Source organism: Rhodococcus sp. IEGM 1370, assembly GCF_033142325.1.
GTDB lineage: Bacteria > Actinomycetota > Actinomycetes > Mycobacteriales > Mycobacteriaceae > Rhodococcoides.
In genome coordinates, this window is record NZ_JAWLRY010000002.1 from 573167 (window position 1) to 630837 (window position 57671).

Consider the following 57671-nt stretch of genomic DNA (forward strand, 5'->3'; position numbering starts at 1 on the left):
CCCGTCTCGCTCCATCCGAGCAACGGTTTGGCTGACGGTGGGACCACTCTGTTCGAGCCGTTCGGCGATTCTCGCGCGGAGCGGAATCACGCCCTCTTCTTCCAAATCGTAGATCGTCCGGAGGTACATCTCCGTGGTGTCGACCAGATCCTTCACACTCAACCCCTTCGTCGGGCTCGATCCTACCGTCAGCGCCCCGAAATGAGCGCTGCACCCAGCCGCAGCGGGCGCGGCGCACCACAACGGCGTACGCCGTTTCCCATGGCTTCTCACAAGGGGACTGTGGGGACAACACCGGAACCCGGCAACACCATCCCGTCCGACAACGTAGTTTTGTCCGTATGTCTGATCAGGCGACACGCGCCGCCGCGTCCATCCCGAACCGCCCCGAGGACATCGTCGTGTGGAGCGCGGATTACCTCGGCTACCGGTGGAGCGACGACCACCCGATGAATCCGACTCGACTCGATCTGACAATGGCACTCGCCACGGACATCGGCCTGCTCGCGGGCGTCGAACTCGTCGAGCCCACTGCCGCGCCGGATTCCGAGCTCCTCCGATTTCACACCAGCGCCTACATCGAGGCCGTCAAACAGGCACCGTCGCAGGGCCCGGCTCTGCGAGATCCGGACGACGTCGTCCACGGACTGGGTTCCGACGACAACCCGGTGTTTCCGCAGATGCACGAGGCGAGCGCAATGCTCGCCGGTGGCTCTCTGGCCGCCGCCCGCGAAATCGCGTCGGGACGTGCTCGACGCGCGGTGAGCATCGGCGGCGGCATGCACCACGCGATGGCCGACTGGGCCTCCGGCTTCTGTGTCTACAACGACGCCGCGATCGCCATCTCGTGGTTGCTGGACAACGGGTTCGACCGGATCGCCTACATCGACGTCGACGCTCATCACGGGGACGGCGTTCAAGCGGCATTCCTCGGTGACCCGAGGGTGCTCACCGTCTCCTTGCACCAACATCCGGCGACGCTGTGGCCGAACACCGGATGGTCGACCGAGGTGGGAGCCGAACGCGGTGAGGGAACCTCGATCAACGTTCCATTGTTGCCCGGCACCGCGGATCGGTTGTGGCTGCGCGCGTTCCACGCGATCGTGCCGGGTGCGATCGCGGCGTTCGCGCCTCAGATCATCGTCAGCCAGTGCGGTGTCGACAGCCACCGCGAGGATCCCCTCGCGGACCTGGCCTTGACCGTCGACGGCCAGAACGCGGCATTCCTGGCCATGCGTGATCTGGCGGACAAACATTCCGAGGGTCGGTGGTTGGCCGTCGGCGGCGGAGGGTACGGCTTGGTACGCGTCGTTCCACGGGCGTGGACGTACCTGATCGCTGCCGCGCTCGGTCGCGACATCGACCCGATGTCGGCGTTGCCGGACACGTGGCGGGAGCGAGTACGGACCATGGCACCGAGTGTCGACCTCCCGCAGACGATGGGTGACGGGGGAGACGTCGACTATCCCGCCTGGGACGGACCCGGGGGCTCTCTGGCCGGGACCGACGGCACCGACAGGGCGCTCGAACGCGTCGACTCGGCCATCATCGCCACCCGTCGAGCAGTGTTTCCACTGCTCGGACTCGATCCGGAGGACCCGCGTGACTGATCCGACCGACAGCCCCTCGGACGAGGAGCCGGCCGTTGCGGCGTCGGACCCGAGTGACAAGGAACCGAGTGACAAGGAACCGCGCGACCAGGAACCGAGCGACAAGGACCTGGCCAGGGAGCGAGCGGAAACATCCTTTCCGCGGCACTGGGTTGCCGACGTCCTGACCTCCGACGGCGGTGTGGTGCACCTGCGTCCCATCGTCCCGTCGGACTCCGAACGGATCGTCGCATTCCACGGCCGGTTGTCCGAGCGGACGAGATACCTGCGGTATTTCGGCCCGTACCCCACGATGCCGCAGCGTGACGTGCTCAACTTCACCACGGTCGATCACCACGACCGGGTGGCGTTCGTCGCAGTGCTCGGTGACGACATCATTGCGGTCGGCCGCTACGAGCGACTGCCCGAGGGGGACGGCAACTCCGCCGAGGTGGCTTTCGTCGTCGCCGACGCGCACCAGGGCCGCGGGCTGGGTCCGATCCTGCTCGAACACCTCGCGGGAGCGGCCGCCGAGAACGGGGTGAACATGTTCGTCGCCGAGGTGCTCGCCGAGAACCGGAACATGGTCACCGTCTTCCGGGAGGCGGGGTACCAGGTCAGCAGGTCCTTCGAGGGTGGTGTGCTGCGACTGGAGTTCGCCATCGACCCCAGCGAAGCTCTGCTGTCGGTGCGCAATTCCCGTGAGCGTGCCGCCGAGGCCCGCAGTGTGCGCAACGTACTGAGCCCACGATCGGTGGCCGTGATCGGAGCGTCGACGGACAGCTCGAAGGTGGGCAACGCCGTTCTCGCGAATCTGCTGGCGGGCAACTTCACCGGGCCCGTCTATCCCGTCAACGCCGACCATCGTTCGGTTCGCGGGGTCCGCGCCTACGCCACGGTGCACGACATCCCGGATCCGGTCGATCTTGCGATCGCCGCGGTACCGGCCGATGCGATCGACGCGGTACTCGACGACTGCCTCGACAAGGGCGTCAAAGCGTTGCTGGTGGTCTCGGGTGGATTCGGCGAGACCGGACCTGCGGGGCAGGAGAGCGAGCGACGGCTGGTGCTCGCGGCGAGGGCGCACGGAATGCGGTTGATCGGGCCCAACGCGCTCGGTGTGGCGAACACCGATCCCGAGTTCGGTCTGAACGCCACTCTGGCTCCGCATCTGCCCACTCCGGGCAACGTCGGGTTCTTCTGTCAGTCCGGTGCCCTCGGCATCGCGATTCTGGACGAGGCCGCCAACCGCAGGCTCGGACTGTCGACCTTCGTCTCGGCCGGAAACCGCGCCGATGTGTCCGGTAACGATCTATTGCAGTACTGGGATTCGGACCCGGCCACCGAGGTGATCCTGCTGTACCTCGAGAGCTTCGGTAATCCCAGGAAGTTCACCAGGATCGCCCGACGGGTGGCGCGCAGCAAGCCCATCATCGCGGTCAAGAGCGGCCGCGGGGCCGTGCCGCCCGCACACGCGATCGGTGCCGACATCGACGACTCGATCGTGCGCGCACTGTTCGCTCAGGCCGGAGTCATCCAGGTCGACACCATCTCGGAACTCTTCGATTGCGCGGTGCTTTTCGGAAATCAGCCGCTGCCCGTCGGACCGAGGGTTGCCGTGGTGGGAAACTCGACTGCGCTCGGGGTGTTGGCGGTCGACGCTGCGCGGGCCAAGGGCTTGCATGCGAGCAGCCCGATCGATGTCGGTCCGCAGGCCGGTCCCGAGGATTTCGCCGCGGCGGTGTCGTCGGCACTGGCCGCGTCGGACATCGACGCTGTCATCGTCGTGTTCGTACCCCCGGTGGCGGTGGAGGTGGAGCCGTTCGCGACCGCGCTCGGCAACGCCGTCCGTGGATCCGACAAGCCCGTACTCTCGACGTTCCTCGCTACCGAGGGCATTCCGGACGTCCTGGCGGTCCGCGGGCCGGGTGGATACCCCATCCGCGGTTCGGTGCCCTCGTACTCGAGCCCGGAGCGAGCGGTTGCTGCCCTCGCCGCCGCGTGGCGCTACTCCGCGTGGCGGTCGCGACCGGTGTCGAACCTGGTCCGCCCCAAGAGCATCGATTCCGAACGCGCCAAGCAGCTGGTCGAGGGCTGGCGTTCGGCAGGCAGTCACGGACGGTGGCTCTCCGATTTCGAAACCGCCGAGTTGCTGGGCTGCTACGGCCTCGACGTCGTCGCTTTCAGGACGGTGACCGACGAGGACGAGGCCGTCGCAGCGGCAGACGAACTCGGCTACCCGGTGGCGGTCAAGGCGACCGGTGAACGGTGGCGGCACCGGCCGGATCTCGGCGGAGTGCGACTGGACATGGCGGACGCGTCCGCGGTGCGGGTGGCGTATCGCAATCTGGCGGCAGACTCGGGCGAGCCGTTGTTGCACGTCCAGCGCATGGCGGTCAAGGGAATCGGCTGCGTCGTACGCGTACAGGACGACCCGTCGTTCGGATCGCTCATCTCGTTCGGTCTGGCCGGCGTCATCTCGGACCTGCTGGGCGACCGTGCCTATCGGGTACTTCCGCTGACCGAGGACGAGGCCGCGCAGCTGATCGACGCGCCCAAGGCGGCTCCGCTGCTGTCCGGATATCGCAATGCGGTGCCCGTCAACAAAAACGCATTGATCGATCTCGTGCAGCGAATATCTGCACTGGCAGAAGACATCGCCGACATTCGTGAGATCTCCTGCGAGCCGGTTCTGGCGTCCGCCGACGGCGCACAGATCACCGATGCTCGCGTCCGCATCGGTCCGGAACCGACCAAGGCCGATCTGGGCCCGCGTCGATTGCGCTGACCGAGACCGGCATCGAAAAGGCGGAAGCCGAGTCGACGTCCCAGGGGGAGAGGACGTCGACTCGGCTACCGCACGAGGTGACGCGAGCGGGGATGGTCACCGCTGCGCCACCGGTCGGTGGTGACGTTCAGCTGGCGTAGGACCGCAGCTTCTCGGCGCGGTCGCCCTGCCGAAGCTTCACCATCACCTCGCGCTCGATCTGACGGACACGCTCACGGGAGAGGCCGAAGAGCTTGCCGATCTGATCGAGGGTGCGGGGCTGTCCGTCGTCCAGGCCGTAACGGAGACGGATGACCTGCTGCTCCCGCTCGTCGAGAGTGCCGAGAACGACGCGAACGTCGCTGTGCAACAGTCCGGCGATGACGGCATTCTCCGCGGACGTCGCCTCGGAGTCCTCGATGAAGTCGCCGAGGGGTGCTTCCTCGTCGCTGCCCACCGGCATGTCCAGGCTCACCGGGTCGCGGCTGTGGTCGAGCAGGTCGGCGATCTTCTCCACCGCGATACCCGATTCGCTCGACAGCTCCTCGTCCGTTGCCTCGCGGCCGAGCTGCTGATGCAGTTCACGCTTGATCCTGGCCAGCTTGTTGACCTGTTCGACCAGGTGGACAGGCAGCCGGATGGTGCGGCTCTGGTCTGCCATTCCGCGGGTGATGGCCTGACGAATCCACCAGGTCGCGTAGGTCGAGAACTTGAAGCCCTTGGCGTAGTCGAACTTCTCCATCGCGCGGATGAGTCCGAGGTTGCCCTCCTGGATCAGGTCCAGCAAGGGCATCCCGCGCCCGGTGTAGCGCTTGGCAAGAGACACGACCAGGCGAAGGTTCGCTTCGAGGAGATGGCTGCGGGCGGCACTGCCGTCGCGAACGATGATGGCGAGGTTGCGCTTCTTGACCGCGCTCAACCTCTTCGTGTTCTCGAGAACCTGCTTCGCATACAGACCAGCCTCGATCCTCTTGGCCAGATCTACTTCCTCGGCAGCCGTCAGCAACGCGGTGCGGCCGATTCCGTTGAGGTACACGCGAACGAGATCGGCTGCTGGGCTCTGGGCGTCCAGATCGGCGTCGGTCGGCCGTGGACGAATCGTGGTGCTGGGGCTGGTCATGACTTGCCTCCTGGTCGGTGGTGTCTCACAGGGTTCAACGCTCGGGAGACTCCGATAAGTTCCCACGCCGATCCGGTGGATACCCGCGTGACCAGGGATTACGTCATGTTCGTCCTGAGAAGTTGCTGAGAAGTGAAACCGCCGGGAACGGTCGCTCTCGTGGGGTGACGTCCGGGACTCATCGGGCCGGCAGAACCAGGCCGTGCCGGACGAGCCCCTGCATCATCGTCACCGCATGCTGTGCCAGTTCCTCTGCGTCCTCGTCGTGCGCAGCAGCGAGCAACTCCACCAGTTCACCGACCGGTAGGCCATCGGGTCGCAGCCCGGCGAGCAGAGCCGCACCGAGTTCGTCGACGTCGTGCTGCCACTGCGGGCCGTTTCCGCGATGGACTCGCACCGCTATCGGAGCCCAGCCCTCGTCGCCGGGGAGATAGACGCGTTCGAGTGCGGTGGTCGGTTCCAGAGTCAGCACCGAGTCGAGGATGTCGTGCTCTCGCAGCCAGTCCAGCCGCGCGAAGTACTCGATCGCTTCGTTGCCCAGCGGGTCGGAGAAGCCGTGCGTGAGCTCCTCGGCGAGAAGATCGGTCGGCGCATCGGTACTGCGGAGATAGACGAACCCGAAACCGATTCCTTCCACGTCGGCGGCAGCGAAGTGATCGAGCCAGGACTGTGCCACCGCGGCCGCGTCGGGATCGCGGGGATCGAGTCCGCCGTCGCGCATCCACGTGCCCACGTACAGCGCGGGATCGGCGACGTCGCGCTCGACGACCCAGGCGTCGATCCCGTGCGAGGGAAGCCACGACGCCACGCGAGCACGCCAGTCCTCGCCGCGGACGTGCACCCACGAGGCCAGGATGGCAGCGGTACCACCGAGCGTCAGATGGTCCGGGGCCCGGCCGATCATCAGAGCGCTCGCGCCGTCGAGATCGAGGCCGGAATCGCGGTACGAATGCAGCACTTCGGCGCGGCCGACGACGAACGGCGGGTTGGCGACGATGCGATCGAATCGACGCCCGGTAACCGGCTCGAACCACGAACCGTGCAGAAACTCGACGTCGAGGCCGTTGAGCGCCATCGTCGCCGCCGCGAGGTCCATCGACCGCGGACTGATGTCCGTTGCGGTCACCTGCGCCGCATAGTCGCAGGCGTGGACGGCCTGGACGCCGCAGCCGGTACCGACGTCGAGAACATTGGTCACCGGGGACGTGGGGGTTCCCCTCAGCAGCGACAACGAGGCCTGGCCGACGCCGAGCACGTGGTCGCGAGCAGTCTCCGCGACGCGCATGCTGCCGTCCGGATCCGAGACGATCCATCGGGTTCCGTGTCCGGTGTCGAGCGGTCGAATGTCGAGCAGCGTCCGCACCGTGGACCCGGAACGGGTCAGAATCCCGGCCGAGACGGCGTCGTCGACCGTCAACGGCGCGATGGCTTCGGCGACGTCGGACTCGGCGCAGTCGTCGACGAGAAGGAACAGGCGTACCAGAACACCCAGCGCGCCGCCGTCCCGACTGGCGTTGCGCACCGGCACCGGTTCGCTGCGACCGAGGGCAGCATGGGCGTCGTCCCCGAGCAGCGTCAGCACGCCGTCGGCGTCGTACCCCGCCCGCTCGAAGGCATCACGAAGATCGGAGCAGGCGAGGACGAGCGGGGACGTGGAGTTCGGTGCAGTCACGACGCAAGTGTCGCATCGGCGAGAGCCGGTGCGTCAGTCGTCGCCCGCTTCGATCACCCGGTGGTTGCTCGATTCCAGTTGCGGCCTGTCGACGGTCCGGTAGTCGTACCGGCTCATCTCGTCCTTGGTGCGGGGCGGCCGATCGTTGGCGATCAGCACAGCCATCCACGGTAGAGGAATGGACGCTCCGACTATTGCCATGGAGATCCACGGGTTCATCCACATCCCGTACGCGATGGCAGCCAACACCAACGCCGGGATGCGGAACGACATGATGAACATGTATTTGCGGACGCGAGCTTTGTGCTGCTCCTCGACCGACTGCTGCGCCTCGGTGATAAGGACGGGCCCATCCGGCGAGTCGCTGTACGCGCTTCCGTCGAACCCTGGGGTTCTCGTCATACCTCCACTGTGGCACTACTGCTCACAGAATGCTTGCAACGAGCTTGTGCAACCGGTTACCCCTCGATGGGGATCCACGGATTAATCTGTGTTCATGAGCACTCAGACGAAGGACCGTCCCGATATCGCACCGGACGAAACCACGGAAGACGACCGGCCGAAGTTCTTTCATTACGTGAAGAAGAACAAGATTGCCGAGAGCGCGGTGATGGGTACGCACGTCGTCGCGCTGTGCGGTGAGGTGTTTCCCGTCACCAAGTCGGCGAAGCCCGGATCACCGGTGTGCCCGGACTGCAAGAAGGTCTACGAGGGCCTGAAGAAAGGCGACTGAGCACCGTCTCCCGGGTGTCGGTCGGGGGTCGGCTCGGGACGCCCCGAGCGGGCGCGGTCGCCGGACAGTTTGATCGGCCCCGTGGCCAGCCGTCGGGCGACAGCGGTCACCGGCCCCGACGGCTTGTCGTCGGTTGCGGTCTGCGCTGCGATCCACTCGCGCATCTGGTCCATTCGTGTTGCCCGTGCAGGCGAGAACTCCTGGATCGTCGCGTTGAACTCGGCCCCGAGCACGACGGCGAAGCCGAGGAAGAACGTGAACAGCAGAAACGCGATGGGTGTCGCCAGGGCACCGTAGGTGTACCCGGTGCTCGTCACCCAGCCGAGGTATCGACGCAGGACCGCGCTCGCGATCATGAAGAACACCCCGGCCAGCAGAGCGCCGCCGAGGAGACGATGCCACGGCAGCGAGGTGTGCAGCGCAACCTTGTACAGCGTCGTCAAACCCATGATCAGCAGTAGACCGACGGCCGGGTAGTAGAAGAAGTCGACGAGCTCGCTGCCCACCGTGATCCACGAATCCGGCAGGATCTGCTGCACGTACACCGGTCCGAGGGCGACGAGCGGAAGCACGAAGACCGCGATCACCAGGAAACCCACGTAGAGAAGTAGCGCGAAGAACCGCTGCCAGACGGGGTTTCGCGCGTCGGCCTGGCCGTGCGCTTCCACGATGGAATCGACGAACGTCGAGATTGCCGACGACCCGGCCCACAACGAGAGCAGAAAGCCGACGGACACGATCTCTCCGCTGCCCTGAGCGAGGACGTCCTTGACCGTCGGAGCGATGATCTGGTCCACGACGCTGCCGCTGAACAGGGTGTTGCTGAACGTGATGATCTTGGACTCGATGATCTCGACGGTGTTGGGTCCGAACCATCCGCCGACGAGTCCCAGACTGCCCAGCACACCGAGCAGCAGCGGCGGCAGTGACAGCGTCTGCCAGAACGCGGCCGTTGCAGCCTTGCTGAAGATCGAATCGTCCCACGCTTTGCTCAGAGTGCGCACAGTCACTTTCCACACCGCGTGTAGCGGTTTTCTCGCCGACAATCGTTCCGGTGGTGGAGTTCCGCCTGCAGACTCGCTCATGGTTCCTCCAGCATTCCTGACGAAAGGCGTCTTCGCCTAACAGCCGACTCGCCGTGTCGCATCCGACTCGCCCCAGCGATGCGGGATCGGTCGGTGCGGAGCGATAGGCTCCTCGGCGGACACTGCAGGGCTACCGAGAGCGCGAGGAATTTACATCGATGCCAGGAACCGGCGGCCAGTGAGCGCTGACATGTTCGATCCGACACCACCATCGACCGAGCAGCCTGCCGCTCCCACGAGCGGGGGAGCACCGCTGCGCGCGTGGCAGCGACGGGCGCTGACGAAGTACCTAGTCGCCTCGCCCAAGGACTTTCTCGCGGTCGCAACGCCCGGCGCAGGCAAGACGACGTTCGCCCTCCGTGTGGCTGCCGAACTGCTGGCCCATCGCACCGTCGATCAGGTCACCGTCGTCGCGCCCACCGAACACCTCAAGCACCAGTGGGCGGAGTCGGCGGCCAGGGTCGGCATCGCATTGGACTCGCGCTTCTCGAACTCGACCGGGCAGACCTCGAGCGACTATCACGGCGTGGTCGTGACGTACGCGCAGATCGCATCGCACCCGTTCAAGCATCGGGTGCGCACCGAATCGCGTAAGACTCTCGTGATTCTCGACGAGATTCACCACGGCGGCGACGCGAAGAGCTGGGGTGAAGGCATTCGCGAAGCGTTCGGAGACGCGACCCGACGGCTCGCACTGACCGGTACGCCGTTCCGCAGCGACGACAGTCCCATTCCGTTCGTCAACTACGAACCGGATCAGGACGGCCTGATGCGGTCCAAGGCCGATCACGCGTACGGCTACTCCGATGCCCTTGCGGACGGCGTCGTCCGCCCGGTCGTGTTTCTCGCGTACTCCGGAGAAGCGCGCTGGCGGGACAGTGCCGGTGAGGAGTACACCGCCCGGCTCGGTGAGCCGCTCAATGCCGAACAGACCGCGAGGGCATGGCGCACCGCACTGGATCCGCAGGGCGACTGGATGCCGGCCGTGCTGTTGGCGGCGAACACGCGTCTCGCGCAACTGCGGGCAGGCGGCATGCCCGATGCAGGCGGTCTGGTGATCGCGACCGATCAGACGGTGGCGCGGGCCTACGCGAAGCTGATCGAGGTGATCACGGGGGAGACACCGGCGATCGTGCTGTCCGACGACCCCACGTCCTCGGCTCGCATCGCCGAGTTCGGCAAGAGCGATCAGCGTTGGATGGTCGCGGTTCGTATGGTGTCCGAGGGCGTCGACGTTCCGCGACTGGCCGTCGGTGTCTACGCGACGAGCGCGTCGACCCCGCTGTATTTCGCGCAGGCCATCGGCCGCTTCGTGCGGTCTCGGCGCAAGGGGGAGACCGCGAGCGTCTTCCTGCCGTCGGTACCGGTGCTGTTGGATCTCGCGTCGCAGCTCGAGGCGCAGCGCGATCACATTCTCGGAAAACCGCACCGGGAGAAAGACGGTTTCGACGACGAGCTGTTGGCCGACGCCAACAAGCAGAAGGACGAACTGGGCGAAGAAGAGAAGGCGTACACCTCGCTCGGTGCAGATGCGGAACTGGACCAGGTGATCTACGACGGCTCCTCGTTCGGTACCGCGACGTTCTCGGGCAGCGACGAGGAAGCCGACTATCTGGGTCTGCCCGGCTTGCTCGACGCGAAGCAGATGCGCGACCTGTTGCGTCAGCGTCAGCAAGAGCAGATCGACAAGCCTGCTGCGGGCCCTGCGGTGCCGGCTCCTGCCGTCGTCAACGACAGGGCCACCAGTGCGGGCCAGTTGGCCGGCCTGCGGCGTGAATTGAACAGTTTGGTCGCTGTGTACCACCACCGCACCGGGAAGCCGCACGGGGTGATTCACGGCGATCTGCGTCGTATCTGCGGCGGCCCGCCGACGGCGATGGCGTCGGCCGATCAGTTGGGCGAGCGAATCGCGCAGTTGCGGAAGATGTAGGGCCACGGGCGGAACCGGGCACGAAAAAGACGGACGGTCTGGTGACCGTCCGTCTTCTTCGTGTTCGTCGATCGTGGCGAACCTGTTTCCCCCGACACAAAAGGTGGGTTACACCGTGGAGTCCGATTCGGTCATCACCGTTGCGTTCACTTCACGCAAACGGGCTTCGTGCTCGGTGGCGTGGTGACCGCAGAAGAGAAGTTCTCCACCGGTCGAGAGCACGACACGCGCGCGAGCCCCTGCACCGCACCGGTCGCACCGGTCCGCTGCTGTCAATTGTGGGCTGGTCAATGTTCCGGGCATGACTCCTCCGTACTGGCTTGCGGGTTGTCCCGTTCGCCTGGGGCCGGTCCGCCGCGTCGGTATGGCGCGGTTCGTTCACTCTGTCAGACGTATGGCGGTCACGCGTTGTTCCCGAGCGCGTTTCTTTGTGTTGTCACTAACACGAAACATGTCCCACGAGCAGGAACATCTCCCAGAGTGTTCGCTGAGAGCTGATACCGGTTCACGCGAGCCACGGCAGTAGGGTCGCCGATGTGTCTTCGACTTCCACTTCGCTCTCCGGTGCATCGAAGCTCGGTATTCCATCCCTGTTCGTCATCGGCGCGGTGTGTATGTACGTCGGTGCGGCGATCGGTGTGTTCCTGTTCGACGTCGTCGATCCGGCCGCGGTGGCGTGGCTGCGCGGCTTCGGTGCGGCGCTGGTGCTGGTGCTCTGGCGACGGCCGTGGCGGCGTAGGGCGGGCACCGGCGGGGCGTGGACCGTGCGTCGGGCGATCACGGCCGCCGCGTTCGGCGGTGCGACGATCGGCATGAACGCAATGTTCTACGAGGCGATCGCCCGGCTTCCCCTCGGCGCGGCGGTGGCCATCGAGTTTCTCGGGCCGATCGCGGTCGCTGCTGCCGGGTCGAGAAGGCCTGCCGATGTGTGCGCGTTGCTCCTGGTGGTTGCCGGTGTCGGGGCCATCGCTTCCGCGCAGTTCGAGGGCGGCGAGGTGGGGCTGGTCGGGATCGCGTTCGCGCTGGGCTCGGCGGCCCTGTGGGCTGCCTACATCGTGCTGGGCAAGTCGGTTGCCGACGCAGGCCAGGGACTCGACGACATGGCTGCCGGGTTCGGAATCGCATCCGTACTCCTGGCCGTGCCGTTGTTCGGACCGTTCGCGGTCCAGCACTCGAATGCGTTGGGAGACTGGCGGATCTGGGTTCTCGGATTGGGCGTCGGGCTGCTGTCGAGTGTGGTTCCCTACGTGCTCGATCAGTACGTCCTGGTGCGAGTGGGCCGGGCGCGCTTCGCATTGTTGCTGGCGCTGCTTCCGGCGACGGCGACGGTGGTCGGTGCCGTGGTGCTGACCCAGATTCCGACGGCTCTCGAGGCTCTGGGAATCGTGGCTGTCATCGCTGCCGTCGTCGTCGGTGGCCTACCGGCCCGCAGAAATCGTGGCGTCGCCGACATTCCGCCGCCCTGAGCCGCACTCGACACTGCAGAATGGAACGGTGACCAGCAAGCAGGACGACCTCGTTCACATCTGCACGGCAGGGGAGTGGCTCGCGATGCGCGGTCGGGCCGACTACACCCCGGACTCGTACGATTCCGTCGGGTTCGTGCACCTGTCCACACCCGAACAAGTGCACCTGCCGGCGAATCGGCTCTTCTCCGGGCGCACGGATCTGGTTCTGCTGCGCATCGATCCGGCTCGTCTGACGGCACCCGTTCGGTGGGAACCGGGGGTACCGACAGATCCGGAGTCGATGGTCTTCCCGCACCTGTACGGACCGCTACCGATCGCGGCCGTGACTGCGGTCGTCGATTATCGGCCGGGGCCGGACGGAACATTCGGGGTGCCGCAGGTGTGACGGCATCCACGCCGCAAAAAGCAACGACCGCCGATCGGAATGATCGGCGGTCGTTGTTCCAGGTGGATCGAACGAATCAGTCCAGGTAGTCGCGCAGTACCTGCGAACGCGACGGGTGACGCAGCTTGGACATGGTCTTGGACTCGATCTGACGGATCCGCTCGCGCGTGACGCCGTAGACCTGTCCGATCTCGTCGAGGGTGCGGGGTTGACCGTCCGTCAGGCCGAATCGCAGACGAACAACGCCTGCCTCGCGCTCGGACAGAGTCTCCAGGACAGACTGCAGCTGATCCTGGAGCAGCGTGAACGACACGGCGTCCACGGCAACGACGGCTTCGGAGTCCTCGATGAAGTCACCGAGCTGGCTGTCGCCTTCGTCACCGATCGTCTGGTCGAGCGAGATGGGCTCACGCGCGTACTGCTGGATTTCCAGCACCTTCTCCGGCGTGATGTCCATTTCCTTCGCGAGCTCTTCGGGAGTGGGTTCGCGACCCAGATCCTGGAGGAGCTCACGCTGGATGCGTCCGAGCTTGTTGATGACCTCGACCATGTGCACCGGAATGCGGATGGTGCGGGCCTGGTCGGCCATGGCCCGGGTGATGGCCTGACGGATCCACCACGTGGCGTACGTGGAGAACTTGTAGCCCTTGGTGTAGTCGAACTTCTCGACCGCGCGAATCAGACCGAGGTTGCCCTCCTGGATGAGGTCAAGGAACGCCATGCCACGGCCGGTGTAGCGCTTGGCCAGGGAGACGACGAGTCGAAGGTTCGCCTCGAGGAGGTGGTTCTTGGCGCGGTTGCCGTCACGGCAGATCCACGTCATGTCGCGACGCTGCGCAACGGGGAGCTTCTCGCCCTTCTCCGCGGACTCACGCATCTTCTCGACCGCGAACAGGCCTGCCTCGATACGCTTGGCCAGTTCGACTTCCTCTTCGGCGTTGAGGAGGGCGACCTTACCGATCTGCTTGAGGTACGCGCGGACGGAGTCGGCGGACGCGGTGAGCTCGGCGTCCTTGCGGGCCTGACGCAGCGCCTCGGATTCCTCTTCGTCCCAGACGAAGTCGCCGGACGCCTTGTCCTCGGCAGTCGGCTCGGCGGTGGCGTCTTCCTCGGTGTCGTCACCGGCGGCGACCACCTCGACGACATCGTTGGCGGCAGCGGCGAGGTCGCCCTCGGAGATGTCGATGTCCTCGATCCCGGGAGTGCTCTCGTCGGCGTCGTCGGAAGCCGGAGCAGCTGCTGTCTTCTTCGCTGCGGCCTTCTTCGCCGGGGCCTTCTTGGCTGCGGCACGCTTGGCCGGTGCCTTCTTTGCCGGTGCCTTCGCAGCGGGTGCCTTGACAGCAGGTGCAGGTGTCGCAGACTCGGTTTCGGAATCTACGGTCTGACGGATATCGGTGGCTGCCACGTACGCCCTTTCGTGACGAAGTCGTGCGGCGTCACGCCAGAGTTGTTTCCGGCGGAGAGGTCTTCGGATTCGGCCGGCTGCGTACCGGCACACACCATTGTAACGACCTCTCAGGAGTTTGTTACCGACCCTCGCCCTACGCAGGTGGCAACCCGCGTGTCAGCCCAGCGATCCCGCGGACGTACCGGTCTCGGCGGACGGTACGGCGGAGTCCGCTGCGAGTGCGGCACCGACGATCCCGGCAGTGTTCAGCAGGGTTGCCGGAACCACGGGTGTGCGATTGGTCAGGTGCGGAATCCACTTCTCGCTCTTGCGGCTGATGCCGCCGCCGGCGATGAAAAGATCCGGCCACAGCAGCGCCTCGAACGTCTCGAGAACCTTCGAGACCTCCTTGGCCCACTCCTTGTAGGACAGGCCCTGGTTCTCCTTCACCGACGACGCCGCACGATGCTCGGCCTCCTTGCCGTCGATCTCCATGTGGCCGAATTCGGTGTTGGGAAGCAGAACGCCGTTGTGCAGCACGGCCGAACCTATCCCGGTGCCGAACGTCAACAGCACGACGACGCCGTCCCTGCCCTTGCCGCCGCCGTACTTGTCCTCGGCCACTCCGGCTGCATCCGCATCGTTGAGCACGGTGACGTTCTCGGTGTCGATGGCCTTCGCGAACAGCGCGCGGGCGTCGGTGTCGATCCAGGACTTGTCGATGTTGGCGGCCGAGCGAGCGACACCGTTGGTCACCACCGCGGGCAGGGTGACGCCCACCGAGCCGGTCCACTCGAAGTGCGCGACGATCTCGGCCACGGTGCGCGCGACGGCATCGGGGGTCGACGGGTGCGGCGTCTCGATCTTGTAGCGGTCGCCGACGAGCTCACCGGTGCTCAAGTCCACGATTCCGCCCTTGATGCCGCTGCCGCCGACGTCGACGCCGAACCCGTGGCGCGCTGCCGCAGCGGTGGTGTTGTCCGAACCTGCCTGTGTCATGTGGATGCCGCTCCTGGCGTGATCGAATCCGTGTGATGCCGTCGGTTCCGAACAATAGTGTGTTTCGGCGTTCGCGGGACGGTGACGTCACCGGCGGTCGCTGCGGTGGTGCTCGAACGTCGGTGTGTGTTGCGATGTACGTGTGCCGAAACCAGACCGATCTCAGACCGACACCGCCAGTACACAATTGCCGGAAGAGCAGGTGGCAGCAGATGGATCGAACACCCGCGAGGTGGACGTGCTGCGCGAGCTCGCCGTACGGGTCGCGACGCGAGCCGCCGAGCACGTCAGGCGACGCCGCCCGGAGGTCTTCGGCGGCGAACCGATCGAGGGTGACGGCGCGGTGCAGTCGAAGAGCACGCCGACCGATCCGGTGACGATCGTGGACACCGAAACCGAGAGCGTCCTCCGCGAGCTGCTGGCGCGGCTTCGGCCGCAGGATGCCATTCTCGGCGAGGAGGAAGGCAGCGAGAACGACTCGCTCGACGGCGTGCGGTGGGTGCTCGACCCGATCGACGGAACCGTGAACTTCATGTACGGAATTCCGGCGTACGCGGTGTCGGTCGCGGTTCAGATCGACGGTGTCAGTGTTGCGGGGGCCGTGGTCGACGTCGCCCGCGAGCTCGTCTACTCGGCCGCTCTCGGGCGCGGGGCGACCGTGGAGCGAGCCGACGGTACCCAGGAGCAGCTGCACTGTTCGGGAGTCACCGATGTGTCGATGACGTTGTTGGCCACCGGATTCGGCTACGGATCCGGTCGTCGCGCGGTGCAGGGCGCGATCATTTCCGAACTGCTGCCTCAGGTGCGTGACATCCGCCGGATCGGTTCGGCTGCGCTCGATCTGTGCATGGTCGCGTCCGGAGTTGTCGACGCACACTTCGAGCACGGGCTCAGTCCGTGGGATTGGGCGGCGGGTGGGCTGATCGCAGCCGAGGCTGGCGCGACGGTCAGGCTGCCTGCTGCCGACAGCACCAGCGCTCAGGGTGCGGTGACGGTGGCCGCTGCCCCAGGTGTCTCGAACGCCTTCCTGGCGGTACTGCGCAGCGCGGGTGCACTCGATCCGATCCCCGGCTGACGCGCCGCCGGTCGGTCAGCAGCGCGATTCGCGTGCTGCCGAGAGCAGATCGGCGTCGAGTGGCGCAGGGGCGGCACCGGGTGCGGTACCGGCGAGCGTGCGCAACACTTCCTCGGCGTCGTCGTTGGGCTGGATCTCGCTGAAGTAGGTACCGAGAGCCAGATCGACCGAGTCGTCGGCGCGGGCATCCTGAATCAGTTCGGCGCACGGCGCGACCAGTGACACGGCACTGGCTGCCGCCAGGCCGGCCGGGCCGAACCGAATCTGGCCCTGGCACTGCATGTTCTGATCGACGTAGACCGGATCGTTGCCGACCTGGACGTCCGGTGCGCTGGCGAAACCGTAATCGATGAGCTGGGCGGCGACGAGAGCTGCCTGTCCGCGCTCACCGTTCGCGTTGAAGACGCGCACTTTCGACGCGGACAGGGCGGCAGGCTCGACGTCGAGCAGTGTCGTCGGGTCCACTTCTTCGCCGAGAGGTGCCGGCTGCGTCCCGTCCGTCGCGGCGGTGGTGGTGGGCACGTTGCATTCGGCCGTTGCGGAGGCGGCTTCGGAGGTGGTGAACACCTTGACCCACACCAGCACTCCGAGCAGGGCCAGCACGGCGAAGACCGCGATCATCGGAAACGCGCGGCGTCGACGGAACGGACGACCTCGACCGTCGACCGAATGGCCTTCGGTGATCAGAGAAACCACGGTGATCTTCGCCTTTCCGTCGGCAGTTGCCGAGACCGGTCCACAGAGTCGGTTCACACCGACGCGGTGCCTACTGTAGATGCCCGCGGTCGGTGGGGGCGGCACACTCGGCCGGCACCTACTCCGATCCCGTGCGCGACGCCCGATTCGGAGCCCGAAACCGGCGGCGAGAAGTGTTCTGCGATGCAAGGAATGAAGCCGCCCATCCCGGTGTTGTTGCGGCGTGCAGCCAGGTGAAGGACCAATCGGCGATTCGGTTTCTGCTTTGCGACCGGCTTCGGCTATTGTCTGGCGGCCGCGGTGCTTCAAGAATCGGACACCGGTGCACGATCGATCAGGTGAGCGAGGTCTCGATCGGGTTTCAACCGGCGAGTTCTGGGAACTACCCGGTGTAGTTTCGGGCACCGCGCGACGACGAACGGTTTGAACAGATACGAACATCGGTGGGAGCGAGCAAGCGCCCTCTTCACAGCCGACGGCCACAAGCCGACCACATCGGCAGCTTTCACCACACACACGCACGAAGATGAGGGGTACGAAGACAATGGCAACCGACTACGACGCACCGAGAAGAACAGAATCCGACGATGTGTCGGAGGACTCGCTGGAAGAACTGAAGGCCCGACGCAACGAGGCTCAGTCCGCCGTGGTGGACGTGGACGAATCCGACACCGCGGAGTCGTTCGAGCTGCCGGGTGCAGATCTGTCCGGCGAGGAGCTGTCGGTTCGGGTCGTTCCCAAGCAGGCCGACGAGTTCACCTGCTCGAGCTGCTTCCTGGTCCATCACCGCAGCCGGCTGGCCAGTGACGCCAACGGTGTACTGATGTGCCGCGACTGCGCGGCGTGACCTTTTCCACACAGACCTGATCCAGCGGGTCAGGTCTGTGTCGACGGTTCCGACCGTCGATCGACGGATGGATCAGCGCGCTTCGACGCCGTGCGCGGTCAGGACTGCCAGCAGCTCTTCGGGGCGCTTGGTACTGACGAGCCAGTAGGGCGTCGGATCGTCCGGGTCGTCGAGGACCACGATCACCATCTGTTTCACCCAGGTGCGGTGCTGCACGAAGGCCAATGGATCGAGTTGCCTTCCCAGCGCCGCACTTTTTGCTGTCGCGGGAACGATCGCGGCCTTGGATGCCACATCGAGTGGCAGATGAGCAGACCCGACGCGTAGCTCGGTGCCGGTCGCACCGGTGCCCACCTCGACGCGCAGCCTGCTGAAGGCGAACAACGCCCAGGCGATCAGCGGGAGCAACACGACGTAGGGCAGCCAGGCCCGGATGCCCGGTGCCCCCATGTGGATCTCCGCAGCCAGCAAGACCGCCACGGCCGCACCCGCCGCCCACCACCAGATCGGCACCCAGAGTCGCTCCGAGTACAGCACGGAGTTCGCGGGTGCTGAGGAACCCGTGTGGGGAGTGGAGTCGCCGGACTCCGACGCGTGTTCGGCCTGTCGATCTGCAGTCACGAGTCCCAGGGTAGTCGCCACACCGAGACGGAAGCCGGCCAGCGTAGTCTCGTACGACGTGAGCGACGAAGTCACCGAGTCCGGCAGCGAACCATCCGTCGATCGACCCACCATCCCGCGCCTGCCTTCCGATCCGGTGTCCGAGGTCCTGGTACGCCGGCTCGATCCCGAGCTTCCGGTGCCGACGCGTGCGCACGACGGTGATGCGGGCGTGGATCTGCGAATCACGGCTCCGGTGACCATCGCACCGGGCGAACGCGTCCTGGTGGGGACCGGAATAGCGATCGCTCTCCCGTTGGGAACCGTCGGGCTGGTGCATCCGCGATCGGGGTTGGCGGCGAAGTCGGGCCTGTCGGTGGTCAACACCCCGGGCACCATCGATGCCGGCTATCGCGGGGAGATCAAGGTCTGTCTGATCAACCACGACCTGCACACTCCGATCGAACTCGAGCGCGGCGACCGCGTCGCCCAACTGATCGTGCAGCGAGTCGAGTTGGTGACGTTCGTCGAGGTGGACGAGTTGGACGACACCGTTCGAGGGGCCGGTGGTCACGGTTCGACCGGTGGCCATGCGAGTCTGAAGCAGTGAGTTCCGCCACGACGTTCACCGGTGGCAGGCACAGTGGAAGCAACCGAGAAGAAGAGAGCTGAACATGTTCGGACGGCGTAAGAAGAACGACGCCGGCAGTGCCTCCGCGCCCGGTGCGGAGCCATTCGTCGACAGCGTCGAAGACGAAGACGACGATGTCGAGGCCGCGGACACGACCGCAGACGGGCCCCACGATCTCGAGGACCTCGACGACGATCGCGAGACCGTCGCCAAGACCCGACTCGACCTCGGCTCGGTGCTGATTCCGCTGCCGGAGGGCGGTCAACTCCAGGTCGAGATGTCGCAGGCCGGTAGCCCGCAGGCAGTGCACATCGTGACGCAGTTCGGGCGCATCACCATCGCTGCCTACGCGGCACCCAAATCGCCCGGTCAGTGGCGCGAGGTGGCAGCCGATCTGGCGTCGTCTCTGCGCAACGACAAGGCCGAGACGACGGTCGAGACGGGTCCGTGGGGACGCGAACTCCTCGGTGTCACGGCCAACGCCGACCTCCGCTTCATCGGAGTCGACGGCTATCGCTGGATGGTCCGCTGCGTGCTGGCGGGTCCGTCGGGTGCGGTGGGCGAGGGCCAACCGCTCGTGCGGCTGGCGCACACGATCCTTCGGCAGACCGTGGTGGATCGGGGTACCGAGCCGCATCCCGTTCGGACCCCGTTGCCGGTGGTGTTGCCGCAGGTACTGGCCGAGCAACTTGCTGCAGCCGCGCAGCAGCAGGCGGCCGCTCAGCAGAACGCTGCGCAACAGGCCGCGCAGCCCCAGGCCGCGGTACCCACCGCCGAACCTGTTGTGCCGCAGCAGGATTCGACGCCGCAGCCGACCGCCGCCGAGCGTGACCGCGCGCCGCGTCGGGGCGCGTCGGGATCGGCGATTCAGCAGCTGGGCGGCTGAGCCTGCGGACCGTCGAGACCGTCGACCGCCGCTCGGCCGAGGCATCCCGGGTCGCTGCCGATGTCGTCCAGGGTCACGGTGCGCAGCGCGCAGTTCGGTAGCGCCCGCGCCCACTGTCGAGCCACCTCGATCGGATGGACCGCGTCGTCCACTGCGCCCACGACGACGGCAGGCAGCTCCAGCCGAGCGAGCTCGTCGAGTTCGGGGCTGCGGTGGCGAGCCGCCTCGTCCAGCGCGTCCGGAAGCGCGGGCCACTGGGCAGCCCATGACCTCCGCAGCGTGCGCGCGAGCCACGGCGGGCTCGACGCTGCCATTGCCGCGGTGACGGCGTCGAGCCCCTGTTCACGCAGGGATCGAGCGGTGAACTCCGCGCTCAGGGCCGCGGGGGAGCCGGCCGGGTCTCCGGTCCACGCCGGGAGCGCGAGTGCAACAGCCGCAGTGTTCGATGCGTGGTCTGCGGCCCATCGAACCGCTACCGCGGCCCCGAGGGATATCCCCGCGATCACGATGTGTCCGTGTCGGTGCGCAGCGTCGTCGAGGGCGTTCAGGTAGCTCTCGACCACCGCGGCCGGGTCGGGTTCGACCGCGATGGTGGTCAATCCCACACTCTCGAATGCGGCCGAGAACGCGTCGGCGGCGAACCGGGCATCGGACCCCGTTCCCGGTAGAACGATCGCGGTGCGGGTGTCGAATCGGCTGTGCACGACACGATTGTGCACGCCTTCCGACACCTCCGTAGCGGCGGTTGGTCAGCGTGACACTTCGGGTCTACAGTGGCGAAGTACCCACCCTGACGAGGGAACGACCCCCACCGCTGGAGCGCACAATGGCACCCGCTGCCGCAGGATACTTTCGCCGCTTGACGCGGAAGTTGACAGAGGACATCGATCAACTCGATGCCGAGGAGATGGCCGAAACCTCCGAAGCCTCCGGGGCGCGGCGAGCGTGCGACTGCTTGCGAGGCGAGGAAGTCACCATGCTCGGTCGGTTGCGTAGCGTCGAAGCCTGTTCGAAGGCGGCCAATGCGAACATCGAAGCCGAGTTCTTCGACGGCACCGACACGGTGACGCTGCTCTGGATCGGGCGCCGCAAGATCGCCGGCATCGAGCCCGGCAAGACTCTGCTCGTGCGCGGGCGTGTCGGCGAACGAGACGGACGCAAGATCGTCTACAACCCCTACTACGAACTGCGCGACGACAGCTGATCGTCGCCGGTATGGCACTCTCGTTGTCGTGACCAACAGCGACGATTCCGTGCCGCCCACGCCGACATCGAACACGCCGGAACCCACAACCGACGCGTCGACCACGGACCGCGTCGAGAAGGTGGCTCCCACCGTCCTCGAACAGCTCGGCGGTCTGAGCGGGCTCGTCTACTCCACCTTGCCCGTCGTCGTGTTCGTTCCGGTGAACAGCTACGTCAACCTGTCGGTCGCCCTCTGGTCCGCTCTGGGAGTTGCCGCCGCGGTGTTGGTGTGGCGCTTGGTTCGTCGTAGCCCGATTCAACCCGCCATCTCGGGATTCTTCGGAGTCGGGATCTGCGCGTTCATTGCATACCGGACGGGAGATGCCAAGGGCTACTTCCTGTTCGGCATCTACACCTCGCTCGCCTACGGTGCGGCTTTCGTGTTGTCGGTGCTCGCGCGCTGGCCGTTGGTCGGCATCATCTGGGGATACCTCAACGGCAAGGGAACGTCGTGGCGTGGCCACCGGTCGGCTGTGCGCTACTACGACGTGGCCACCATCGCCTGGGCATCGGTGTTCGGCGCTCGATACATCGTTCAGTCGCAGCTCTACGACTCCGACCAGACGGGCTGGCTCGCCGTTGCCCGCATCGGCATGGGCTGGCCGCTGACGGGAGTGGCGCTGTTGGTCACGCTCTGGGCCGTGCGTGCTGCCGATCGCGCGCTCGACGCTGCGTCGAGCGCGGACCGCAGTCGGGATCGGCTGTCGTCAGATCAGGCCGACAGCGGAGCGTAGTTCGTTCTCCACCTCTTTGGCCGCGACGAACAGCAGCTCGTCGCCGCCTTCGAGCGGATCGTCGTGCTGTGGAACGATCACTCGACCGCCGCGCAGAATCGTCACCAACGCTGCGTCCCTGGGCAATTGGAGCTTGCGGACCGGCTTTCCTGCCAGGGGAGTGTTCTCCGGCAGCGTGATCTCGACGAGGTTCGCCTGACCCTTGCGGAACGTCATCAGGTGAACGAGGTCGCCTACCGACACGGCTTCTTCGACCAGGGACGCGAGCATTCGCGGCGTCGACACCGCGACGTCGACGCCCCAGGCGGCATCGAACAGCCACTCGTTGCGTGGATCGTTGACCCGGGCCACCACGCGATTGACGCCGAACTCGGTCTTGGCCAGCAGGCTGAGCACCAGGTTCGCCTTGTCGTCACCGGTGGCAGCGATCACCACGTCGTAATTCTCTAGGTGGGCGGCTTCGAGCAGACTCAACTCGCACGCGTCGGCCAGCACCCATTCCGCTTCCGGGATGGCGGCCTGATCGACGTGGTCGAGTTTGCGTTCGAGGAGCATCACATCGTGTTCGCTGCGGATCAATTCGCGTGCGATGGATCGGCCGACTGCGCCGGCTCCGGCGATAGCGACTTTCATGGCTTCCCGTTCGGGTCGATGGGGGAGGTGGGGAATGTGCGCGCGTGCATCAGTCGTCCGACGGCGGCGGGTTGCCCGCCAGTGCAATCGCTTCGGCGACGGTTCCCGAGACCGCGGCGACGTACACCTCGTCACCGGCTTGGATCACGGTTCGCTTGTCCGGTAGCAGTCCGCTGCCGAACCGGATGACGAACGCGGCCCGCGAGTTGGTGGCTTCCTCGAGTACCGAGAGCTTCTTGCCTATCCAGGCGTCGTGGAAGTCGAGCAGGACGACGGCGACGCTGCCCGACGGATCGCGCCACTTGGTGGTGGGGTCGTCGCGCAGCAGGTTGTGCAGAAAACGATCGGTGGCCCAGGGGACGGTGGCGACGGTCGGGATGCCGAGGCGTTCGTAGACGGCGGCGCGCTTGGCGTCGTAGATCCTCGCGACCACTTTGTCGACGCCGAACGTCTCTCGTGCGACGCGGGCGGAGATGATGTTGGAGTTGTCGCCGGACGACACGGCCGCGAAGGCCTCGGCTTTCTCGATTCCCGCGCTCACCAACACATCTCGGTCGAACCCCATGCCGACGACGCGATGTCCGGCGAAGTCGGGGTCCAGACGCAGAAAGGCTGTTTCGTCGCGGTCGATGATCGCTACCTCGTGTCCGATGCGTTCGAGCGCCCCGGCCAGCGATGCGCCGACGCGGCCACATCCCATCACAACTACGTACAACGCCCAGCTCCGTCCCGATCTCGATGGTCGACCACTGCCGACCGACACTGCCATGACCGGCAGGCATGCACCAACGTATCGGGGGATCGGCCACCGTACGGATCGAGGGTGCGCTCCGACGCAGTTTCGGGCGCGTGGTTGAGACGCCCGTGGGAGGACGGCCTACGCTTCTGTGCGTGTCCAAGGTCTCGACTGCCGCCAAGCGGCTAGTGCTCGGTAAGCCGTTCCGCAGCGACAAGCTCGGTCATACGTTGCTTCCCAAGCGGATCGCGTTGCCGGTGTTCGCCTCGGACGCCATGTCGTCGGTTGCGTATGCGCCCGAGGAGATCTTTCTGGTGCTGTCGGTCGCGGGCATCTCGGCAGTCGCGTTCACCCCGTGGATCGGTCTCGCCGTCTGCGTGGTGATGGCCGTCGTCGTGGCCAGCTACCGACAGAACGTGCATGCCTATCCCTCCGGCGGTGGTGACTACGAGGTCGCGACCACCAACCTGGGCCCCGCAGCCGGATTGACGGTCGGCAGCGCACTGTTGGTCGACTACGTGTTGACCGTGGCCGTGTCCATTTCGGCGGCCGCGTCGAACATCGGGTCAGCGGTGCCGTTCGTGGCCCAGCACAAGGTGCTGTTCGCTGTCGTGGCCATCGTCCTGGTCACCTCCGTCAATCTCCGCGGCATCCGGGAGTCCGGAACTGCGTTCGCCATCCCGACGTACGCCTTCATGGGTGGCATGGTCCTGATGCTGGGGTGGGGCCTGTTCCGGGTCTACGTTCTCGGCGACGACATCCATGCCGAGTCGGCGGCCTTCGATCTGCGGGCCGAGGATTCCCACCTGTACGGCATCGCGTTCGCCTTCCTCATCGCGCGAGCGTTCTCGTCCGGTTGTGCGGCACTGACCGGGGTGGAGGCGATCAGCAACGGGGTACCGGCATTCGAGAAGCCGAAGTCGCGCAACGCCGCGACGACGCTGCTGCTGCTCGGAGTCATCGGGATCACACTGCTGATGGGCATCATCCTGCTCGCGCAGAAGATCGGCATCAAATACGCGATGGATCCCGAATACCAACTCGTCGGAGCGCCGGAGGGCTACCAACAGAAGACGCTCATCGCGCAGTTGGCGGAGGCGGTCTTCAGCGGATTCCCCATCGGGTTCTTCTTCATCACCACCGTCACGGCCCTCATCCTCGTTCTTGCGGCCAACACTGCGTTCAACGGTTTCCCGGTGCTCGGTTCGGTGCTGGCACAGGATCGGTATCTGCCGCGCCAGCTGCACACTCGCGGTGACCGCTTGGCCTTCAGCAACGGCATCCTCTTCCTGTCCGGTGCCGCGATCGCCTTCGTCGTCGTGTTCGGCGCCGAGGTCACCAAACTCATTCAGCTCTATATCGTCGGTGTGTTCGTCTCGTTCACCCTCAGTCAGACCGGCATGGTTCGGCACTGGACGCGGCTGTTGGCCACCGAGACCGATCCCGAGCAACGCCGGCGCATGCAGCGCTCGCGGGTGGTCAACGGTGTCGGTCTCGGCATGACCGGAACGGTGCTGGTCATCGTGTTGATCACCAAGTTCGCCGCCGGTGCGTGGATCGCGATCGTGGCGATGGTGGCGATCTTCGTCCTGATGCGCATGATCAGAAAGCACTACGACACCGTGGCCCGCGAACTCGAGAACGAGGAATGGGACGGAGTGCTGCCCAGCCGGACGCACTCGATCGTGTTGGTCTCGAAGCTGCACATGCCGACCCTGCGCGCGTTGGCGTATGCCAGGGCGACCAGGCCCGACACGCTCGAGGCGGTGACCGTCAATGTCGACGAAGCCGACACGCGTGCGCTGGTTCGGGAGTGGGAGGCGAGTGACGTTTCGGTGCCGCTCAAGGTCGTCGAGTCGCCGTACCGAGAGGTCACCAAACCGGTTCTCGATTACGTCAAGCGTGTTCGCCGCGATTCGCCTCGTGACGTCGTCACGGTCTTCATTCCCGAGTACGTGGTCGGTCACTGGTGGGAGCAGGTTCTGCACAATCAGAGCGCGCTGCGACTGAAATCCCGACTGCTGTTCCAGCCGGGCGTGATGGTCACCAGCGTGCCGTGGCAGCTTCGGTCGTCCGAGAAGGCCAAGCGTGAGGTGCTCGGCAATGCGCCCGGTGCGTCGCGTCGCGGCTACGAGCCTCCGGCCGGCAAGTGAGCGAGAGTTGGTTCGGGCTGCTGCTCGAGGTCGAATTGGGCGCGCCAGGGCACGGCGGGTTCTGTGTGGCCCGCCACGACGGCCGGGTGATGTTCGTGCGTCACGGATTGCCCGGTGAACGGGTCCTGGCCAAGGTGACCGAGGACCGGGGCGGATCGTTCTGTCGCGCCGATGCCGTGGAGATTCTGTCGGCCTCTCCGGACCGGGTGGACGCGCGCTGTCCCATCTCCGGACCCGGCGGCTCGGGCTGTTGCGATTACTCCCACGCGAGTGCCGATGCCGGACGGCGACTGAAGTCCTTCGTCGTCTCCGAACAACTTCGCCGCGTCGCCGGAATCGAGCGTGAGGTGCAGGTGGAGGAACTACCGGGGTCCGGCGACGGCACCGGGTGGCGAACCCGTGTGCGACTCGCCGTGGATTCCGGCGGACGGCCCGGCTATCACCGCTATCGCAGTAGCTCGATCGTCACCGAACTGACGTGTCCGCAAATGGATTCCGCGGCCTTCGAGGGTCTGGCGGATCAGCAATGGCGGCCGGGTGCCGAGCTGCAGGTGGTGCTCGACGGGGAAGGTGAGCGGCACGTGGTGGAGATCGCGCCTGCGCAGCTCTCGCCCACCGGACGCCGATCGCCGGGGCGTCGTGGCGCGGCCGCGCGTCGGGCTGCGTCGTCGCGGTCCCGGCCGGAGAAGGCCGTGATCGGATCGGGTCGGGTCACCGAACACGTCTCGAACAGGGCGTGGACCCTCGACGCCACCGGATTCTGGCAGGCCCACCGCGGCGCGCCGCAGGTGTACACCGACGTTGTGGGGGACTGGGCGGACGCCACAGCCGGTGACGGTGCGTGGGATCTGTACGGCGGTGTCGGTGTGTTCGCCGCCGCGCTGGCCGATCGGGTGGGTCCGAGCGGCCGAGTCACCAGCGTCGAATTCTCCCGTCGCGCCGCCGAGGACGGCCGTTCGGCGCTGCAGGATCTACCGCAGGTCTCGTTCGTGCCGGGTCGGGTCGAGCGGTCGTTCGAGACGTTGACCGAGCCGGCGGCGGTTGCGGTGCTCGATCCACCTCGGGCGGGTGCCGGACGGGACGTGATCGACGCCCTCGCCGTCAGGTCTCCACGTTCGGTGGTGCACATCGGATGTGATCCGGCCTCGTTCGCACGGGATGTGAGCTTGTATCGAGCTGCGGGATACGAATTGATCGACATGCGCGCATTCGACGCCTTTCCTTCGACCAGCCACGTCGAATGCATCGGCCGTTTCGTACGTCGGTGAGGGCGGCGACCGATCAGGCCCGGTACGCAACTTCGGCGACCGGGGCGAAGGTGTGCGAGGGAACGGTCACGATGCGCTGTGCGCCGCATGTGCACCCCTGATATCCGACGAGTCCCTCGCTCGTGTCGTGGGTGGAGTGGGTGGTCCAGGTGTGTGTGGTGTGTTCGGTGTGCATGCGTCCATCGTGATGTAATGGTCTTGTGCACATCAACCCTTACGGCGAATATGCGGTGAAACTCGGTATCGACCTGCTCAATTCACCGCCCACGTCGGCGACCGAACTGGGCACCCGCTGCGTCGACGCCGGCCTCGTACCGGACTGGACCGCCACCGACGCCGATCTTCTCGACACCCTCGAGTTCCTGCGTGACTGGGCCCGTGTGGTGGACGCAACCACCGAGAACGATCGGGCCGACGAGCTCAATGCGCTGTTGGCACAGGCGTCGGCGTACCCGCGGCTGACCAACCATGCCGACGACGGCTGGCACATGCACTATCGCGACCCCAACATCGAACTCGGCGGCGTCATCAGGGCCTTGGTGAGCGTCGGCACAGCGTTGCATCTGACCGGACGCGGAATGTCTCGCCTCGATCGCTGCGCCGCCGCCGACTGCACGCTTGCCTTCGCCGACACCTCGAGGACCGGCAGGCAACGCTACTGCGGAACGGTGTGCTCCAATCGCGACGCGGTCCGCAGGCATCGAGCACGCGCGGCCTCGTGATCGAGGCGATGCGCACCGTGTTCGCTAGGACTTTCGGTTGTACAGGCGCATCGTGATGGGCCCGAAGACCGCCAGCAACACCGCGCACAGCATCAGCGTCACTCCCAGCCGACCGGTGTCCACATCGCCCTGCATCAGTCCGCGCAGTGACGTGACGAGGAAGCTGACCGGGTTGACGTCGACGAACGCGCGCAGCCAACCGGGCATCGTGCTGGGGTCGACGAAGATGTTGCTCGCGAAGGTGAGCGGAAACAGGATGAACATCGACACGCCCATGACCGCGGCCTCGGTGCGCACGATCATCGCGATCATGGTCCAGATCCAGGACAGGCAGAACGAGAACACCAGCAGCAGAGCGATGGACGCCACGACGCCGAGGACACCACCTTGCGGCCTGAAGCCGAGGACCAACCCGAGGATCAGCACGATCACCGAGGCCAGTGTGTAGCGAACGACGTCACCGAGCAGCGCACCGACCAGGGGCGACGGACGCCAGATGGGCAGCGAACGGAATCGATCGAACACGCCCTTCTCGATGTCCTTGTTCATGGTCACGCCGGTGTACATCGTGATCATCACCACGGTCTGCACGAGGATGCCGGGGAGCAGGAACTGGATGTACGCCTCGGTCGACCCGGCCAGTGCGCCACCGAACAGGTAGGTGAAGAGCAACGTGAACATGATGGGAAAGGCCGTCACATCGAACAATTGCTCGGGTACGTGCTTGATCTTGAGCAGCGCACGCCACCCGAAGCTCAACGACGTCGACAACGACGACGGACGCGGCGGACGAGGCCCGGCGGCACCGAGCACATCGATGATGGTCGACGCCTGTGGCGTCGACTGCTGGGCTTCGGTCGTCATGACGCAACCTCCCGGTCGGATTCGACTGTGGTGCCGGCCCGATAGGTCGTTCCTGCAGGCTCCACTCCCGCCCCTCGGGTCGTTCCTGCAGGCTCCACTCCCGCCCCATGCCCGGTGAGGGCGAGAAACACCTCGTCCAAGCTCGGTTGCCCCAGCGTGAACGACGCGATGGGGATGCCTGCGGTCTCGAGTGCAGGCAGCACGGGCGCGGCCTGTGCCGGATTGTCCAACCGTGCGGTCACGGTGAACGGATCCGGGTCCTCGGTGACGTTGTCGCCGAGCAGATCTCGCAGGATCCGTGCAGCGGCCGTTCGCTGGGACGTTTCGAGAACTCGCAGGTGCAGTGAATTCGATCCCACCGATGCCTTCAGCTCGCCCGTCGTCCCTTCGGCGATGACCTTGCCGCGATCGATGACTGCGACACGCCCGGCCAGTTGATCGGCCTCGTCCAGATACTGTGTCGTCAGTAACACCGTCGTTCCGCCCGCGACCAACGCACGGACGATCTCCCACACGTGATTTCGGCTGCGGGGATCGAGTCCCGTGGTGGGCTCGTCGAGGAAGATCAGTTCGGGAGTGACGATGATGCTGGCGGCGATGTCGATGCGACGGCGCATTCCGCCGGAGTAGGTCTTGACCTGCCGCGGTCCGGCATCGGCGATGTCGAACGCCGTCAGCAACTGCTCGGCTCGTGATCGGGCGGCAGGCCGTGAGTAGCCGAGCAGTCGAGCGAGCAGCACCAGATTCTCCGTACCGGTGAGATCCTCGTCCAGAGAAGCGAATTGTCCTGTCAGAGCTACCTTCTGCCGTACGGCCTCGGGTTCGTTCGCGACGTCGTGACCCAGGACCCGGGCACTGCCTCCGTCGATCGGAAGCAGGGTGGCCAGCATCCGGATGGTCGTCGTCTTCCCCGCGCCGTTGGGCCCGAGCACGCCGTAGACACCACCGGACGGGATGGACAGGTCGACTCCGTCGACAGCGATGTTCGTGCCGAAACGTTTGATCAGACCGTGTGTCTCGATCGCCGCCATGTCTCTCGTTCCCTCCGGTGGGCCGGTCGCCCGATTCCCCACGATTGTCCGATTCTCCACCAAGGATGAAACGCGGTCCACAACTCCGCAAACGAATTTCGGTTCCGAACCATCCTCCGGTCGGTTTGTTCCGAATATGTACTGCGGCGGGAAAACGCGGAGGTTTCGATATGAGAGCGATATGACCACTAGTGTCGTGATCGATGAACTCGATCATGAACCCGTCTGTTGGGACGACCTTCCGATGAGCGCGCCGTTGTCGGATGCGTCCGGATCGTCGGATGCCGGCCGTGACCGGCCGACGTCCGATGCCTCGGAGAACTACGCGGCAGAGGATGCGGTGTGCGCTGTTCCCAGTCCACAGCTCAAGAACCTGCGTGCCGACGAAACGGATCGTCTCCGTCGGTTGATGGCGTCGGTCGCACAGGGCGATCGGGCGGCGTTCGCCGAGTTGTACGACGCGACGTCGTCGCGGGTGTACGGCATGGTGCTGCGGGTGCTTCGCGACCCGGGGTACAGCGAGGAGACCGCGCAGGAGGTCTTCCTTCAGATCTGGCGTGCGGCACCGAACTACGACCCGAACCAGGGCAGTCCACTGGCCTGGATCATGACGCTGGCGCACCGTCGCGCCGTCGATCGCGTTCGGAGCGAGCAGTCGGGTACCGACCGTGAGGCCGCGTACGGAGCAGTCAGTCACACACCGGAGCACGACGAGGTACTCGAGACGGTGACGCAGCGGCTCGAATCGGAGGCCGTGGTTGCCTGTCTCGACACTTTGACCGATACGCAGAGCGAGTCGGTCCGAATGGCCTATTACAGCGGTTACACCTATCGCGAAGTTGCGGAGCGGCTCGGGGTCGCGGTTCCTACCATCAAGTCGCGCATACGAGACGGATTGATCAAATTGAAGACATGCCTGGGGGTGATCCCGCAATGAACGAATCGTCACGACAACGACTGCTCGACGACGCGGAGGTCTATGCCCTGCACGCGACCACCGAAGCCGAACGACGCGACATCGAGACCGAACGGTTGCGCGTCGACGAGACCGCACGCGCCCAGTTCGACGTCCTCGTGGGCGAGATCCACGAGACGCTGGCCCTGGCAGCGGCGGCCGACGCCGCTCCTGCACCCGAGCGCCTCCGGCAACGGGTGCTCGATCAGGTCGCCGTCAGCGATCAGGAGCCCACGGTCCACAAGCTGCCACCGAACGTCACGCCACTGCACCGGCATCGGCGGGAACGCTCGAAGGCCTGGCGGTACTCGATGGTCTCGGCTGCGGCCGCGGTGGTCGTCGCCGTCGGCGGCGTAGTGGTGGTCAGCCAGACCATGGGCAACGATGCGCAGCCGTCTCAGGCGGATCAGATCGTGGCCGCGCCCGATTCACGACAGGTGACTGCGGAGTTCCCCGGTGGCGGCTCGGCGACCGTGGCGTACTCGCTGTCCCAGAACGCGGTCGTCGTCGATCTCGACGGAGTCCCGCAGCCACCGCCCGGCCGCGTTTACCAAATGTGGTTCGTGGACGGTTCACCTCGCTCTGCCGGCGTGGTGACCGAGGATCAGCTCACCTCCGAGGACGGCACGGTGGTCGACGGTCTCGGGTCGTCGACGAACTTCGCGTTCTCGCTCGAACCCGCGGGCGGGTCTGCGCAGCCCACCGAGGTGCTCACGATGCTGACGCTGGGCGCCTGAGAACAGCGCTCGCGCAGTCGCCTCGGGCGGTTCGACGTTCGGTCAGAGGCCGATGTCGAACCGCCCGAGCGTTCTGATCACCGCTGCCATCTGGCCGTAGGCTCCGGTGGCGAGATTTTCCAGCAGCGCCAACTTGACCTCCGGTGCGTCGCGTGTGAGCGCCCGGAAGTGCGCCGCCGACACCACCACGAGATCGACCGGTGTGTCGGCGACCATGTCGAGCAGGAACGGTACCGACATCAGCAGAGGCATCTCACCGAAGCTCATCCCGGGGGAGAGTGTGGTGATGCGGTGCTTGCCACCGTCGGCGGCGACGGCCGTGGACGTCACCTCACCACGCAGCATCAGGAACAGGCCCGCAGCCGCATCTCCCTGGCGAACGATCACATCTCCGCGCGCGTAGTGCCGCTTCTCCAGATACGGAGTCACCGCGTCGAACTGCGCGGCGGACAGCCCGGCCAGCAACGGATGCTCGGCCGTGGTGACCACGGTCGGTTGTCGCACACCCGCGCAATGACGATCGAGCAACAGATTCTCGGCCCACTGGATGGCCGCACCCAGGCTCGAGTAGGTTCGGCCCGCGGGGTCCGCCGGGTCGAGACTCGACGTCGTGTGACCCATGATCGCCCTGGGATCCACCAGACCCACCACACAGCCGTGCTCTGCGAGATCCTGACGTAGATCCTCGAACATCGCCCGGGCGATGTCACTGACCTCGTCGACGCCCCGCACATCGATGACGAGGGCATCGAGTTCCCGATCGAGGTCGCCGATCTCACGGACGGCAGTCTCGGCACCGGAGAACAGTAGATCCCCGTGCAGTTCGTAGACGCGGGCGCGATCGCCCACGGCAGCCAAGGTGGCCTGTTCCACGTCCGATCGCCGTTTGCGTGAGGGTGCCTCGGTGACCACGTATCGGCGCCGTATCGAGGATTTCGCCGCTCGGGTGACGTGCAGGAAGTGCAGTTCGAGCCGTGTCGAGAGTTCTCGGCAGGCGGCGACTCCGCGCACGCTGTTCCCGTGCGAGTCGAGACGCGGAGAGTAGACGGCGATGCCCATCTGCCCCGGAAGTACCGCCAGGATCCCGCCTCCCACCCCACTCTTGGCCGGCAGGCCGACCCTCGCGACCCAGTCGCCTGCGCCGTCGTACATCCCACACGTGGTCATGACCGACAGCACTCTTTCGACCAGGGCAGGTGCCAGTGCGCGTTCACGCGTGCGTGGATTGACGCCGTTGTTGGCCATGGTTGCCGCCATCATGGCGAGGTCCGCGGCGGTGACGTCGATCGAGCACTGGCGGAAGTACAGATCGACAGCGGCGTCGGGATCGTGGTCGATGATGTCGAACGAACGGAGCATGTACCCGATTGCGCGGTTGCGATTGCCGGTGCGGGCCTCCGACCGGTAGACGGCGTCGTTGAACGTCAGAGACCGTCCCGCATACCGCGAGTACGAGGCTCGAATGCGCTCGAATCGATCCTCGGCACTTCGCCCGACGATCAGCGACGCCGATGTGATGGCACCGGCGTTGATCATCGGGTTGCGTGGTCGCTCGGTGACGGGGTCGAGGCTGATCTCGTTGAACGGTTCACCGGACGGCTCGACGTCGATCTTGCTCGCCACGACGTCCAGGCCCCGGTCGGCCAACGCCAACGCGTAGGTGAACGGCTTGGAGATGGATTGGATCGTGAAAGGGAGTCGAGTGTCGCCGACCTCGTAGACGTAACCGTCCGTGGTCGTCAGCGCGATACCGAACCCGTCCGGCATGACGGCAGCGAGCTCGGGAATGTAGTCCGCCACCTGCCCGGACGTATCGTCGCGACACAGTTCGTGAACTCGGCGCAGGATGGCATCGACCACGTTGCTCATAGGCCACACTGTATGTGTGATGTCCGTTTCGTCACTGCCCAGGTTAGGGGCGGCTGACCCAGGGCATCTCGACGTTCGACGGTACTGTCGGCGTCACGATGCTGGGCGGAGCAGCAGTGCTCGATAACTCCGTAGACTGAAATTTCCATTGTGTTTTCCGGCCGGAGGGAGCGATCTCGTTGGGTGTCCTAGCTCGAATTCAGACGCCCGAGGACTTGCGCGACCTCGGCAGTGCGGAGCTGGCCGAACTGGCCCGCGAGATCCGTGCGTTCCTCGTCGAGAAGGTGTCCGCTACCGGTGGCCACCTCGGTCCCAATCTCGGTGTGGTGGAACTGACACTGGCGATTCATCGCATCTTCGACTCCCCGCGTGATCCCGTCATCTTCGACACCGGTCATCAGGCATACGTGCACAAGATGCTGACCGGGCGCACCGGTCTGTTCGACACGCTTCGTAAGCAGGGCGGCCTGTCGGGCTACCCGTCACGGGTCGAGAGCGAACACGACTGGGTCGAGTCCTCGCACGCGTCGGCCTCTCTCTCCTACGCCGACGGCCTGGCCAAAGCGTTCGCTCTGAAGGGCGAGACCGACCGGCACGTCGTCGCCGTGGTCGGCGACGGTGCGCTCACCGGCGGAATGTGTTGGGAGGCCCTTAACAACATCGCCGCAGGCCGCGACCGATCCCTGGTGATCGTCGTCAACGACAACGGTCGCTCCTATGCCCCGACCATCGGGGGCCTGGCCGATCATCTGGCGGCTCTACGGCTCCAGCCCGGGTACGAGAAGGTGCTGGACAACGGTCGTCGTATCGTTCGTCGCATTCCGATCGTCGGGCCCACGGCCTACGCGATGTTGCACGGCATGAAGGCCGGGGTGAAGGACGCCATCAGCCCGCAGGTGATGTTCACCGATCTCGGCATCAAATACCTGGGTCCTGTCGACGGGCACGACCAGCACGCGATGGAATCGGCACTGCGCCGAGCCAAGGCGTACGGCGGTCCGGTCATCGTCCACGCGGTGACGCGTAAAGGCATGGGCTACGTTCACGCCGAGAACGACGTCGCAGACCAGATGCACGCCACCGGGATCATCGATCCGTTGACCGGACTGGCGCGATCCAAGTCGGCACCGGACTGGACCTCGGTGTTCTCGGCGGCATTGATCGAGCAGGGCGAGCAGAACGAAGACGTCGTGGCGATCACCGCAGCGATGGCCGCGCCCACCGGTCTCGCCGCGTTCGGAGTTCGCTTCCCCGACCGATTGTTCGACGTCGGAATCGCCGAGCAGCACGCGATGACGTCGGCTGCCGGGCTGGCGCTGGGCGGCATGCATCCGGTGGTCGCGATCTACTCCACCTTCCTCAATCGAGCGTTCGACCAGTTGCTGATGGACGTGGCGCTGCTCGGACTGCCGGTCACCGTGGTGCTGGACCGCGCTGGTGTCACCGGGGCCGACGGTGCCAGCCACAACGGCATGTGGGACATGTCTCTGCTCGGCATCGTTCCCGGCATGAAGGTAGCGGCACCGCGCGATGCCGAGACTCTGCGAGAAGAGTTGGCCGAGGCGATCGCGACGTCCGACGGACCCACTGCCCTGCGCTTTCCGAAGGGCGCAGTGACCGAGACCGTTCCTGCAGTACGCAGACTGGACGGAATCGTCGACGTACTGACCGAACCGTCCGGGGCCACGGGCGATGTGCTGATCGTGGCCGTCGGAGTGTTCGGTCCGTTGGCCGTGCACGCCGCGGAGAAACTCCGACAGGACGGCATCTCGGCGGCCGTGGTCGACCCCAGATGGGTGCTGCCCATCCCGCAGGCGCTGCTGAAATTGGCGGAGGACTACCGGATGGTGGTCACCCTCGAAGACAGTGGCCTGCACGGCGGTATCGGTTCGACCCTGTCCGCGGCTCTTCGTGCGGCAGGCGTCGACACCCCGTGTCGCGATCTCGGTGTGCCACAACGATTCCTGGACCATGCATCGCGCGAACAGCTTCACCACGAACTCGGTCTCACCTGCGAGGACGTCGTGCAGCGGGTTTCGCACTGGGTCAAGAGCCTCTGACGCAGGCTTTCCGCCGGACGTCGACGCCGTAGAACGCGCGGCGTCCGGCCACCGCGCCCGCGACTGCCATGGGTACCGTCATCACGAGTAGGAAGAGCACCGACGGTTCCCACCGTTGCGTTGCCGAGTGACGATAATTTTCTTTGCGAATATGTGACCTGTGTGACTGGTGTGTCGTTGCTGCACAAACCGGGACGACTGGCATGTTTTGTCCATGACCCTCGTCTTCGACGGTAGAACCGACGTCTCGGACAGCCGAGTCGATCCGGCTCTCGGTGCCGGTGATTCCGACTGGGCGGCCGTCGAATGCGTGGATGACGCTCCTGCGCTGGATTCCCGGAACGACGGGGTGGAGCGACGGCATTCGCGGTGGTTCGTGGCAATGTCGGCTGTGATCGGTGTGGTGGCATTCGCCGCTCACGATCGTTTGCTGTCGTTCGACTCGTTGTACGGATTGTTCGGCAACGGTGTCGACGCTCTCGTCTACCGGCACGGCGGCGCAACCGTGCTCAGTGGCGAAGGGCTGTACTCGTTCTCGTTGTTCGGCACGCTGCCGTTCACGTATCCGCCGTTCGCCGCGGTGCTGTTCGCGCCTCTGGGCTTGCTGTCCGATACCGCCACCGGATTGCTGGTGAACATATCCAACGTCGTGTTGCTCTACGGAGTGGTCTATCTCAGCTGGCGTCGACTCGGTTACGAGAACAGCACGCGGACCAAGGTGGTGAGTGTGGCTCTTGCAGTGGGCTGCTCGTGGCTCGAGCCGGTGCGCATGTCGCTGTGGTTGGGCCAGATCAATCTGCTGTTGCTCGCGTTGGTGCTGTGGGATCTCGGTCGGCCCGAGGGCAGTCGGTTCCGAGGGTTCGGTGTCGGAATTGCGGCCGGTCTGAAGCTGACGCCGGGCCTGTTCGTCGTCATGTCGATCGTGCAGAAGCAGTGGCGAACGGCTTGGACCGCGGCCGTCACCGGTCTTGTCACGGTGCTGATCGGGTTCGTCGTCGTGTTCTCCGACGCGTGGCGTTATTGGACCTCCGCGATCCTCGCCTCGGACCGGGTGGGGTCGACCACGTCTCCCGCGAATCAGTCGGTTCGGGGGATGGTGGCGCGGGCATGGGGAACCGAGCATCCGCCTGTATTCGTGTGGTTGCCGGTGGCGGTGGTCGTCCTTGCCGCGGGGATGTGGGTCTCGTATCGAGCTCACCGGGCGGGTAGAACACTGCTGGCGATGACGCTGTGCGGTCTCACGGCCCCGATGGTTTCGCCGTTCTCCTGGGGCCATCACTGGGTGTGGTGCGTTCCGTTGCTGGTGATCGGACTCGACGCGTGTTCGCGGTCGAGCACACGCCACCGCATCCTCCGCGTTCTCGGAGTACTCGCCGCCACAGCGCCTTTCGTGGCCTGGTATCGCACTCAGGCCGATGTGGTGGTGATCGGCACGTTCATGCAGTCCGTATCGCCGATTCTCGACGGAGGACTGCGGAACGCGTATTGCGTTGTCTACGTGATCGTTCTGGCGGTCGCGGCGACAGGTTTGCGCAAGGACTCGACGATCCGTTACGTCCCAGCGACCAATTCTTCGATCTGAACGCGATCTATCAGATGGGCCAGGGCGAAGGGGTCGTGTGCGAACATCCGCTCCACACTTGCTTTGTCGGTGCCTTCGACGATCATCGTGGCACCACTGTGATCGGCGAGCGGGCTCGACGATCGGAGGATCTTGCGGCGCTCGAGTTCTCGCAACCAGGCGCGGTGATCGGTGCGGTGATCGTCACGGCCCGAGGAGGTCTCGGGGGTGTACGCGTATTCGACGACGAACATCGGCATGTCAGATCTCCATGTCCTCGAGCTCCATTCCTTTGGTTTCCTTGATCTTGTACTTGACGAAGAAGAAGGACACGATCGCGAAGAACGCAAAGAACGAATAGATGAATCCGAGTCCGATGGTGTCGGACAACGGCGGAAACGCGAGTGTGATGGCGAAGTTGGCAATCCAGTTCGCGGCAGTACTGATACCGAGTGCGACTGCTCGCATTCGGTTGGGGAACATCTCTCCGAGCATCACCCACATGATCGGGCCCCAGGTTGCGGCGAAGAACACGACGAAGAGGTTGGCACCGACGAGAGCCACAGGGCCCCAGGGCGACGGCAATTCGAGTTGGTCCCCGCTACCCACTGCCTGGCTGAACGAGACGGCCGCGAGTACGAGGCCGACGAACATTCCGATCGAGCCGATCATGAGCAGATTTCGTCGGCCGAATCGGTCGACGAACAAGATGGCGACGAATGTCATCGTGACATTGATGACCGAAGTGATGACCGAGGTGACGAACGATTGATTCTCGCTGAAGCCGACGGACTTCCACAGAGTCGTCGAATAGTAGAAGATCGCGTTGATTCCGACGAACTGCTGCAGGATGGCCATGGTGATACCGACCCAGACGATCGGTTGCAGCCCGAACTTCGGTCCACGGATATCGGCGAAAGATGATTTCGATTCCCGACGCAAGGTCAGTCGGATCTGTTTCACCCTCTCGTTCGGGTTCACCTCCCCGGTGATGTCTCCCAGAATGCGGGCCGCTTCCTCGTCGAGATGTTTTCCGACGAGGTATCTGGGCGACTCGGGAATCAGCGTGGCGAGAAAACCGTAGACGAGTGCCGGTGCGACACCGACCAGGAACATCCATCGCCAGGCTTCGAGCCCGAACCACAGGTCGTTCGACGGCCCGCCTGCGGCGTTCTGCAGCACCGCGTCCGACAGCAGGGCAGCGAAGATTCCGATGGTGATGGCGAGCTGCTGCAGCGAGGCCAATCCACCTCGATAGCGGGCCGGGGCTATCTCCGAGATGTATGCGGGCGCGATCACCGATGCGATGCCGATGCCGAGGCCGCCGAGTACACGCCAGAGCATGAGATCCGGGACGCTGAACGCGAACCCGGATCCCACCGACGAGATGGTGAACAGTGCGGAACCGAGCAGCATCACCTTCTTTCGGCCCCAGCTGTCGGCGAGTCGGCCGGCGAACCAGGCACCGACCGCGCAACCGAGAAGTGCGATGGCCACCGCGAAGCCGGTGACGAACGACGACAGTGCGAAGTTCTCCTGGATGGAGTCCACCGCGCCGTTGACGACGGACGAATCGAACCCGAACAGGAAGCCGCCGACAGCGGCGGCAATCGTGACTCCGATGACTTTGGCAGTGTGCCGATCGGTGGATTGCGTCATCACGTGACCCAGCTTTCGAGGTGAACCAGCATCCTTGGTGGTCGATCGTCATCATCGTCCTCACACCGACGGAATGGGGGCGAAATCGACTCGATATTCGTGGCGTGCGGGAATCGGCTCGCCGAAAAAGGTGAATTGTCCGATATTCTGCTGTCGAACTCGAAGTTGCGGACGGAAAATTGCCGAAAGTCTTCCACAACTTCGAGTTCGGCGGCAGATGGCTAGCGCGCCTGGGCGGCCGACCACTGATCGAAGGTCTGGAGACCGTGATCCGACTCGGTCGTGGTGACCAGCGTTCCGTCTCGCATCGCGCGACCGTACGCGCCGGGGATCGGGACCTCGAGCACCAGGCCGCGAGCACCGATTGCCCGTGCGTAGCGCCGCACCATCTCGGCCATGCGTTCCTCACGTGGTCCACCGAGATCGGCGACCCGACCTGCCGGGGACCGCTCCGCGAGGTCGATCAGTCGTTCGGCGACCTCGCGGGCGGCGATCGGTTGCGAGACCATCTTCGGGATGATGCTCACCGGACCGAACGACGCCTGCGCGCGGATCTGGCCGGCGAACTCGTGGAACTGGGTGGCTCGAAGAATCGTCCAGGGCACTGCTCCAGCACGAACGAGGCTCTCCTGCTCCACCTTTCCGGCGTAGTAGCCGTGCGGTGCCTCGTCTATCCCCACGATCGACAGCGCCAGGTGATGGCCGACACCGGCCGCGCTCTCCGCCTCGAGCAGGTTTCGCGTCACGGCGGCGAAGAACGCCGTCGACTCTTTCGCCGAGACTGTCCGCGTCGACGCGACGTCCACGACCGCCTCGACTCCGGACAGGGAATCGGACAGTCCTGACCCGGTGACGAGATCCACACCCGCAGATCGCGACAGAACGACCACGTCGTGGCCGCGTTCGCGCGCAACCTCGACCACGTGCACTCCGACTGTTCCGGTTCCCCCGGCTACGGCTGTCTTCATCGCGTATCCACCTGTTTCTCTAGAGTTGATCGGACCGCGTGTGACGGGCCTCTACTCTCTGACGACACAGCCGCGACGAATGTATGGCGTGCATCAGACCCAGTGGCGGAGTTTGTCCGGATTGAGCACGATCCAGACGTTCGAGACAACGTCGTCGGCGACGTCGAACCCGATGACGCCGAACACCGCGCTGTCGCGCCGCATCACGATGCCCGACAGGCCGTTGACGGGTTCGATGGACCACTCGAGGTCGGTCGACTTGGCGGTGATGCCGCGTACGAACCGAGCGACTCGATCGGATCCGAGGACGGCGTTGCGGGCCGCGGAGACGTGACCGCCGCCGTCACTGACGAGGGCGACGTCGGGCGCGAGCACCGAGACGAGGGATGCGAGATCACCGCCCGCCGTGGCCGACGCGAAAGCCCGCACGACGCGGTCGTGGTCGATGGGATCGGCGACGGAGCGGTGACGGGAATGCACGTGAGCTCGTGCGGCAGAGGCGAGTTGGCGGCAGGCGGCCGGTGATCGATCCAGGACGGTGGCGATCTCGTCGAACGGGACGGCGAACGCGTCGTGCAGTACGAAGGCGACTCGCTGCGCCGGACCGAGTGACTCGAGCACGACGAGCAGCGCGAGGGTCACCGAATCCTGTTGCACAACTCGGTCGGCCGGGTCCATCGTGGTCGCGTCGCGGGAATCGGTGCCGGGGACCGGTTCCGGCAACCACTGACCGACGTAGTTCTCGCGTCGAGCGCGAGCGGAACTCAGTACGTCGAGGCAGATGCGGCCTACCACTCGGGTGAGCCACGCCGCCGGGACGTCGATGGCGTCACGTTCGGCGTCGGTGAGTCGGTACCAGCGAACGAGAGCCTCGGAGGCGGCGTCTTCGGCATCGCTGTAGGAACCCAGCATGCGGTAGCCGATTCCGATCAACCGACTGCGTTCGCTGTTCATCGGGTCAGACCTTATCTCGACACGAAAAAGCCGAGTTCGAGGTCATGGACGAAAATCCGGAGAAATCCGTCCACGACCTCGAACTCGGCGGGCAGTGCTAGACGCTGGCTACGCCCGGTGCGAGGAAGCGCTGACCGGTTGCGGCCTCGGAAGCCCCACTACGGTCCAGGTACGGAGTGATGCCGCCGTTCCAGAAGCCGAATCCGCCGCCGAGGAGCAGGCAGAGGTCGATGTCCTCGGGTGCCGCGACGACGCCCTCGTCGAGCATGATCTTGATCTCGTCGGCGATCGCGTTGCGGGTGCGCTCGAGCACCTGCTCGGCGGTCGACGGCGATTCGCCCTGCGGCCACAGTGCGGCGACCTCGGGATCGACGACCTGGCCCTCGGGTCCGTAGGTCCACACACCCGGCTTCTTCGCCTCGACGAGTGCACGGAATCCGGCAGAGTCCTTGAATCGCTCCGGGTATGCCTCGGCCAGGGTTTCGGCGGTGTGCAGAGCGACGGCCGGTCCGACGAGTGCCAGCAACGTCAGCGGGCTCATCGGCATGCCGAGTTCGCCCACAGCGCCGTCGGCGACATCGAACGGAGTGCCCTCGTCGATCGCGCTGATGATCTCGTTCGACGCGCGAGTGACGAGACGGTTGAAGACGAAGCCCGGAAGATCCGCCGACAGCACGGCGGACTTCTTGAGAGTCTTGGCCGTTGCGAATGCCGTTGCGAGAGTGGCATCGTCGGTCTTCTCACCCTTGACGACCTCGAGCAGCGGAAGAACGGCGACCGGGTTGAAGAAGTGGAAGCCCACCACGCGCTCGGGGTGCTGCAGGTCGGCCGCCATCTTCGTGATCGACAACGACGACGTATTGGTCGCGAGAATCGTGTCGGCAGAGACGAATTCCTCGACCTCGGCGAACACCTTCTTCTTCACGTCCAGGTTCTCGAACACGGCCTCGATGACGAAGTCGGTATTCGCGAAGGCGGACTTGTCGATCGAGCCGGACACCAACGCCTTCAACCGATTTGCGGCATCGGGGGACAGGCGCTTCTTGCCGAGCAGCTTGTCGATCTCGCCGTGGACGTAGCCGACGCCCTTGTCGATGCGCTCCTGATCGATGTCGGTGAGGATCACCGGCACCTTCAGCTGCCGTACGAACAGCAGTGCGAGCTGGCTGGCCATCAGGCCGGCACCGACGATGCCGACGCCGGAGATCTTGCGGGCCAACGACTTGTCGGGTGCACCGGCGGGACGCTTCGCGCGCTTCTGCACCAGATCGAAGGCGTACAGCCCGGCGCGGAGCTCGTCCTTGACCAACAACGTGGACAGGGCCTCGTCCTCGGCCGCGAAGGCCTTGTCGAGTGAGGCCGAGTCGGTGATGTCGGTGCTCTTGGCGAGCTCGAGCAGCTCCACCGCTGCGACGGGGCCGGGGGCGAAGTTGTTGGTCTTGCCCGCGACGATGCCCTTGGCGCGGGCGATGGCGTCGTCCCAGGCCTGCCCGCGGTCGATCTCGGGACGGGCCGGGGTGATCTCGCCCTTGACGACCTGAGCAGCCCACGCAATGGACTGCTCGAGGAAGTCGGCTCCGCCGAAGAGGGCGTCGGCGATGCCGAGGTCGAGTGCCTGCTGCGGCTTGAGGACGCGGTTCTGGTTCAGTGCGTTCTCGATGACGACGGTGACGGCATTCGAGGCTCCGATGATGTTGGGCAGCAACTGAGTTCCGCCCCATCCCGGCACCAGGCCGAGGAAGGCCTCGGGCAGACCGAGTGCGGCAGCGTTCTCCGCGACGGTCCGGTAGTGCGAGTGCAGTCCCACTTCGAGGCCACCACCGAGTGCGGCACCGTTGATGAAGGCGAACGTCGGAACGGTCGACTCGCGCAGGCGTCGGAACACCTTGTGACCGAGCTGCCCGATCTGCAGCGCCTCGTCCTTGGTCTTGATGTTCGGCACACCGTTGAGGTCGGCACCGACGGCGAAGATGAACGGCTTACCGGTGACGGCGATGGCCACCGGGTTCGCTGCGAATGCCTCGTCGAGGGCGGCGTCGAACTTGGCCAGTCCACCGGGACCGAAGGTCGACGGCTTGGTGTGATCGAAGCCGTTGTCCAAGGTCACCAGGGCGATCGAGCCGTCGAGCCCCGGTACGGAGACAAGCTTCGTGAACGCGTTCGTGACTACCTCGTCGCTGAACGCTGTGGTGATGTCGCTCATGCCTTCGCTCCTGAATAGTCAGCGTGGTTGGGGTTCTCCCAGATGACGGTGCCGCCCATGCCGAGACCGATGCACATGGTCGTCAAGCCGTAACGGACGTCGGGCTGCTGAGCGAATTGGCGGCTCAGCTGCGTCATCAGGCGAACGCCCGAGGATGCGAGGGGATGGCCACACGCGATGGCACCGCCCCACTGGTTGACGCGCGGATCGTCGTCGGCGATGCCGTAGTGCTCGAGGAACGCGAGGACCTGGATGGCAAAGGCCTCGTTGATCTCGAACAGGCCGATGTCGTCGATGCTCAATCCGGTTCGGCCGAGCAACTTCTCGGTCGCGGGGACCGGTCCGATGCCCATGACGGCGGGATCGACGCCGGCGAAGCTGAAGCCGACCATGCGCATGCCGATGTTCAGACCGAGTTCGTGCGCGGTGTCCTCGCCGGCGAGGATCGCGGCGGTGGCACCGTCGTTGAGTCCTGCGGCGTTGCCTGCGGTGACGCGACCGGCGGGACGGAACGGCGTCTTGAGCTTGGCGAGGTCCTCGACGGTGGTTCCGGGGCGAGGCGGCTCGTCCTCGGTGGCCAGGCCCCATCCTGCGGCGGACTTGGTGGCGACGGGCACAAGGGTGTCGGCGATGAAGCCGGCCTTCTTGGCGGCGTCGTACTTGTTCTGGCTGGCGACGGCGTACGCGTCGGTGCGGTCCTTGGTGATGCTCGGGAACCGGTCGTGCAGATTCTCGGCGGTGTTGCCCATCACCAGCGCGCTGGGATCGACGAGCTTGTCGGCGAGGAAACGCGGGTTGGGGTCGACGCCCTCACCCATCGGGTGGCGGCCCATGTGCTCGACGCCACCGGCGATCACGACGTCGTACTGGCCGAAACCGATGCCCGATCCGGTGGTGGTCACCGAGGTCATCGCGCCTGCGCACATGCGGTCGATCGCGAATCCGGGGACGCTGCGGGGGAGGCCGGCGAGCAGTGCGGACGTACGGCCGATGGTCAGGCCCTGGTCACCGGTCTGCGTGGTCGCGGCGATCGCGACCTCGTCGATGCGCTCGGGAGGGAGGTTGGGGTTCTTGCGAAGGAGTTCGCGGATTGCCTTGACGACGAGGTCGTCTGCGCGAGTGTCGGCGTACATGCCCTTGGGGCCTGCTTTGCCGAACGGGGTACGGATGCCGTCGACGAAGACAACATTCCTCTGTGAGCTGGTGGACGCGGGTACAGACACGCTTTTCGATCCTCCCGACAGATGCGGACGACTCGCCCGGGTGCCCGGACGCGACCCCTACTGTAGCGGGTATTACCCGTCGGTAACTTGAGAAGGGTGCAGTGCCTTCGTCAGTACCGGCACCACCAGCGTTCGCTGCCAGGGCCGGGCCCCGCCGTCGGCCAGTCGGGCCTCGATCAGCTCGGCCGGGTCGACGTCGGGATCGACCGGACTCTGCCAATCCCACACCAGGCGGCGCAGCAGATCCGGCATCAACAGATTCTCGACCGGCACCGACACCGATTCGCTGAGCTCGGTCATCGCCGCTCGGACGTCGGCGAGTCGGGCAGCCGCGTCGGGATCGCGGCGGGCCCATCGGTTGACCGGAGGTGGACCGTCGAAAGAGGCTGCCATCGAGGGCAGTTCGGATGTCGGGAGCGCCCGCGCACGGGTCAGGGCCGAGGCCCACAATCGGGACGATCTGCGCTGACGGGGACCGCCGAAGACCGGTAGCTGCTCGAGCTCTCGCGCGGACTTCGGGTCCGCTGTTGCGGCCGCCACGATGGCCGAGTCGGGCAACACCCGGCTCGGTGCTACGTCACGCTTGGCCGCCAGTTCGTCTCGTGTGCTCCACAATTCGCGAACGGCAGCAAGAGTGCGGGGAGATTTGATCGCATGGATGCCCGATGTCCGACGCCACCTGTCGGTCTTGGGTTTGGGTGGCCCGAGGGTGAGGATGTGGGCGAATTCCTGTGCGGCCCAATCGGTTTTGCCCTGCTGTTCGAGCTCTTCGGCCATTGCGTCGCGCAACTCGAGCAGAACCTCGACGTCGAGTGCTGCGTAGTTGAGCCAGGTGTCGGGAAGCGGCCGGGTGGACCAATCGGCCGCTCCGTGGCCTTTCTGCAAGGCCAGTCCGAGGGTGCGTTCGACGATGGCTCCGAGCCCCACTCGATCGAATCCGGCGAGGCGGCCTGCGAGTTCGGTGTCGTAGAGCGTGGCGGGTACCAGGCCGAGCTCGGCGAGTCCCGGCAGGTCCTGATCTGCCGAGTGCAGTACCCACTCGAGCGGGTTGATCACCTCGGCGAGCGGAGCGAGGTCGCCGGTGACCGGGATCGGATCGAGCAGAACCGTGCCTGCGCCGCGGCGGCGGAACTGCAGGAGGTAGGCGCGCTGAGAGTAGCGGAAGCCCGACGCGCGTTCGGCGTCGACGGCGAGGGGGCCGTGACCCGATGCGAGAAGGGCGGCAGCCGCGCGCACGGCGTCCGGCGTGTCGACCACGTCGGGTACGCCGTCAGCCGGGGCCAGTAGCGGAACGGCGACAGGCTCGTTCGCCTCGTCGTCCGGCGTGGTCTCGGGAGAACTCTCGGCTGACATGAGATGTGACTCTAAGCCCTGCGGGTGGAAGGACCGCCCACTATGTCCGGCTGGAACTGCGCTGGCCGAGGGTGGTGATGCCCGCGGGCGGCAAACCGGCGGCGTAGGCGAGCACCTCGCAGAACGCCTCGACGTGCGTCGAGAGGTCCTCGGACGTGGCCGTCCACGAGGCGCGCAATTCGAGCTGGTGGGCCTTGGGTGGCCCGGCGATGTCGCCGTAGCGCACCGAGCTGGTCGAGGTGACCGTGCCGCCGAGTGCGTTGAGCGGCTCCGACCGGGATTCCAGTGCGTCGACCAGCCAACTCCACCCGACCTCGGGGAGCAGGGGATCGTCGGCGAGGGATTCGTCGACGTCCGCCTGGATGTACGCGACCAATCGGAGGGTGCCGTTCCATGCCTCGGCACCGTCGGGGTCGTACAGCAGGATCAGGCGGCCGAAGGCGTCGCCGTCACTCTGCTCGTCGACCTGGTCGGAATCGGGATGCTTGACCTCGGCACCGATCGCGTAGCTGTAGGGAGCGAGACGCTGCGGCGGCCGGATCGGACCGATTTCGATCGCCGGGTGTACCTGAGCCCGATGCATCGCGTCGATGGCGGCGCGGAACGGCGCAGGTTCGGCGGTGGATTGGGATTCGGTCACGTCACCGGACGTTAGACGCGTCACGTTGCCCGGAGGCGGAGGCGCGCCGAGTCGTGATGGAACCGACGTGGGTGTGTCGCCCTTGGTGGTAGAAGCAATTCTCCCGCGTGGCAGCATGGAAGACGATGAACGCCGAACCGCACGCCACAGCCCCCGCCCGTCGAGAACTCCCGGACGCGCCGTTCCTGGCCGCGATCGCGGGTCGAGCTCCCTCGCGTCGGCCGGTGTGGTTCATGCGCCAGGCCGGTAGGTCGCTGCCCGAGTACCGCAAGATTCGCGCCGGCATCGGCATGTTGGATTCGTGCTTCCGACCCGACCTCGTGGCCGAGATCACCCTGCAACCTGTTCGTCGGCACGACGTGGACGCGGCAATCCTGTTCTCGGACATCGTCGTTCCGCTCAAGGCCGCCGGTATCGATCTCGACATCGTCGCAGGCACCGGACCGGTCGTCGCGCAGCCGGTGCGGTCGGCTGCCGATGTCGCCGCACTGCCGATCCTGACCGCCGATCAGGTGGAGCCGGTGGCCGATGCGGTGCGGATCCTCACCCGTGAACTGGCCGGTACGCCGCTCATCGGTTTCGCGGGCGCACCGTTCACCCTCGCGTCGTATCTGGTCGAGGGTGGCCCGAGCCGCAATCACGAAAAGACCAAGGCGCTCATGCGGTCCGATCCGGCGACCTGGCACGCCCTGCTCGACGCACTGGCCACCACGACGATCACCTTCCTGCAGGCTCAGCTCGCCGCAGGCGTCGACGCAGTGCAGGTGTTCGACTCCTGGGCGGGTGCGCTTTCGCTCGCCGACTACCGCGAGTACGTGCTGCCGCATTCGACGCGCGTGTTCGACGCCGTGTCCTCGGCCGGTGTACCCAAGATCCACTTCGGCGTCGGAACCGGCGAGTTGCTCGGGGCGATGGGTGAGGCCGGTGCCGACGTGGTCGGTGTCGACTGGCGAATCCCACTCGACGACGCCGTGCATCGCGTGGGCGGCGGCAAGGTGCTGCAGGGAAATCTCGATCCCGCGGTGCTGTTCGCGGGCTGGGATGCGGTCGAGGCAGAGGTTCGACGCATCACCGCCGAGGCGGATCGCGCGCTGGCGGCCGGTGCTCGCGGACATGTGTTCAACCTCGGGCACGGAGTGCTCCCCGATACCGATCCGGAGATTCTGACCCGGGTGGTCTCGCTGGTGCATTCGTTGTGACGGTTCGGCGGTACGCCGTGGTCGGCGGCGGAATCTCCGGCCTCGTCGCGGCGTATCGCCTTCGGCAGTCCTGCGGGTCGGGTGCCGAGATCACTGTCGTCGAGGCGTCGTCGCGTCTCGGCGGCACGCTGCGCACCACCGCGGTCGGCGCGGACTCGCTCGACGTCGGTGCGGAGGCATTCATCGGTCGACGTCCCGAAGTGCCCGCTCTGCTCGCCGAGCTCGGTCTGTCGGATCAGCTGGTCTACCCGGCGCCGGTCCGTCCGCTCGTCTATTCCGGCGGTCGAACTCACGCGCTCCCGGTCGGCACTCTGATGGGCATCCCGTCGTCCGCCGATTCGGTACGGGATCTGGTGGACCCCGAGGACCTGCACCTCATCGAGACCGAGACCTCTCGGCCCTTCGCCTGGACCGCGGGTTCGGACGTCAGTGTGGCCGATCTCGTGGGCACCAGGTTCGGCTCCCAGGTGGTCAGCCGTTCGGTCGATCCGCTGCTCGGCGGCGTGTACTCCGGTTCGTCGAGCTCGATCGGCATCCGTGCGGCACTGCCCACGTTGGCTGCCGCGTTGGACGGTGGAGCAGCCAACCTGACCGAGGCAGTGCTGGCAGCGCTGCCAACCCCGTCGCCGGGGCCGGTGTTCGGCGGGCTGCGCGACGGTTACGCGGTGTTGCTCGATGCCCTCGTCGCTGCAACCGATGCCCGGACGGTGGTCGGTGCAGGCGTCGGTGAGATCCGCCGCGAGTCCGGCGGATGGTTCGTCGAAGGAGTCGGACGCGTCGACGGCGTGGTGCTGGCGGTCCCTGCGCCGATTCTCGGTCGGCTCATCGCCGAGGTGGCGCCCGCGGCGTCGCAGGCCGCGCGGAACATCGATCTCGCGTCCTCTGTTGTCGTCGCGCTCGCTTTTCCCAAGACGACCGAGCTGCCGCAGAATTCGGGAATCCTGGTGGCCACCGACGCGGGCTTGGATGTGAAGGCATTCACCCTGTCGAGCCGCAAGTGGCCGCATCTGGAGGAGCGTGACGCGGTACTGCTGCGGGCCTCGCTCGGCCGCTTCGGTGATACGACGGCGTCGGACCGATCCGACGCGGAGTCGATCCAGATCGCGCTCGCGGATCTCGCGACGGTGGCGAACATCGACGCGCAGCCGCTCGCTGCGACCGTGCAGCGCTGGCCGGGAGGCCTACCGCAGTACGCGCCGGGGCACCTCGATCGCGTCGCCGCCATCGATGCAGGAGTCGCCGACCTACCCGGTCTCGAGGTCACCGGGGCCTGGCAGCGCGGTGTGGGGGTGCCCGCGTGTATTGCGTCCGCCACCACCGCTGCCGCCCGTCTGATCGAAGTGGCACGATAGGGCCATGGCACGCCTCGATTACTCAGCGCTCAACTCGACTCTTCGCTACTTGATGTTCTCGGTCTACAAGGTCACGCCCGGCGTTCTCGGCGAGGATCGGGCCGCGGCTGCCAAGGAAGCGAAGGTGTTCTTCGAAGGTCGTGAAGACAAGGGTGTCGCGGTGCGCGGGGTGTACGACATCGCCGGTATGCGCGCCGACGCCGACTTCATGGTGTGGACGCACGCCGAGCGCATCGAGGATCTCCAGGCGACGTACTCCGATTTCCGTCGCACCACCGCACTGGGCAAGGCGAGTACTCCGGTGTGGAGCAACACCGCGTTGCACCGCCCGGCCGAATTCAACAAGAGCCACGTTCCGGCGTTCATCGCCGGCGAGGATCCGGGCGCGTACATCTGCGTCTACCCGTTCGTCCGCTCGATCGATTGGTACCTGCTGCCCGACGACGAGCGTCGCACGATGCTCGCCGATCACGGCAAGGCCGCACGCGACTACAAGGACGTGCGTGCGAACACCGTGCCGTCGTTCGCACTCGGCGACTACGAGTGGATCCTGGCCTTCGAAGCTCCCGAACTCGATCGCATCGTGGACCTGATGCGTGACCTGCGGGCCACCGAGGCGAGGCGACACGTGCGCGAGGAGACCCCGTTCTTCACCGGCCCTCGGGTCGAGGTGGACGCGCTCGTCGAATCCCTGCCGTGACGACGACGGGCGCACCCGCGATCGAGGCCGTTCTGTTCGACTTCTCGGGCACGTTGTTCAGGCTCGAGGAACATCCCTCCTGGTTCGACGGGATCCACGACGCCAACGGCACCCCCGTCGACGGTGCGGGAGCGGCGGAACTGATGCGCCGTATGACGGCACCGGTGGGGGAGACGGTCGAGTTCGACGATGCGACGCGTCATGCGTGGCGAAACCGAGACCTCGACCCGGCCCTGCACCGGCAGGCCTATTTGCATGTGCTCGCGCAGTCCGGTGTCACCGATCCGGTGCACGCAGAATCCGTCTACGGTCGCGTGATCGACGCAGATTCTTGGACGCCGTACCCGGATACCGAAGGAGTGCTGAAAAAGCTTGCTGCCGAATCGATTCGGATCGGCGTCCTGAGCAACATCGCATTCGACATCCGTCCCGCGTTCGTCGATCGCGGTCTCGACAGGTTCGTCGACGAATTCGTGCTCTCGTTCGAGGTCGGTCACGTCAAGCCGCAGCCCGAGATCTTCCGGCACGCAGTGACGGCGTTGGGTGTGGACCCCGCGGTGACGCTGATGGTGGGCGACAGCGACGAGGCCGACGGTGCGGCACGAGAGATCGGATGCCACTTCGCTCTCGTCGATCCGGTGCCGACGTCGCAGCGTCCCGATGCACTACTGAAGGCGCTGCGCGAGTTCGGTATTCGATGACCGGGGTGGTTCGATGACCGGAGTGGTTCGATGACTGGCGTGGCCGGCGTTCAGCACATGGGCCACTGGGGCATGTTCCGCGCCGAGTCGGACGGACGCGATGTCACTGCAGTCCATCCCCAGTCGACCGACAGCAATCCCTCCCCGGTGTTGGGCAACCTCGTCGGTTCGGTGACTCATCGGTCCCGTGTCACGTCACCGGCGGTGCGCCGGGGCTGGCTCGAGCACGGGCCGGGGCCGACCGACACCCGTGGCAGCGACGAGTTCGTCGACGTCTCGTGGGACGAGCTCACCGATCTGCTGGCAGCCGAATTACGCAGGGTCGTCGACGCATTCGGCAACAAGGCCATCTACGGCGGGTCGTACGGGTGGGCGAGTGCCGGACGCTTCCATCATGCGCAGAGTCAGGTGCATCGCTTTCTCAACTGCATCGGCGGTTACACGCGATCGGTCCACAGCTACTCACTGGGCGCGACCGGGGTCATCATGCCGCACGTCCTCGGTGCGCATTGGAAGATGTTCTCGCGCTCCACCTCCTGGAACGTGATCGCCGCCCACACCGAGTTGTTGGTGGCGTTCGGCGGAGTTCCGGTGAAGAACACCGGCATCAATCACGGCGGTACGTCGGATCATCCGACCGTCGATTCGCTCGACGCGATGCGCGCCCGCGGTGGGCAGATCGTCACCGTGAGTCCGCTCCGCAACGACATGAACGGCGACGCGCGCTGGATCGCCCCGCGGCCCGGTACCGACGTGGCGATGATGCTGGCTCTGGCTCACGTGCTCGCCGACGAAAAGCTGCACGACACAAGGTTTCTGGAGAAGTACTGCCAGGGATACCCCGAGTTCGAGCGATATCTGCTCGGCATCACGGACGGAATTCCCAAGACACCGCAGTGGGCGTCGGCGATCTGCGGCATCGAGGCCGCCGTTATCGCGGAACTCGCCCGGGAGATGGCGTCGAAACGCACGATGGTGACGGTCACCTGGTCGCTGCAGCGGACGCGACACGGTGAGCAGGCCCCGTGGATGGGCGTGACACTCGCGGCGATGCTGGGCCGGATCGGCGTTCCGGGTGGGGGATTCGGGCACGGCTACGGGTCGATGAACGAGCCGGGTCTGGCACCGGTTCCGTATCCGTTGCCAACCTTGCCGCAGGGTGTCAATCCCGTTCCCGACCTGATTCCGGTCGCCGCGGTCTCGGACATGCTGCTGAATCCCGGTGCCGAATTCGACTACGACGGTAGGCGATTGACCTATCCCGATATCAAGATCGTCTATTGGGCCGGCGGAAATCCGTTCCACCACCACCAGGATCTGGGGCGGCTGCGTCGCGCTCTCGGTAGGCCCGACACCGTCGTTGTGCACGACCCGTATTGGACACCGATGGCCAAGCACGCCGACATCGTCGTCCCGTCGACGACGTCGTTGGAACGATCGGATCTGAGCTGCACACGCAACGATCCCTTGCTCGTCGCGATGGAGCCGGCCGCCCCGCGGTACGCGGACTCCCGCGACGACTACGACACGTTCGCGGAGTTGGCTACGAAACTCGGTGTGGGTCGACAGTTCACCGAGGGGCGTAGCTCGCAGCAGTGGCTCGAGCATCTGTACGAGCAGTGGCGCGGATATCTACGCGCCGGGGGTGTCGCTACGCCGGAGTACGACAATTTCCGTCGCGAGGGTTCGTTTCGGATGAAGACCGAGGACGATCTGACGTTCTTCGAGGATTTTCGACGCGACCCGGTGGGTAACGCGCTGCGCACCCCCAGTGGAAAGATCGAAATCTTCTCGGCGACCGTGGCGGGGTTCGACTACGAGGACTGCCGTGGGCATCCGATGTGGTTCGAGCCGCAGGAATGGCTCGGTGGACCCCGGGCGCAGCAGTTCCCGTTGCATCTGATCGCCAACCAGCCGCGCACCAGGCTGCACAGTCAGCTCGATCACGGTGCGGTGAGCCGTAACTCGAAGATCAAGGGTAGAGAGCCGATACGAATGCACTCGTCGTCGGCCGGGGCCAGGGGAGTGTCGGACGGCGACGTCGTACGGGTGTTCAACGACCGCGGCTCGTGCTTGGCCGGTGTGGTTGTCGACGACGCGATGCTGGAATCGGTCGTGCAGTTGTCCACCGGGGCCTGGTACGACCCGCTCGATCCGGCAGATCCCGATTCGATGTGCGTGCACGGCAGCGTGAACGTGCTCACCGCGGACGAGGGCTCGTCGGCGCTCGCGCGCGGCTGCACCGGCCAGCACGTGCTGGTGGAGATCGAACGCTACGACGAGCCGTTGCCGCCGATCACCGCGTTCGATCCACCTGCTCGGTCCGAGGTCAGAACACGACCCGAGAGATGATCTCGGCGACCAGCGCCGGCTTGTCCTCGCCCTCGATCTGCAACGTTCCTGCCGTCACCATCTGTAGCGCCCCGCCCGATACCTCTTCGACGGAGACAAGGGTGGTCTGCAGGCGCACGTGCGCGCCCACCTTCACCGGGTTGATGAAGCGAACCTTGTTGGAGCCGTAGTTGATTCCGAGCTTGGTGTTCTCGATGGTGTAGATCTGCCAGTTGAGCATCGATACCAGGGACAGGCTCAGAAATCCGTGGGCGATGGGTGCGCCGAACGGGCTCTCCTTCTTCGCCCGCTCGACGTCGACGTGGATCCACTGGTGATCGCCCGTGGCGTCGGCAAAGGTGTTGACCCGTTCCTGGGTGATCTGCAGCCAGTCACTGGTGCCGAGGTCTTCCCCGACGGCTGCTTTGATCTGCTCTGGTGAGGTGAAAGTGCGCATACTCACAGTATGCACCGTCGTAGTAGGACGCTCGACGGTGAACGAGCGCGGTGCGCGATGTTCGGCTTCGTTGTCGGTCTGCTGAATTCAGGCCGTACAGCGCGACGCGAACGGAAAAGCGGCAATCAGATTGTCCTGGATTTCCGTCAGATTCGGGACCGGTCGATATTCGCTCCGAAGCTGCGCGATCTTGTCGTGATCGCGCGCGAGGTCCGACGAATGCTGAACTGCTTCTCGGTCGAAAACGGAGTAGTAGTCGTCGAATTTGTATCCGTTGCCGCCGATATCCTGCGTCAGCTCTATCCACGCATTGGGGATGCCGAAGGAGTCAGCGACGATCAAGCCGTGCAGACTCGTCGACATCACGAAGTCACATGCGGTGATGTCGGCGATGACCTTGGCCGGCTTTCGGGACGGGTCGATCAACGTCACGTTCTTTTCTCGCGCGAGCGCGAGCACTACGGGATCCTTCTTGTGCACCCAGTGGTAGACGAGACCGATTCGACCAGGTACCCGCGGGGAGCGTGAATAGACCCTGTTCGCCAACAGCCCGGGGTCCCCGACCGCGACCTCGCGCTCGGACTTGATGCGATTCGATGACAGATGCCCGCGCACAGCGTAGAAGTCGAAGTCGGGGTAGCTGAAGTCTTTTTCGTGGGCAGTCTCGCTGAGCATGAATCCCGAACCCCAGACCTTGAGATCCTTTCGCGCCTGCATGAGCTGGACCATTTCGAGAGTGGAACCTGCCCCGATCATGTCGCTTCGCTTCGCACGACGCCAGGAACATTTCTGCCCGAACAGTGATTTCACCAGTTCGGGCGTCAATTCGTCGCCGAAATTGGGTCTGACGCCGGTGAGTTTTACCTGACGCCACCAGAATGTTTTGATCGAAGTGGCCAAGACGGCAAATTTACCTTATGTATAGGTAATCAAAGGTAAATTTACCGGTCTGGGCTCCATTTCGACGAATCTGTAGCTCGTGGCGCGTTTAGCGCGGCGACATCCGAGTGTCCTGTCCGATCAGGGTGCGGGCTTGAGTGTCAGCGAGATCGAGTTGATGCAGTACCGCTGATCGGTCGGGGTGGGGTAACCCTCACCCTCGAAGACGTGCCCGAGGTGGCTGTGGCAGCTGCGGCAGACGACCTCGACTCGGCGCATTCCCAGCGTGGTGTCTTCCTTCAGGATGACGGCGTCGCTGTCGGCCGGGTCGAAGAAGGACGGCCAGCCGCAGTGGGACTCGAACTTCTCGGTGCTGCGGAACAATTCGGCTCCGCAGGCGCGGCACTCGTAGATACCTTCGGTGGTGGTGTCGGTGTATTCGCCTACGCCGGGGCGTTCGGTGCCTGCCTGCCGCAGCACCGCGTACTCCTCGGGGGTCAGCTTCTCGCGCCACTGTGCGTCGGTGAGCTGGACGGCCGGGGCAGAATTGTTGTCGGTTGCTGAACTCATGCTCACACGCTAATACGATTTGTCGGGCTATGCCGTTTTCGCAGGTGGAGCGCTCGGCAGCAGGTAGCTCGGTTCGATTCCGTCGTCGAGTCGTCCTTCGCTTCGGGCGGCGAAATAGCGTCCGACGAGCACGCCGAAGATGACGACGATGAGCAGGGCCCAGCCGAAAGTGGTGCGCAGGTAGTCCAAGGCGCGCCCGGTTTCGATCCAGCGACCCGACAGCCATCGGTCGTAGTTCATGAACCCGTAGATCGCGAGCCAGGCGGGCCAGTTGCGCAGCAGCGAGTTCTTCAGCACGACGGTCATCAGCAGCGGGAACAGCATCATGGAGTAGTACATCTGACCCAGCGAGCCCAACAGCCAGTGTGCGGTGAGGATCAAGCCCGAGGTGGTCGCGAAGAAGAAGAGGCGGTCCTCGCGGCAGTATCGGTAGAGCAGCCACAGTGAGATCAGGACCATGATTCCGAGGACTGCTCGGATTCCGAGGGTGAGGAGTTCGGGAACACCGTAGTACCGGCCGTTACCGACGACGGCGCTGTTGAAGTAGTCGCGGGTCTGCAGCAGATACGGCAGTGTCCGGTCGATGAAGTTCATCGGATCCACCGACAGCGGCCAGGCGATGGCCATCATCACGACGGGGATGGCGATCGAGGTGATGAAGACCTTCCATTGACGCGTCATCAGCGGAAGCAACAGCAGCGGGGCGAGCATCGGCTTGATCGCCAGAGTCAGACCCATGGCGACACCGGCCGACAGGTCCTTGCGCTGGAGGAGGAACCCGAGGAAGGCGACCTCGCCGAGGAGTACGAAGCCGTTGAAGTTGGTGAACACCAACGTGTTGGTCACTGTTTCGCTGACGAAGGCGGCCAGCAGGAGTGCGGGGGCCGCCACCGAATCGAGGCGGAATCCGAAGATGCGCAACAGGATGTACAGGGCCAGCAGTATCGCGACGGTGCTCGCGATGATGAACAGCCAACGGGATCGCTCGGGGTCGATGACGGCGATGGGGGAGAGCAGCATCGTCGCGCTCGGTTGATACAGGTAGTGCGGATCGACCGAGTCGAAGTTCGCCGTGTACACCGGCTGACGGTTGAGGAATGCCAGGGCGGCGCTGTACACCGGGTTGAAATCGTTGGTGATGTCTCCGTTGACCGCTTTGATCACCACGCGCTGGATGACGGTCATGATGGCGATCGGCCACAGGGCGTACTTGATTACCTCGGCGGTCGTCCGCCCTGACCGCGGCTCCAGAAAGCTAAGTGACACCCGGGAACGGTACCCGAGGCGCTGACCGTACCGGCGAAGGACACCCCGCGATGCGTACCCGACTCAGGCGGGGCAGACAGTGCCGTCGGTCGGAAGCGCGGTGTCTCGTGCGTAGTTCACCGCGGCGCCCTGCAGACACTGAGATCCGCCCAGACTCGGATGCCCGCTGCCCTGCCACGCGGCCGAGGCGACGGCCGCACCGGTTGCCCCGACCAACCCGGTGACCGAGGACAGCCCGCCGTTGCCGACGATCGGGTCGCCTGCGTTGGCCAGCACCAACACCGGGACATCCAGGGAGGTGGGCAGCGGAGTCGACGGCGCAGTCGGCCAGGACGAGCACAGTAGAGCCGTCAGGGCAGCGTCGGTGCCGTAGATCGGATAGCGGTCGGTCCACTGCGACGACAGGTCGCGAACGCCCTGCGGCGACGGCCACTGTTGGCCGTCCGTGCACCGGGACACGAACTGACCGTCGGTGCCGTAGGCGTTCCGACCCCGCTCGGCGAGCGCGGCCAGCGCGGTGGTGTCGGACCCGGCGGCCGAGGACAGGGCGGTGGAGAGCCCGGTGGCGCGGGACGACGCGTCGCCTGCGGTGGATGCCAGGGCGAAGGTGATGCCGTCGAGAATCTCGTGCGTGGACAGCGGCGAGAATTCGCCACCGGCGGCGCGTAGGAGCAGCTGGGCGACGGCCGCCGTCGGATCGCTGCCGAGGGAGCAGTTCAGCGCGACGCATCGCTGCGCGAACGCTGCGAAGGCTGCTTCCTTGCCCTGTGTCCGTTGCTCGGCCAACGTGATCTGGTCGGCGCCGACTCCGGTCGGTGAATCGAGGATCAGACGCGAGATGTTGGCCGGAAACTTCGCTGCGTAGGCCAACGCGGTGAGCGCGCCGTTGCCCGATCCGATCAGGCCTATCTGTTCCACACCCCAGAGTTGCCGCAGGCGCTCCAGATCGTCCGCCGCGTAGGTGGTTCCGAACGCGAGTTCCTGCGGTTGCAACGTGTCGGTGCACTCGATCGTGGCGTCACGACCGGCGTCGACGGCGCGGTCGACCGTGTCGGCATCGGATCTGGTGAACTGCCCCAGCGCGTCGACCTCCGTTTTTGTCTCTGCGTCGATGCAGTCCACGGCAGTGGATCGGCCGATGCCGCGTCGATCCACCGCGACGATGGGATGAGCCTCGAGCAGCGTCGCGAGCGGACCGGCGGCCATCGTGGCCAACGTGGCCGTCGAGGACCGATCCGAACCGGACGTCAGCACCAGCGGTCCCGCGTCGGCGGGCGTTCTGTCGAGCCGCGCTCGCAACGCGCCGACGGCGAACGTGCCGAACATCTGGCCACTCGCATCGACGTCGGCTTCGTATTCGGCGCATTCGAGTGTCAGGCCGGGAGTGGTGGCGGTGAGCCCGAACGTTCCGAATGTGGCCGCGGTGCAGTCGGCCCAGGCGAGATCGGTGGCCGGAACGGCAAGTGCGACCGGTTCCGGTGGCGCTTCTGCCGAGGACTCGGCGGGCTGACCGGGTGAGCGTTGTTCCACCGCGACGTCGGGTCGGATCGACGGGCCGGCACCACAGGCCGCGCACATCGTGGCGAGGACGAGGACCGCGGCGAGCAACGTTGATTTCTGCGTCACCGTGCGAGGCTATCGACTTTTCGATCGATGCCGGGCCGCGCACTGCTCATGGCCGACGCACCCAGCGCGTGAGCAGCGTTCCGTCGGCATCGCCCAGAACGTGTACCCGGTGCATCGGCGCGTCGGCGGCGTCGGATGCGTGGGCGATACGACCCGCCTCGCCGGCGACCAACATCGGCGAGATCGTCAGACACAGATCGTCCGCCGCCCCGTCGGACACGAGCTGTCCGAACAGTCCCGGTCCTCCCTCGCACAGGATGCGGCGAAATCCGAGGTCGCTCAGTGTCGCGACGATGTCGCCGGTCGAGACCGATTCGCCGGTCACCTCGATCGCCGTCGCTCCTGCTGCCCGAAGCGCGGCCACCTTCGAGCCGTCCGCCGCCGCCGAGGTCAGCACCACCGGCTGCACTTCGGTGTCGGTGATCAATCGAGAGTCCGCGTCGATCGAACCGGAGGCGGTGACCACGACGATCGTCGGAACCGGTGCCAGCCCGGCCGCTACTCGACGTCCCTTCGCTTCGGTGGACAGCGAGACGCCGCCGTAGTTCTCGGCGCGCGCGGTTCCGGCACCGACCAGGACGGCGTCGCACAGTTCTCGCAGGATGCCGAACAGGCGGGCGTCGGCGGGGGTTCCCAGGCCCGCCGACTTACCGTTCGCGGTCACCGATCCGTCGATGCTGGCGACGAAGTTCGTGCGAATCCACGGTCGGTCCACGTCGGTGGGATACGCGTGCAGGGCGCGGACGGCATCGTCGTCGAGTGTCGATCCGACGCTGGGCACGGACTCGGGTGCCTGCTCCGATGTGAAGTAGGTCCCAATATGGAGAAGCTGCATGAGAGAGATCAGACCACGTCGTTACGCTCGGCAAATGCCCGCACGCCTTGTCGACCGAAATCCCGTGGTTCCATCCGATCAGCTGATCGCGCAGATGGTCCCGCCGGCGATGTTCGACGACGTCAGTTTCTCGTCGTACATTCCCGACCCCAAGGAGCCGACGCAGGCTGCTGCGGTTGCGAAGGCCGAGGAGTTCGCGAGCAAGGTGCAGAAGATCCGCGGCAAGGGCAAGCGCGGTCTCTTCGGTAAGAAGACCCCGGCCATCGGTGCAGGCCTGTACCTCGACGGCGGCTTCGGTGTCGGCAAGACTCACTTG

56 protein-coding genes (2 of these 56 running past the window's edge) are annotated in these 57671 nt (G+C 65.6%); 25 read left to right on the forward strand and 31 right to left on the reverse strand.

The features are described from left to right. Positions 1-156, reverse strand: the beginning of a protein-coding gene (locus R4P47_RS05905; RefSeq protein ID WP_068050657.1) for a metal-dependent transcriptional regulator. It extends 531 nt beyond the left edge of the window; the window shows 156 of its 687 coding nt (coding positions 1-156); its start codon is at positions 154-156; its stop codon lies beyond the left edge, outside the window. Positions 157-341: 185 nt separating this feature from the next. Between R4P47_RS05905 and R4P47_RS05910 the strand changes: the two genes are divergently transcribed. Beyond that, entirely contained in the window at positions 342-1610 is a 1269-nt protein-coding gene (locus R4P47_RS05910) for an acetoin utilization protein AcuC (protein ID WP_149405898.1), read from the forward strand. Positions 1611-1719: 109 nt separating this feature from the next. Continuing rightward, the gene (locus tag R4P47_RS05915; protein WP_094642396.1) at positions 1720-4377 is read left to right on the forward strand and encodes a bifunctional GNAT family N-acetyltransferase/acetate--CoA ligase family protein; all 2658 of its coding nucleotides are present in this window, start codon (positions 1720-1722) and stop codon (positions 4375-4377) included. A 127-nt stretch (positions 4378-4504) separates the two neighbouring features. On the opposite strand, the gene R4P47_RS05920 is transcribed toward R4P47_RS05915, so the two are convergent. The 3 genes from R4P47_RS05920 to R4P47_RS05930 all read right to left on the reverse strand — a co-directional run bounded on the left by R4P47_RS05920 (position 4505) and on the right by R4P47_RS05930 (position 7550). After that, the gene (locus R4P47_RS05920; RefSeq protein WP_032377730.1) at positions 4505-5476 is read right to left on the reverse strand and encodes a sigma-70 family RNA polymerase sigma factor; all 972 of its coding nucleotides are present in this window, start codon (positions 5474-5476) and stop codon (positions 4505-4507) included. Positions 5477-5654: 178 nt separating this feature from the next. After that, positions 5655-7148 (reverse strand): methyltransferase, encoded by a 1494-nt coding sequence (locus R4P47_RS05925; protein ID WP_317784256.1) that lies wholly within the window; start codon positions 7146-7148, stop codon positions 5655-5657. A gap of 33 nt (positions 7149-7181) precedes the next feature. Further along, positions 7182-7550 (reverse strand): DUF3099 domain-containing protein, encoded by a 369-nt coding sequence (locus R4P47_RS05930; protein WP_068050653.1) that lies wholly within the window; start codon positions 7548-7550, stop codon positions 7182-7184. Between the two features lie 94 nt (positions 7551-7644). Here R4P47_RS05930 and R4P47_RS05935 point away from each other — a divergent pair, with 94 nt between their 5' ends. Further along, the gene (locus tag R4P47_RS05935) at positions 7645-7881 is read left to right on the forward strand and encodes a DUF3039 domain-containing protein (RefSeq protein WP_068050652.1); all 237 of its coding nucleotides are present in this window, start codon (positions 7645-7647) and stop codon (positions 7879-7881) included. On the opposite strand, the gene R4P47_RS05940 is transcribed toward R4P47_RS05935, so the two are convergent. Next, positions 7854-8966: a YihY/virulence factor BrkB family protein gene (locus R4P47_RS05940; protein ID WP_068050651.1), complete on the reverse strand. Its 1113-nt coding sequence runs from the start codon at positions 8964-8966 to the stop codon at positions 7854-7856. The genes R4P47_RS05935 and R4P47_RS05940 overlap by 28 nt on opposite strands. A 190-nt stretch (positions 8967-9156) precedes the next feature. Here R4P47_RS05940 and R4P47_RS05945 point away from each other — a divergent pair, with 190 nt between their 5' ends. Next, positions 9157-10896: a DEAD/DEAH box helicase gene (locus R4P47_RS05945; protein WP_094642023.1), complete on the forward strand. Its 1740-nt coding sequence runs from the start codon at positions 9157-9159 to the stop codon at positions 10894-10896. Between the two features lie 108 nt (positions 10897-11004). Here R4P47_RS05945 and R4P47_RS05950 read toward each other — a convergent pair whose 3' ends face one another. Then, positions 11005-11199: a hypothetical protein gene (locus tag R4P47_RS05950; protein WP_027496884.1), complete on the reverse strand. Its 195-nt coding sequence runs from the start codon at positions 11197-11199 to the stop codon at positions 11005-11007. Between the two features lie 233 nt (positions 11200-11432). On the opposite strand from R4P47_RS05950, the gene R4P47_RS05955 reads away from it, so the two are divergent. Together R4P47_RS05955 and R4P47_RS05960 are read left to right on the forward strand one after the other, a co-directional pair. Further along, positions 11433-12362 (forward strand): EamA family transporter, encoded by a 930-nt coding sequence (locus R4P47_RS05955; RefSeq protein ID WP_317784257.1) that lies wholly within the window; start codon positions 11433-11435, stop codon positions 12360-12362. A 28-nt stretch (positions 12363-12390) separates the two neighbouring features. Continuing rightward, positions 12391-12750 carry a DUF952 domain-containing protein gene (locus R4P47_RS05960; protein WP_269596111.1) on the forward strand — a complete coding sequence of 120 codons (360 nt, stop codon included), beginning with the start codon at positions 12391-12393 and terminating at the stop codon, positions 12748-12750. Between the two features lie 76 nt (positions 12751-12826). Here the strand turns inward: R4P47_RS05960 and R4P47_RS05965 are convergent, their stop codons facing one another. Together R4P47_RS05965 and ppgK are read right to left on the reverse strand one after the other, a co-directional pair. After that, positions 12827-14155 (reverse strand): RNA polymerase sigma factor, encoded by a 1329-nt coding sequence (locus R4P47_RS05965; RefSeq protein ID WP_068050647.1) that lies wholly within the window; start codon positions 14153-14155, stop codon positions 12827-12829. Between the two features lie 159 nt (positions 14156-14314). Then, entirely contained in the window at positions 14315-15136 is an 822-nt protein-coding gene (gene ppgK, locus R4P47_RS05970; RefSeq protein ID WP_317784258.1) for a polyphosphate--glucose phosphotransferase, read from the reverse strand. A 187-nt stretch (positions 15137-15323) separates the two neighbouring features. On the opposite strand from ppgK, the gene R4P47_RS05975 reads away from it, so the two are divergent. Next, positions 15324-16211 (forward strand): inositol monophosphatase family protein, encoded by an 888-nt coding sequence (locus R4P47_RS05975; RefSeq protein WP_411567306.1) that lies wholly within the window; start codon positions 15324-15326, stop codon positions 16209-16211. A gap of 15 nt (positions 16212-16226) precedes the next feature. Here R4P47_RS05975 and cei read toward each other — a convergent pair whose 3' ends face one another. Then, the gene (cei, locus tag R4P47_RS05980; RefSeq protein ID WP_068050645.1) at positions 16227-16907 is read right to left on the reverse strand and encodes an envelope integrity protein Cei; all 681 of its coding nucleotides are present in this window, start codon (positions 16905-16907) and stop codon (positions 16227-16229) included. A gap of 544 nt (positions 16908-17451) precedes the next feature. Between cei and R4P47_RS05985 the strand changes: the two genes are divergently transcribed. Next, positions 17452-17754: a DUF4193 domain-containing protein gene (locus R4P47_RS05985; protein WP_027496891.1), complete on the forward strand. Its 303-nt coding sequence runs from the start codon at positions 17452-17454 to the stop codon at positions 17752-17754. 72 nt (positions 17755-17826) lie between these two features. Here the strand turns inward: R4P47_RS05985 and R4P47_RS05990 are convergent, their stop codons facing one another. Further along, positions 17827-18291 (reverse strand): DUF3093 domain-containing protein, encoded by a 465-nt coding sequence (locus R4P47_RS05990; protein ID WP_068050644.1) that lies wholly within the window; start codon positions 18289-18291, stop codon positions 17827-17829. 220 nt (positions 18292-18511) lie between these two features. On the opposite strand from R4P47_RS05990, the gene dut reads away from it, so the two are divergent. Together dut and R4P47_RS06000 are read left to right on the forward strand one after the other, a co-directional pair. After that, positions 18512-18964: a dUTP diphosphatase gene (dut, locus tag R4P47_RS05995; RefSeq protein WP_094642394.1), complete on the forward strand. Its 453-nt coding sequence runs from the start codon at positions 18512-18514 to the stop codon at positions 18962-18964. Between the two features lie 64 nt (positions 18965-19028). After that, positions 19029-19871, forward strand: coding sequence for a DUF3710 domain-containing protein (locus R4P47_RS06000; protein ID WP_094669061.1), 843 nt, complete (start codon positions 19029-19031; stop codon positions 19869-19871). Here R4P47_RS06000 and R4P47_RS06005 read toward each other — a convergent pair. Beyond that, positions 19853-20575 carry an alpha/beta fold hydrolase gene (locus R4P47_RS06005; protein WP_317784259.1) on the reverse strand — a complete coding sequence of 241 codons (723 nt, stop codon included), beginning with the start codon at positions 20573-20575 and terminating at the stop codon, positions 19853-19855. The two genes, R4P47_RS06000 and R4P47_RS06005, sit on opposite strands and share 19 nt — an antisense overlap. Before the next feature lie 122 nt (positions 20576-20697). Between R4P47_RS06005 and R4P47_RS06010 the strand changes: the two genes are divergently transcribed. Together R4P47_RS06010 and R4P47_RS06015 are read left to right on the forward strand one after the other, a co-directional pair. Then, a complete protein-coding gene (locus R4P47_RS06010; protein WP_068050637.1) occupies positions 20698-21075 on the forward strand; it encodes an OB-fold nucleic acid binding domain-containing protein in 378 nt (125 codons plus the stop codon). A gap of 121 nt (positions 21076-21196) precedes the next feature. Further along, positions 21197-21850, forward strand: coding sequence for a DUF3159 domain-containing protein (locus tag R4P47_RS06015; protein WP_068050641.1), 654 nt, complete (start codon positions 21197-21199; stop codon positions 21848-21850). On the opposite strand, the gene R4P47_RS06020 is transcribed toward R4P47_RS06015, so the two are convergent. Further along, positions 21824-22483, reverse strand: coding sequence for a potassium channel family protein (locus tag R4P47_RS06020; protein ID WP_068050636.1), 660 nt, complete (start codon positions 22481-22483; stop codon positions 21824-21826). The genes R4P47_RS06015 and R4P47_RS06020 overlap by 27 nt on opposite strands. A gap of 49 nt (positions 22484-22532) precedes the next feature. Further along, positions 22533-23198 carry a potassium channel family protein gene (locus tag R4P47_RS06025; protein WP_037190085.1) on the reverse strand — a complete coding sequence of 222 codons (666 nt, stop codon included), beginning with the start codon at positions 23196-23198 and terminating at the stop codon, positions 22533-22535. 176 nt (positions 23199-23374) lie between these two features. Between R4P47_RS06025 and R4P47_RS06030 the strand changes: the two genes are divergently transcribed. Together R4P47_RS06030 and R4P47_RS06035 are read left to right on the forward strand one after the other, a co-directional pair. Then, complete coding sequence (locus R4P47_RS06030; protein WP_317532446.1) at positions 23375-25372, forward strand: APC family permease; 1998 nt, start codon at positions 23375-23377, stop codon at positions 25370-25372. Beyond that, positions 25369-26640, forward strand: coding sequence for a class I SAM-dependent RNA methyltransferase (locus R4P47_RS06035; protein WP_317784260.1), 1272 nt, complete (start codon positions 25369-25371; stop codon positions 26638-26640). The genes R4P47_RS06030 and R4P47_RS06035 overlap by 4 nt, the downstream gene beginning before the upstream one ends. Before the next feature lie 13 nt (positions 26641-26653). Here the strand turns inward: R4P47_RS06035 and R4P47_RS06040 are convergent, their stop codons facing one another. After that, positions 26654-26815, reverse strand: a complete 162-nt coding sequence (locus tag R4P47_RS06040; protein WP_188078626.1) for a hypothetical protein — start codon at positions 26813-26815, stop codon at positions 26654-26656. 25 nt (positions 26816-26840) lie between these two features. Here R4P47_RS06040 and R4P47_RS06045 point away from each other — a divergent pair, with 25 nt between their 5' ends. Next, on the forward strand, positions 26841-27362 hold the full coding sequence (locus R4P47_RS06045; RefSeq protein WP_317784261.1) for a CGNR zinc finger domain-containing protein: 522 nt from the start codon (positions 26841-26843) through the stop codon (positions 27360-27362). A 24-nt stretch (positions 27363-27386) separates the two neighbouring features. On the opposite strand, the gene R4P47_RS06050 is transcribed toward R4P47_RS06045, so the two are convergent. Then, positions 27387-28226: an ABC transporter permease gene (locus R4P47_RS06050; protein WP_068050632.1), complete on the reverse strand. Its 840-nt coding sequence runs from the start codon at positions 28224-28226 to the stop codon at positions 27387-27389. Next, entirely contained in the window at positions 28223-29257 is a 1035-nt protein-coding gene (locus R4P47_RS06055) for an ATP-binding cassette domain-containing protein (protein ID WP_317784262.1), read from the reverse strand. Before R4P47_RS06055 ends, R4P47_RS06050 begins: the two co-directional genes overlap by 4 nt. Positions 29258-29438: 181 nt before the next feature. On the opposite strand from R4P47_RS06055, the gene R4P47_RS06060 reads away from it, so the two are divergent. Further along, complete coding sequence (locus tag R4P47_RS06060) at positions 29439-30194, forward strand: sigma-70 family RNA polymerase sigma factor (RefSeq protein WP_094642013.1); 756 nt, start codon at positions 29439-29441, stop codon at positions 30192-30194. Next, a complete protein-coding gene (locus R4P47_RS06065; RefSeq protein WP_317532450.1) occupies positions 30191-30949 on the forward strand; it encodes an anti-sigma factor in 759 nt (252 codons plus the stop codon). Before R4P47_RS06060 ends, R4P47_RS06065 begins: the two co-directional genes overlap by 4 nt. A 42-nt stretch (positions 30950-30991) precedes the next feature. Here the strand turns inward: R4P47_RS06065 and glsA are convergent, their stop codons facing one another. Further along, on the reverse strand, positions 30992-32818 hold the full coding sequence (glsA, locus tag R4P47_RS06070) for a glutaminase A (protein WP_317784263.1): 1827 nt from the start codon (positions 32816-32818) through the stop codon (positions 30992-30994). Between the two features lie 179 nt (positions 32819-32997). On the opposite strand from glsA, the gene dxs reads away from it, so the two are divergent. Both dxs and R4P47_RS06080 read left to right on the forward strand, forming a co-directional pair. Then, positions 32998-34878, forward strand: coding sequence for a 1-deoxy-D-xylulose-5-phosphate synthase (gene dxs / locus R4P47_RS06075; protein ID WP_269596103.1), 1881 nt, complete (start codon positions 32998-33000; stop codon positions 34876-34878). Positions 34879-35092: 214 nt separating this feature from the next. Then, positions 35093-36460, forward strand: coding sequence for a glycosyltransferase 87 family protein (locus R4P47_RS06080; RefSeq protein WP_317784264.1), 1368 nt, complete (start codon positions 35093-35095; stop codon positions 36458-36460). On the opposite strand, the gene R4P47_RS06085 is transcribed toward R4P47_RS06080, so the two are convergent. From R4P47_RS06085 to R4P47_RS06120, 8 genes are all read right to left on the reverse strand, one after another. After that, entirely contained in the window at positions 36430-36699 is a 270-nt protein-coding gene (locus R4P47_RS06085; RefSeq protein ID WP_300518421.1) for a YciI family protein, read from the reverse strand. The genes R4P47_RS06080 and R4P47_RS06085 overlap by 31 nt on opposite strands. Position 36700: 1 nt before the next feature. Continuing rightward, positions 36701-38098, reverse strand: a complete 1398-nt coding sequence (locus tag R4P47_RS06090; RefSeq protein ID WP_149405882.1) for a sugar porter family MFS transporter — start codon at positions 38096-38098, stop codon at positions 36701-36703. Between the two features lie 221 nt (positions 38099-38319). After that, positions 38320-39066 carry an SDR family oxidoreductase gene (locus R4P47_RS06095; protein ID WP_317784265.1) on the reverse strand — a complete coding sequence of 249 codons (747 nt, stop codon included), beginning with the start codon at positions 39064-39066 and terminating at the stop codon, positions 38320-38322. Between the two features lie 93 nt (positions 39067-39159). Next, positions 39160-40020, reverse strand: a complete 861-nt coding sequence (gene sigJ, locus R4P47_RS06100; protein ID WP_317784266.1) for an RNA polymerase sigma factor SigJ — start codon at positions 40018-40020, stop codon at positions 39160-39162. A 97-nt stretch (positions 40021-40117) separates the two neighbouring features. Then, positions 40118-42223 carry a 3-hydroxyacyl-CoA dehydrogenase NAD-binding domain-containing protein gene (locus R4P47_RS06105; protein ID WP_317784267.1) on the reverse strand — a complete coding sequence of 702 codons (2106 nt, stop codon included), beginning with the start codon at positions 42221-42223 and terminating at the stop codon, positions 40118-40120. Next, positions 42220-43446: a thiolase family protein gene (locus tag R4P47_RS06110; protein WP_068050622.1), complete on the reverse strand. Its 1227-nt coding sequence runs from the start codon at positions 43444-43446 to the stop codon at positions 42220-42222. Before R4P47_RS06110 ends, R4P47_RS06105 begins: the two co-directional genes overlap by 4 nt. A gap of 72 nt (positions 43447-43518) precedes the next feature. Beyond that, positions 43519-44799 (reverse strand): ribonuclease D, encoded by a 1281-nt coding sequence (locus tag R4P47_RS06115; protein ID WP_317784268.1) that lies wholly within the window; start codon positions 44797-44799, stop codon positions 43519-43521. A 40-nt stretch (positions 44800-44839) separates the two neighbouring features. Further along, positions 44840-45439: a DUF3000 domain-containing protein gene (locus tag R4P47_RS06120; protein WP_037189453.1), complete on the reverse strand. Its 600-nt coding sequence runs from the start codon at positions 45437-45439 to the stop codon at positions 44840-44842. 125 nt (positions 45440-45564) lie between these two features. Between R4P47_RS06120 and hemE the strand changes: the two genes are divergently transcribed. Genes hemE through R4P47_RS06145 form a run of 5 tightly spaced genes read left to right on the forward strand, consistent with a single transcriptional unit; the run spans position 45565 to position 51743 of the window. Then, positions 45565-46638 carry a uroporphyrinogen decarboxylase gene (gene hemE, locus R4P47_RS06125; RefSeq protein ID WP_317532457.1) on the forward strand — a complete coding sequence of 358 codons (1074 nt, stop codon included), beginning with the start codon at positions 45565-45567 and terminating at the stop codon, positions 46636-46638. Next, on the forward strand, positions 46635-47990 hold the full coding sequence (locus tag R4P47_RS06130; RefSeq protein WP_317532458.1) for a protoporphyrinogen oxidase: 1356 nt from the start codon (positions 46635-46637) through the stop codon (positions 47988-47990). The genes hemE and R4P47_RS06130 overlap by 4 nt, the downstream gene beginning before the upstream one ends. A 4-nt stretch (positions 47991-47994) precedes the next feature. Further along, a complete protein-coding gene (gene hemQ, locus R4P47_RS06135; protein WP_032397941.1) occupies positions 47995-48690 on the forward strand; it encodes a hydrogen peroxide-dependent heme synthase in 696 nt (231 codons plus the stop codon). Further along, positions 48687-49391 carry an HAD family hydrolase gene (locus tag R4P47_RS06140; RefSeq protein WP_317784269.1) on the forward strand — a complete coding sequence of 235 codons (705 nt, stop codon included), beginning with the start codon at positions 48687-48689 and terminating at the stop codon, positions 49389-49391. The genes hemQ and R4P47_RS06140 overlap by 4 nt, the downstream gene beginning before the upstream one ends. Before the next feature lie 30 nt (positions 49392-49421). Next, complete coding sequence (locus tag R4P47_RS06145) at positions 49422-51743, forward strand: molybdopterin-dependent oxidoreductase (RefSeq protein WP_317784270.1); 2322 nt, start codon at positions 49422-49424, stop codon at positions 51741-51743. Here the strand turns inward: R4P47_RS06145 and R4P47_RS06150 are convergent. The 6 genes from R4P47_RS06150 to R4P47_RS06175 all read right to left on the reverse strand — a co-directional run bounded on the left by R4P47_RS06150 (position 51721) and on the right by R4P47_RS06175 (position 57355). Continuing rightward, a complete protein-coding gene (locus R4P47_RS06150; protein WP_045195371.1) occupies positions 51721-52179 on the reverse strand; it encodes a MaoC family dehydratase in 459 nt (152 codons plus the stop codon). The two genes, R4P47_RS06145 and R4P47_RS06150, sit on opposite strands and share 23 nt — an antisense overlap. An 87-nt stretch (positions 52180-52266) precedes the next feature. Beyond that, positions 52267-53079: a polysaccharide pyruvyl transferase family protein gene (locus tag R4P47_RS06155; RefSeq protein WP_317784271.1), complete on the reverse strand. Its 813-nt coding sequence runs from the start codon at positions 53077-53079 to the stop codon at positions 52267-52269. 120 nt (positions 53080-53199) lie between these two features. Then, entirely contained in the window at positions 53200-53628 is a 429-nt protein-coding gene (msrB, locus tag R4P47_RS06160) for a peptide-methionine (R)-S-oxide reductase MsrB (protein WP_149405875.1), read from the reverse strand. Positions 53629-53655: 27 nt separating this feature from the next. Beyond that, on the reverse strand, positions 53656-54894 hold the full coding sequence (locus tag R4P47_RS06165) for a glycosyltransferase family 87 protein (protein WP_068050607.1): 1239 nt from the start codon (positions 54892-54894) through the stop codon (positions 53656-53658). A gap of 63 nt (positions 54895-54957) precedes the next feature. After that, positions 54958-56520: an alpha/beta hydrolase gene (locus R4P47_RS06170; protein WP_317784272.1), complete on the reverse strand. Its 1563-nt coding sequence runs from the start codon at positions 56518-56520 to the stop codon at positions 54958-54960. 46 nt (positions 56521-56566) lie between these two features. Continuing rightward, the gene (locus R4P47_RS06175; RefSeq protein ID WP_317784273.1) at positions 56567-57355 is read right to left on the reverse strand and encodes a pyrimidine reductase family protein; all 789 of its coding nucleotides are present in this window, start codon (positions 57353-57355) and stop codon (positions 56567-56569) included. 34 nt (positions 57356-57389) lie between these two features. On the opposite strand from R4P47_RS06175, the gene zapE reads away from it, so the two are divergent. Then, positions 57390-57671 carry the beginning of a cell division protein ZapE gene (gene zapE / locus R4P47_RS06180; protein WP_317784274.1) on the forward strand. The gene runs 732 nt beyond the window's last position, so the window shows 282 of its 1014 coding nt (coding positions 1-282); the start codon lies at positions 57390-57392; its stop codon lies off the right edge, out of view.

Excerpts from the sequence above, each read along its gene's own strand:
- R4P47_RS06000 (WP_094669061.1), top strand. The coding sequence starts at position 19,029 with ATGTTCGGACGGCGTAAGAAGAACGACGCCGGCAGTGCCTCCGCGCCC.
- R4P47_RS06050 (WP_068050632.1), bottom strand. The coding sequence starts at position 28,226 with ATGACGACCGAAGCCCAGCAGTCGACGCCACAGGCGTCGACCATCATC.
- ppgK (WP_317784258.1), bottom strand. The coding sequence starts at position 15,136 with ATGACACAGGCAGGTTCGGACAACACCACCGCTGCGGCAGCGCGCCAC.
- R4P47_RS06060 (WP_094642013.1), top strand. The coding sequence starts at position 29,439 with ATGACCACTAGTGTCGTGATCGATGAACTCGATCATGAACCCGTCTGT.
- R4P47_RS05920 (WP_032377730.1), bottom strand. The coding sequence starts at position 5,476 with ATGACCAGCCCCAGCACCACGATTCGTCCACGGCCGACCGACGCCGAT.
- R4P47_RS05910 (WP_149405898.1), top strand. The coding sequence starts at position 342 with ATGTCTGATCAGGCGACACGCGCCGCCGCGTCCATCCCGAACCGCCCC.
- msrB (WP_149405875.1), bottom strand. The coding sequence starts at position 53,628 with ATGAGTTCAGCAACCGACAACAATTCTGCCCCGGCCGTCCAGCTCACC.
- R4P47_RS06010 (WP_068050637.1), top strand. The coding sequence starts at position 20,698 with ATGGCACCCGCTGCCGCAGGATACTTTCGCCGCTTGACGCGGAAGTTG.
- R4P47_RS05985 (WP_027496891.1), top strand. The coding sequence starts at position 17,452 with ATGGCAACCGACTACGACGCACCGAGAAGAACAGAATCCGACGATGTG.
- R4P47_RS06115 (WP_317784268.1), bottom strand. The coding sequence starts at position 44,799 with ATGTCAGCCGAGAGTTCTCCCGAGACCACGCCGGACGACGAGGCGAAC.
- R4P47_RS06040 (WP_188078626.1), bottom strand. The coding sequence starts at position 26,815 with ATGCACACCGAACACACCACACACACCTGGACCACCCACTCCACCCAC.
- hemQ (WP_032397941.1), top strand. The coding sequence starts at position 47,995 with ATGGCACGCCTCGATTACTCAGCGCTCAACTCGACTCTTCGCTACTTG.
- R4P47_RS06090 (WP_149405882.1), bottom strand. The coding sequence starts at position 38,098 with ATGACGCAATCCACCGATCGGCACACTGCCAAAGTCATCGGAGTCACG.
- R4P47_RS06095 (WP_317784265.1), bottom strand. The coding sequence starts at position 39,066 with ATGAAGACAGCCGTAGCCGGGGGAACCGGAACAGTCGGAGTGCACGTG.
- hemE (WP_317532457.1), top strand. The coding sequence starts at position 45,565 with ATGAACGCCGAACCGCACGCCACAGCCCCCGCCCGTCGAGAACTCCCG.
- R4P47_RS05950 (WP_027496884.1), bottom strand. The coding sequence starts at position 11,199 with ATGCCCGGAACATTGACCAGCCCACAATTGACAGCAGCGGACCGGTGC.
- sigJ (WP_317784266.1), bottom strand. The coding sequence starts at position 40,020 with ATGAACAGCGAACGCAGTCGGTTGATCGGAATCGGCTACCGCATGCTG.
- R4P47_RS05945 (WP_094642023.1), top strand. The coding sequence starts at position 9,157 with ATGTTCGATCCGACACCACCATCGACCGAGCAGCCTGCCGCTCCCACG.
- glsA (WP_317784263.1), bottom strand. The coding sequence starts at position 32,818 with ATGAGCAACGTGGTCGATGCCATCCTGCGCCGAGTTCACGAACTGTGT.
- R4P47_RS05940 (WP_068050651.1), bottom strand. The coding sequence starts at position 8,966 with ATGAGCGAGTCTGCAGGCGGAACTCCACCACCGGAACGATTGTCGGCG.
- R4P47_RS05935 (WP_068050652.1), top strand. The coding sequence starts at position 7,645 with ATGAGCACTCAGACGAAGGACCGTCCCGATATCGCACCGGACGAAACC.
- R4P47_RS05930 (WP_068050653.1), bottom strand. The coding sequence starts at position 7,550 with ATGACGAGAACCCCAGGGTTCGACGGAAGCGCGTACAGCGACTCGCCG.
- R4P47_RS06055 (WP_317784262.1), bottom strand. The coding sequence starts at position 29,257 with ATGGCGGCGATCGAGACACACGGTCTGATCAAACGTTTCGGCACGAAC.
- R4P47_RS06085 (WP_300518421.1), bottom strand. The coding sequence starts at position 36,699 with ATGCCGATGTTCGTCGTCGAATACGCGTACACCCCCGAGACCTCCTCG.
- R4P47_RS06105 (WP_317784267.1), bottom strand. The coding sequence starts at position 42,223 with ATGAGCGACATCACCACAGCGTTCAGCGACGAGGTAGTCACGAACGCG.
- R4P47_RS06145 (WP_317784270.1), top strand. The coding sequence starts at position 49,422 with ATGACTGGCGTGGCCGGCGTTCAGCACATGGGCCACTGGGGCATGTTC.
- R4P47_RS06065 (WP_317532450.1), top strand. The coding sequence starts at position 30,191 with ATGAACGAATCGTCACGACAACGACTGCTCGACGACGCGGAGGTCTAT.
- R4P47_RS06175 (WP_317784273.1), bottom strand. The coding sequence starts at position 57,355 with ATGCAGCTTCTCCATATTGGGACCTACTTCACATCGGAGCAGGCACCC.
- R4P47_RS06150 (WP_045195371.1), bottom strand. The coding sequence starts at position 52,179 with ATGCGCACTTTCACCTCACCAGAGCAGATCAAAGCAGCCGTCGGGGAA.
- R4P47_RS06020 (WP_068050636.1), bottom strand. The coding sequence starts at position 22,483 with ATGAAAGTCGCTATCGCCGGAGCCGGCGCAGTCGGCCGATCCATCGCA.
- R4P47_RS06080 (WP_317784264.1), top strand. The coding sequence starts at position 35,093 with ATGACCCTCGTCTTCGACGGTAGAACCGACGTCTCGGACAGCCGAGTC.